The 56,482-nt window shown below is 62.2% G+C and carries 54 protein-coding genes and 2 pseudogenes (2 of these 56 cut by a window edge); 27 read left to right on the top strand and 29 right to left on the bottom strand.

Features of this window, described 5'->3' with window-relative positions; all coding sequences use genetic code 11:
* Positions 1-15, bottom strand: the beginning of a protein-coding gene (locus tag QQL76_RS06300) for a hypothetical protein (RefSeq protein ID WP_499206847.1). Its footprint begins 624 nt before the window's first position; only the first 15 of its 639 coding nucleotides appear in the window; its start codon is at positions 13-15; the stop codon falls past the left edge of the window.
* Positions 16-157: 142 nt separating this feature from the next.
* Between QQL76_RS06300 and ureC the strand changes: the two genes are divergently transcribed.
* The 6 genes and pseudogenes from ureC to ureG all read left to right on the top strand — a co-directional run bounded on the left by ureC (position 158) and on the right by ureG (position 4,746).
* Positions 158-1,870 carry an urease subunit alpha gene (gene ureC / locus QQL76_RS06305; RefSeq protein ID WP_499206848.1) on the top strand — a complete coding sequence of 571 codons (1,713 nt, stop codon included), beginning with the start codon at positions 158-160 and terminating at the stop codon, positions 1,868-1,870.
* 127 nt (positions 1,871-1,997) lie between these two features.
* Positions 1,998-2,402: pseudogene (locus QQL76_RS06310) on the top strand (host attachment family protein); the annotation flags it as partial.
* 47 nt (positions 2,403-2,449) lie between these two features.
* A complete protein-coding gene (locus QQL76_RS06315; RefSeq protein WP_499206849.1) occupies positions 2,450-2,860 on the top strand; it encodes a DUF2177 family protein in 411 nt (136 codons plus the stop codon).
* Positions 2,861-2,898: 38 nt separating this feature from the next.
* Positions 2,899-3,438 (top strand): urease accessory protein UreE, encoded by a 540-nt coding sequence (locus QQL76_RS06320; protein WP_499206850.1) that lies wholly within the window; start codon positions 2,899-2,901, stop codon positions 3,436-3,438.
* Complete coding sequence (locus QQL76_RS06325) at positions 3,404-4,114, top strand: urease accessory protein UreF (protein ID WP_499207126.1); 711 nt, start codon at positions 3,404-3,406, stop codon at positions 4,112-4,114. Before QQL76_RS06320 ends, QQL76_RS06325 begins: the two co-directional genes overlap by 35 nt.
* Positions 4,111-4,746, top strand: coding sequence for an urease accessory protein UreG (ureG, locus tag QQL76_RS06330; protein WP_499206851.1), 636 nt, complete (start codon positions 4,111-4,113; stop codon positions 4,744-4,746). Before QQL76_RS06325 ends, ureG begins: the two co-directional genes overlap by 4 nt.
* Positions 4,747-4,750: 4 nt before the next feature.
* On the opposite strand, the gene QQL76_RS06335 is transcribed toward ureG, so the two are convergent.
* The 4 genes from QQL76_RS06335 to QQL76_RS06350 form a co-directional block, all read right to left on the bottom strand.
* The gene (locus QQL76_RS06335) at positions 4,751-5,500 is read right to left on the bottom strand and encodes a proteasome-type protease (RefSeq protein ID WP_499206852.1); all 750 of its coding nucleotides are present in this window, start codon (positions 5,498-5,500) and stop codon (positions 4,751-4,753) included.
* A gap of 105 nt (positions 5,501-5,605) precedes the next feature.
* Positions 5,606-6,400 (bottom strand): transglutaminase family protein, encoded by a 795-nt coding sequence (locus QQL76_RS06340; RefSeq protein ID WP_499206853.1) that lies wholly within the window; start codon positions 6,398-6,400, stop codon positions 5,606-5,608.
* Positions 6,401-6,402: 2 nt separating this feature from the next.
* A complete protein-coding gene (locus QQL76_RS06345; RefSeq protein ID WP_499207127.1) occupies positions 6,403-7,341 on the bottom strand; it encodes an alpha-E domain-containing protein in 939 nt (312 codons plus the stop codon).
* Positions 7,342-7,348: 7 nt separating this feature from the next.
* Positions 7,349-8,746 (bottom strand): circularly permuted type 2 ATP-grasp protein, encoded by a 1,398-nt coding sequence (locus QQL76_RS06350; protein ID WP_499207128.1) that lies wholly within the window; start codon positions 8,744-8,746, stop codon positions 7,349-7,351.
* Between the two features lie 198 nt (positions 8,747-8,944).
* Here QQL76_RS06350 and QQL76_RS06355 point away from each other — a divergent pair, with 198 nt between their 5' ends.
* Positions 8,945-9,838, top strand: a complete 894-nt coding sequence (locus tag QQL76_RS06355; protein WP_499206854.1) for a DMT family transporter — start codon at positions 8,945-8,947, stop codon at positions 9,836-9,838.
* Between the two features lie 72 nt (positions 9,839-9,910).
* Here QQL76_RS06355 and QQL76_RS06360 read toward each other — a convergent pair.
* A pseudogene (locus QQL76_RS06360) lies at positions 9,911-11,230 on the bottom strand (DEAD/DEAH box helicase); the annotation flags it as partial.
* Positions 11,231-11,672: 442 nt separating this feature from the next.
* Here QQL76_RS06360 and QQL76_RS06365 point away from each other — a divergent pair.
* Positions 11,673-12,878, top strand: coding sequence for an ABC transporter substrate-binding protein (locus tag QQL76_RS06365; RefSeq protein WP_499206855.1), 1,206 nt, complete (start codon positions 11,673-11,675; stop codon positions 12,876-12,878).
* 182 nt (positions 12,879-13,060) lie between these two features.
* Positions 13,061-15,319: a sensor domain-containing phosphodiesterase gene (locus QQL76_RS06370; RefSeq protein WP_499206856.1), complete on the top strand. Its 2,259-nt coding sequence runs from the start codon at positions 13,061-13,063 to the stop codon at positions 15,317-15,319.
* Positions 15,320-15,332: 13 nt separating this feature from the next.
* Here the strand turns inward: QQL76_RS06370 and QQL76_RS06375 are convergent, their stop codons facing one another.
* The 7 genes from QQL76_RS06375 to QQL76_RS06405 form a co-directional block, all read right to left on the bottom strand.
* Positions 15,333-16,598: a branched-chain amino acid ABC transporter permease gene (locus QQL76_RS06375; protein ID WP_499206857.1), complete on the bottom strand. Its 1,266-nt coding sequence runs from the start codon at positions 16,596-16,598 to the stop codon at positions 15,333-15,335.
* Positions 16,598-17,596, bottom strand: coding sequence for a branched-chain amino acid ABC transporter permease (locus QQL76_RS06380; RefSeq protein ID WP_126009936.1), 999 nt, complete (start codon positions 17,594-17,596; stop codon positions 16,598-16,600). The genes QQL76_RS06375 and QQL76_RS06380 overlap by 1 nt, the downstream gene beginning before the upstream one ends.
* Before the next feature lie 9 nt (positions 17,597-17,605).
* Entirely contained in the window at positions 17,606-18,310 is a 705-nt protein-coding gene (locus QQL76_RS06385; protein WP_499206858.1) for an ABC transporter ATP-binding protein, read from the bottom strand.
* Positions 18,307-19,122, bottom strand: a complete 816-nt coding sequence (locus QQL76_RS06390; RefSeq protein WP_499206859.1) for an ABC transporter ATP-binding protein — start codon at positions 19,120-19,122, stop codon at positions 18,307-18,309. The genes QQL76_RS06385 and QQL76_RS06390 overlap by 4 nt, the downstream gene beginning before the upstream one ends.
* 220 nt (positions 19,123-19,342) lie before the next feature.
* On the bottom strand, positions 19,343-20,392 hold the full coding sequence (gene proX / locus QQL76_RS06395) for a glycine betaine ABC transporter substrate-binding protein (protein WP_499206860.1): 1,050 nt from the start codon (positions 20,390-20,392) through the stop codon (positions 19,343-19,345).
* Between the two features lie 95 nt (positions 20,393-20,487).
* Entirely contained in the window at positions 20,488-21,420 is a 933-nt protein-coding gene (locus QQL76_RS06400) for an ABC transporter permease (RefSeq protein ID WP_499206861.1), read from the bottom strand.
* A gap of 40 nt (positions 21,421-21,460) precedes the next feature.
* Positions 21,461-22,666, bottom strand: a complete 1,206-nt coding sequence (locus tag QQL76_RS06405; RefSeq protein WP_499206862.1) for a quaternary amine ABC transporter ATP-binding protein — start codon at positions 22,664-22,666, stop codon at positions 21,461-21,463.
* A 404-nt stretch (positions 22,667-23,070) separates the two neighbouring features.
* Between QQL76_RS06405 and QQL76_RS06410 the strand changes: the two genes are divergently transcribed.
* Positions 23,071-26,085, top strand: coding sequence for a response regulator (locus QQL76_RS06410; protein WP_499206863.1), 3,015 nt, complete (start codon positions 23,071-23,073; stop codon positions 26,083-26,085).
* 9 nt (positions 26,086-26,094) lie between these two features.
* Here QQL76_RS06410 and mnmC2 read toward each other — a convergent pair whose 3' ends face one another.
* Positions 26,095-26,796 (bottom strand): tRNA (5-methylaminomethyl-2-thiouridine)(34)-methyltransferase MnmC2, encoded by a 702-nt coding sequence (mnmC2, locus tag QQL76_RS06415; protein WP_499206864.1) that lies wholly within the window; start codon positions 26,794-26,796, stop codon positions 26,095-26,097.
* A gap of 58 nt (positions 26,797-26,854) precedes the next feature.
* Here mnmC2 and QQL76_RS06420 point away from each other — a divergent pair, with 58 nt between their 5' ends.
* The 6 genes from QQL76_RS06420 (at position 26,855) to uraH (ending at position 31,453) form a co-directional block, all read left to right on the top strand.
* Positions 26,855-28,036, top strand: a complete 1,182-nt coding sequence (locus QQL76_RS06420; protein WP_499206865.1) for an NAD(P)/FAD-dependent oxidoreductase — start codon at positions 26,855-26,857, stop codon at positions 28,034-28,036.
* Between the two features lie 73 nt (positions 28,037-28,109).
* Positions 28,110-29,030: an allantoinase PuuE gene (gene puuE, locus QQL76_RS06425; RefSeq protein ID WP_499206866.1), complete on the top strand. Its 921-nt coding sequence runs from the start codon at positions 28,110-28,112 to the stop codon at positions 29,028-29,030.
* Complete coding sequence (uraD, locus tag QQL76_RS06430; protein WP_126009946.1) at positions 29,027-29,524, top strand: 2-oxo-4-hydroxy-4-carboxy-5-ureidoimidazoline decarboxylase; 498 nt, start codon at positions 29,027-29,029, stop codon at positions 29,522-29,524. The genes puuE and uraD overlap by 4 nt, the downstream gene beginning before the upstream one ends.
* Positions 29,525-30,571 (top strand): allantoicase, encoded by a 1,047-nt coding sequence (gene alc / locus QQL76_RS06435; RefSeq protein ID WP_499206867.1) that lies wholly within the window; start codon positions 29,525-29,527, stop codon positions 30,569-30,571.
* A 4-nt stretch (positions 30,572-30,575) separates the two neighbouring features.
* Positions 30,576-31,094 (top strand): ureidoglycolate lyase, encoded by a 519-nt coding sequence (locus tag QQL76_RS06440; protein WP_499206868.1) that lies wholly within the window; start codon positions 30,576-30,578, stop codon positions 31,092-31,094.
* Positions 31,091-31,453 carry a hydroxyisourate hydrolase gene (gene uraH / locus QQL76_RS06445; RefSeq protein ID WP_499206869.1) on the top strand — a complete coding sequence of 121 codons (363 nt, stop codon included), beginning with the start codon at positions 31,091-31,093 and terminating at the stop codon, positions 31,451-31,453. The genes QQL76_RS06440 and uraH overlap by 4 nt, the downstream gene beginning before the upstream one ends.
* Positions 31,454-31,457: 4 nt before the next feature.
* On the opposite strand, the gene QQL76_RS06450 is transcribed toward uraH, so the two are convergent.
* The 5 genes from QQL76_RS06450 to QQL76_RS06470 form a co-directional block, all read right to left on the bottom strand.
* Positions 31,458-31,700, bottom strand: a complete 243-nt coding sequence (locus QQL76_RS06450) for a hypothetical protein (protein WP_499206870.1) — start codon at positions 31,698-31,700, stop codon at positions 31,458-31,460.
* A gap of 138 nt (positions 31,701-31,838) precedes the next feature.
* Entirely contained in the window at positions 31,839-32,036 is a 198-nt protein-coding gene (locus QQL76_RS06455) for a type II toxin-antitoxin system VapB family antitoxin (RefSeq protein WP_499206871.1), read from the bottom strand.
* A 56-nt stretch (positions 32,037-32,092) separates the two neighbouring features.
* Positions 32,093-33,400, bottom strand: coding sequence for a guanine deaminase (gene guaD, locus QQL76_RS06460; protein WP_499206872.1), 1,308 nt, complete (start codon positions 33,398-33,400; stop codon positions 32,093-32,095).
* A complete protein-coding gene (locus tag QQL76_RS06465) occupies positions 33,397-34,641 on the bottom strand; it encodes a urate hydroxylase PuuD (protein ID WP_499206873.1) in 1,245 nt (414 codons plus the stop codon). The genes guaD and QQL76_RS06465 overlap by 4 nt, the downstream gene beginning before the upstream one ends.
* 74 nt (positions 34,642-34,715) lie before the next feature.
* Positions 34,716-35,609 (bottom strand): LysR family transcriptional regulator, encoded by an 894-nt coding sequence (locus QQL76_RS06470; RefSeq protein WP_499206874.1) that lies wholly within the window; start codon positions 35,607-35,609, stop codon positions 34,716-34,718.
* Between the two features lie 121 nt (positions 35,610-35,730).
* Here QQL76_RS06470 and QQL76_RS06475 point away from each other — a divergent pair, with 121 nt between their 5' ends.
* Entirely contained in the window at positions 35,731-35,928 is a 198-nt protein-coding gene (locus QQL76_RS06475) for a hypothetical protein (protein WP_499206875.1), read from the top strand.
* Here QQL76_RS06475 and xdhC read toward each other — a convergent pair.
* The 5 genes from xdhC to QQL76_RS06500 all read right to left on the bottom strand — a co-directional run bounded on the left by xdhC (position 35,917) and on the right by QQL76_RS06500 (position 42,511).
* Positions 35,917-36,720 carry a xanthine dehydrogenase accessory protein XdhC gene (gene xdhC, locus QQL76_RS06480; protein ID WP_499206876.1) on the bottom strand — a complete coding sequence of 268 codons (804 nt, stop codon included), beginning with the start codon at positions 36,718-36,720 and terminating at the stop codon, positions 35,917-35,919. The genes QQL76_RS06475 and xdhC overlap by 12 nt on opposite strands.
* Positions 36,717-39,062 carry a xanthine dehydrogenase molybdopterin binding subunit gene (gene xdhB / locus QQL76_RS06485; protein WP_499207129.1) on the bottom strand — a complete coding sequence of 782 codons (2,346 nt, stop codon included), beginning with the start codon at positions 39,060-39,062 and terminating at the stop codon, positions 36,717-36,719. The genes xdhC and xdhB overlap by 4 nt, the downstream gene beginning before the upstream one ends.
* A 13-nt stretch (positions 39,063-39,075) precedes the next feature.
* On the bottom strand, positions 39,076-40,554 hold the full coding sequence (gene xdhA / locus QQL76_RS06490; RefSeq protein ID WP_499206877.1) for a xanthine dehydrogenase small subunit: 1,479 nt from the start codon (positions 40,552-40,554) through the stop codon (positions 39,076-39,078).
* Positions 40,555-40,628: 74 nt separating this feature from the next.
* Positions 40,629-41,729, bottom strand: coding sequence for a patatin-like phospholipase family protein (locus tag QQL76_RS06495; protein ID WP_499206878.1), 1,101 nt, complete (start codon positions 41,727-41,729; stop codon positions 40,629-40,631).
* Positions 41,729-42,511: a 3-hydroxybutyrate dehydrogenase gene (locus QQL76_RS06500; RefSeq protein WP_499207130.1), complete on the bottom strand. Its 783-nt coding sequence runs from the start codon at positions 42,509-42,511 to the stop codon at positions 41,729-41,731. Before QQL76_RS06500 ends, QQL76_RS06495 begins: the two co-directional genes overlap by 1 nt.
* Before the next feature lie 350 nt (positions 42,512-42,861).
* Between QQL76_RS06500 and urtA the strand changes: the two genes are divergently transcribed.
* The 5 genes from urtA to urtE all read left to right on the top strand — a co-directional run bounded on the left by urtA (position 42,862) and on the right by urtE (position 48,658).
* Positions 42,862-44,130 (top strand): urea ABC transporter substrate-binding protein, encoded by a 1,269-nt coding sequence (gene urtA, locus QQL76_RS06505; protein ID WP_425364924.1) that lies wholly within the window; start codon positions 42,862-42,864, stop codon positions 44,128-44,130.
* Positions 44,131-44,237: 107 nt separating this feature from the next.
* The gene (urtB, locus tag QQL76_RS06510; protein WP_499206879.1) at positions 44,238-45,878 is read left to right on the top strand and encodes an ABC transporter permease; all 1,641 of its coding nucleotides are present in this window, start codon (positions 44,238-44,240) and stop codon (positions 45,876-45,878) included.
* A complete protein-coding gene (gene urtC, locus QQL76_RS06515) occupies positions 45,875-47,026 on the top strand; it encodes an urea ABC transporter permease subunit UrtC (protein ID WP_499206880.1) in 1,152 nt (383 codons plus the stop codon). The genes urtB and urtC overlap by 4 nt, the downstream gene beginning before the upstream one ends.
* Positions 47,027-47,031: 5 nt before the next feature.
* Complete coding sequence (gene urtD, locus QQL76_RS06520) at positions 47,032-47,802, top strand: urea ABC transporter ATP-binding protein UrtD (RefSeq protein WP_151986134.1); 771 nt, start codon at positions 47,032-47,034, stop codon at positions 47,800-47,802.
* A gap of 160 nt (positions 47,803-47,962) precedes the next feature.
* The gene (gene urtE, locus QQL76_RS06525) at positions 47,963-48,658 is read left to right on the top strand and encodes an urea ABC transporter ATP-binding subunit UrtE (RefSeq protein WP_404861578.1); all 696 of its coding nucleotides are present in this window, start codon (positions 47,963-47,965) and stop codon (positions 48,656-48,658) included.
* Between the two features lie 15 nt (positions 48,659-48,673).
* Here the strand turns inward: urtE and QQL76_RS06530 are convergent, their stop codons facing one another.
* The 3 genes from QQL76_RS06530 to QQL76_RS06540 form a co-directional block, all read right to left on the bottom strand.
* Positions 48,674-49,240, bottom strand: a complete 567-nt coding sequence (locus QQL76_RS06530; protein ID WP_205665457.1) for a superoxide dismutase family protein — start codon at positions 49,238-49,240, stop codon at positions 48,674-48,676.
* 109 nt (positions 49,241-49,349) lie between these two features.
* Positions 49,350-49,889 (bottom strand): hypothetical protein, encoded by a 540-nt coding sequence (locus tag QQL76_RS06535; RefSeq protein ID WP_499206881.1) that lies wholly within the window; start codon positions 49,887-49,889, stop codon positions 49,350-49,352.
* 105 nt (positions 49,890-49,994) lie between these two features.
* A complete protein-coding gene (locus QQL76_RS06540; protein ID WP_499206882.1) occupies positions 49,995-50,450 on the bottom strand; it encodes a MarR family winged helix-turn-helix transcriptional regulator in 456 nt (151 codons plus the stop codon).
* Positions 50,451-50,541: 91 nt separating this feature from the next.
* Between QQL76_RS06540 and hmgA the strand changes: the two genes are divergently transcribed.
* From hmgA to QQL76_RS06560, 4 genes are read left to right on the top strand one after another with little or no spacing between them, the layout of a single operon-like run.
* Positions 50,542-51,867: a cupin domain-containing protein gene (hmgA, locus tag QQL76_RS06545; protein WP_499206883.1), complete on the top strand. Its 1,326-nt coding sequence runs from the start codon at positions 50,542-50,544 to the stop codon at positions 51,865-51,867.
* Positions 51,864-52,766, top strand: coding sequence for an MBL fold metallo-hydrolase (locus QQL76_RS06550; protein WP_499206884.1), 903 nt, complete (start codon positions 51,864-51,866; stop codon positions 52,764-52,766). Before hmgA ends, QQL76_RS06550 begins: the two co-directional genes overlap by 4 nt.
* Positions 52,763-53,779, top strand: coding sequence for a fumarylacetoacetate hydrolase family protein (locus QQL76_RS06555; protein ID WP_499206885.1), 1,017 nt, complete (start codon positions 52,763-52,765; stop codon positions 53,777-53,779). Before QQL76_RS06550 ends, QQL76_RS06555 begins: the two co-directional genes overlap by 4 nt.
* Positions 53,780-53,785: 6 nt before the next feature.
* A complete protein-coding gene (locus tag QQL76_RS06560; RefSeq protein WP_499206886.1) occupies positions 53,786-54,736 on the top strand; it encodes an MBL fold metallo-hydrolase in 951 nt (316 codons plus the stop codon).
* A 30-nt stretch (positions 54,737-54,766) separates the two neighbouring features.
* Here QQL76_RS06560 and QQL76_RS06565 read toward each other — a convergent pair whose 3' ends face one another.
* Together QQL76_RS06565 and QQL76_RS06570 are read right to left on the bottom strand one after the other, a co-directional pair.
* Entirely contained in the window at positions 54,767-55,138 is a 372-nt protein-coding gene (locus QQL76_RS06565) for a type II toxin-antitoxin system VapC family toxin (protein ID WP_499206887.1), read from the bottom strand.
* Positions 55,135-55,359 (bottom strand): type II toxin-antitoxin system Phd/YefM family antitoxin, encoded by a 225-nt coding sequence (locus tag QQL76_RS06570; protein ID WP_126009968.1) that lies wholly within the window; start codon positions 55,357-55,359, stop codon positions 55,135-55,137. The genes QQL76_RS06565 and QQL76_RS06570 overlap by 4 nt, the downstream gene beginning before the upstream one ends.
* A gap of 63 nt (positions 55,360-55,422) precedes the next feature.
* Between QQL76_RS06570 and QQL76_RS06575 the strand changes: the two genes are divergently transcribed.
* Positions 55,423-56,482, top strand: the 5' portion of a protein-coding gene (locus tag QQL76_RS06575; RefSeq protein ID WP_499206888.1) for an FAD-dependent oxidoreductase. Its footprint extends 560 nt past the window's final position; 1,060 of the gene's 1,620 nt are visible here — the first part of the coding sequence; it begins with the start codon at positions 55,423-55,425; its stop codon lies off the right edge, out of view.

The raw sequence follows: 56,482 nt of genomic DNA on the forward strand, positions 1-56,482 counted from the left end.
GCTCGTCGTGGTCACGTTTTCCATCCTGACAAAGATTGCTGTGGCTATTCGAATTGCGCCCGAGGCGCTCGCCGCGCTCATAGCCCAGTTCGGGGTTCGATGTCGAACGTGATTGTTCTCGCTTCGCTTTTCAATATGCATCCAGGGAAACAATGCCATGCCCGCCAGGATTGACCGCGCTTCCTACGCCGACATGTTCGGCCCGACCGTTGGCGACAAGGTGCGCTTGGCGGACACCGAACTCTTCATCGAAGTGGAGGCGGACCATACGATCTATGGCGAAGAGGTGAAATTCGGTGGCGGCAAAGTCATCCGTGATGGCATGGGCCAGAGCCAGGTGGCGCGCGCGGATGGCGCGGTCGACACAGTTATCACGAATGCTCTCATCGTCGATTATACCGGCATCTACAAAGCCGATATCGGGTTGAAGAACGGCACGATCGCCGCCATCGGCAAGGCGGGCAACCCCGACACGCAGCCCGGCGTCACCATCATCGTCGGGCCCGGAACGGAAGTGATCGCCGGGGAAGGCAAGATTGTTACGGCAGGCGGCTTCGATTCCCACATCCACTTCATCTGCCCGCAGCAGATCGAGGAGGCGCTGATGTCGGGGCTCACGACGATGCTCGGCGGCGGCACTGGTCCCGCCCATGGCACGCTCGCCACCACATGCACGCCCGGGCCCTGGCATATCGGCCGGATGATCCAGTCCTTCGATGCCTTTCCGATGAACATCGGCATTTCCGGCAAGGGCAATGCCTCGCTGCCCAAGGCACTGGAGGAGATGGTGCTCGGTGGCGCCTGCGCGCTAAAGCTGCATGAAGACTGGGGCACGACGCCGGCGGCGATCGACTGCTGCCTTTCGGTGGCCGATGCGTTCGACGTGCAGGTGATGATCCACACCGATACGCTCAACGAAAGCGGCTTCGTGGAATCCACGGTCGAGGCGCTGAAGGGCCGCACCATCCACGCGTTTCATACAGAGGGGGCAGGTGGTGGCCACGCGCCGGACATCATCCGGGTCTGCGGGCTGGAAAACGTGATTCCGTCCTCGACCAATCCGACGCGTCCCTACACGGTTAACACCATCGCCGAGCACCTCGACATGCTGATGGTGTGCCACCATCTCTCGCCGTCCATTCCGGAGGATGTGGCCTTTGCTGAGAGCCGCATCCGCAAGGAGACGATCGCTGCCGAAGACATTCTGCACGATCTCGGTGCCTTTTCGATCATTGCCTCGGACAGCCAGGCCATGGGGCGCGTCGGTGAAGTGATCATTCGCACCTGGCAGACGGCCGACAAGATGAAGCGGCAGCGCGGGAGATTGGCTGGCGAGACGGGCGACAACGACAATGCGCGGGTGAAGCGCTACATCGCCAAATACACGATCAATCCCGCCATCGCCCACGGGATCAGCAAGCATATCGGCTCGATCGAGGTCGGAAAGCGTGCCGATCTCGTGGTCTGGGATCCGGCATTTTTCGGGGTGAAGCCGGCCATGGTGCTTCTCGGCGGCACGATCGCGGCCGCGCCCATGGGCGATCCCAACGCCTCCATCCCGACACCGCAACCGGTGCACTACCGGCCGATGTTCGGCGGGTATGGCGGCGGTCCGGCTGCCTCATCAGTCACGTTTGTATCGCAAGCTGCCCTCGATGACGGGTTGCAGCACCGGCTTGGCGTCTCGAAAGGCATGTTGGCCGTGGAGAACACCCGCGGTGGCATTTCGAAGCGCTCCATGAAGCTCAACGATGCGCTGCCGCATGTCGAAGTCGATCCGGAAACCTACGAGGTGCGCGCCGACGGGGAGCTTCTGACCTGCGAGCCGGCGACCGTGCTGCCGATGGCCCAGCGCTATTTCCTCTTCTGACCAAATGCCGCAATCCTGACCTCGATCAGTGAGGAACCTGACCCAGTGCTTCACGTTGCCCTTCATCCAACGATGGAGGTGAAATATGAGCGATATCAATCTCTAACACGATGGCTGGGTTGTCGTCGCGGATGGAGAAAAGGCGCTGTTCCTGCGCAATGAGGGCGACGCCGACTATCCCAATCTTCAGGTCTTCCGGGAGATGGAACAGGACAATCCGCCGACGCGCGAACAGGGCACGGATCGCCCCGGCCGCCTTCACGACGCCGGCGGTCCGCATCGTTCTGGCGTCGAGACAACCGACTGGCAGCAATTGGGCAAGGAGCGGTTCGCGAAGGAGATCGCGGAGCGCCTCTACAAATGCGCACACGCCAACCGTTTTAAGGAGTTGGTGATCGTCGCCCCACCGAAAGTTCTCGGTGAAATGCGTGACGCGTTGCACCAGGAGGTTCTGGATCGCGTCGTCAGCGAGGTGCCGAAGACGCTGACCAACCACTCAATCGACAAAATCGAAAATCTGCTTCTGCACTAGCTGCGTACTGTCTTTGAGAACAACAACGCCGCGGCTGAGGAAGCATCATGAAATTCGTTTGGGTCTACCTCGTCGCGGCGGTCGTCTTTCTGACGATCGACGCCATCTGGCTTGGTTATGTGGCGCGCGATTTCTACAAGGATCGCCTCGGTTCGCTGCTGCTGGAACGCCCCCGGTTCGGTATTGCCGGGGGTTTTTATGCCATCTTCGTCATTGGCCTGATCTATTTCGCGATCGCCCCAGGCCTCAACGCGCAAAGCTTCGGCCTGACCGTGTTCAACGCGTTCCTCTTCGGCCTCTTCTGCTACATGACCTACGACGCGACGAACCTCTCCACCATCAAGGGTTTCGATACCACAGTCGCGGTGGTCGACACGCTGTGGGGCGCCACGCTCAGTGCCTTTACCGCTGGCGTCACCTATTTCGTCGTCCGCGCCTTCTCGCTTTGGCATGGATGATGCATCTTCTGTCCCGGTAGCAATGACTGGGATCGAAGATGGAAAGAGCAAGTTCAGTCCTCAAAAAGGGCGCATGGTCGGGCGAGGCGCAAGATAGCGTGACGCTTGACGAGACGGCGCGGAACCGGCGGCGTCTAAGGCTTGCGAGCGATGGCGGCATGGAGTTTCTTCTCGATCTTCCCCATGCGGTGCTGCTGCGCGATGGCGATGGCCTGCAACTGACCGGCGGTGCGGTGATCGTCGTGCGATCCAAGCCGGAAGACCTCTATGAGGTCCGGGCCCAGGAGCCTTCGGCGCAGGCGCTCTTGCGGCTGGCCTGGCATATCGGCAACCGCCACCTTCCGTCCCAGATATTCGACGACCGCATCCTGATCCGGCGCGACCACGTCATCCGGCAGATGCTCGAAGGCTTGGGCGCGGTCGTGACGGAGGTCAGCGCTCCCTTCGATCCGGAAGGCGGCGCCTATGACGGTGCTGAGGCCGGGCACGACCACCATCATGGCCATCACGATCACGGCTCAGGCCACGGCCATTCCCATTCGCATGATCGGCACCATCACGACCATGATCATCACTGAGGCCCAGGACCAGCGACGCAGTCTGATGCGGCTGATGGCTTGGCTGTCGCCTGCCTTTCCGACGGGCAGCTTCAGCTACAGTCACGGGCTGGAATCCGCCGTGGATGCCGGCGCTATCGCCAGCGGCGATCATCTTGAGAACTGGCTGTCCGATCTCGTCGCGCATGGGTCCGGCTGGAACGACATGGTGCTGGTTGCGCAGGCCTGGCGGTCCTGCGCCAATGCCGGGCTAATCGACGAGTTGGGTAAACTCGCCGAGGCTTTGGCCGGGTCTGCCGAACGCCATCTGGAAACCATGGCGCAAGGTGCTGCCTTTCTCGACGCCGCCGGGGCGCGCGCGTCGATTGCCGCTGTCGATCATGGCGAGTTGCCGGGCGAGCTTGCCTATCCCGTCGCCGTCGGTCTGGTCGCCGGTCGGGAAGGCGTGCCGCTTGCCGACACGCTGACGGCCTTCGCCCATGCATTCGTCTCCAACCTCATTCAGGCGGCACTCCGGCTTGCGCCGATCGGTCAGCGGGAAGGCGTGCGGGTGCTGGCCGCGCTGGAGCCATTGATCGCCGCAACGGCGGAACGCGCGGCAGAGGCCGGCCTCGATGATCTCGGCTCCTGCACGTTCAGATCCGAAATCATGTCACTTAGACACGAAACTCTGCATTCAAGGCTTTTTCGATCATGACTCACTCTCTGCACGGACCGCTTCGCGTCGGCATCGGTGGCCCCGTTGGTTCGGGCAAGACCACGCTGACCGAAAAGCTCTGCAAGGCGATGGCGGCCGAGTATTCCGTCGGCGTCGTCACAAACGATATCTATACCCGCGAAGATGCCATGGCGCTGGTGCGGATGCAGGCGCTGCCGGAGGACCGCATCATCGGCGTGGAGACCGGCGGCTGCCCGCATACGGCGATCCGCGAAGATGCCTCGATCAACCTGCGGGCCATCGCCGAGCTCAACCGGCGGCATCCCGATCTCGACGTCGTCTTCATCGAATCCGGCGGAGACAATCTCGCAGCGACCTTTTCGCCCGATCTTGCGGATCTGACGCTTTACGTCATTTCGGTGTGCCAAGGCGGCGACATTCCGCGAAAGGGCGGACCGGCGATCACACGCTCGGATCTGCTCATCGTGAACAAGACCGACCTTGCGCCTTATGTGGGTGTTGATCTCGAGCAGATGGATGAAGACTGCCGTCACAGTCGCAAGGAGCGACCCTACGTCTTCACCGATCTCAGCCGAGCGAAAGGCGTGGATGACATCATCGCCATGCTGGAGCGAGAAGGTGGGCTCACGCGCCAAATAGCAGCCGAGTGACGCGTCAGTCGGCCTGTTCGAGGCCTTCATAGTTCGGCAGGTGCTGAAAGGCCTGCCGCAGCGCCTCCGACCATCCGTCCGAAATCGCCTGATAGTAAGGATCGGAAGCGAGTAGCCGCTTTTCCGCGCCCCGCTTGAGCGAGCCTGTCTCATAGGTCTGCATGTCGAGCGGCAGCCCGACCGACAGGTTCGATTTCAGTGTGGAATCGAACGACACGATGAGCAGCTTGGCTGCTTCCTCGAAGCTCATGTCTGGGTCGTAGGCGCGAACGAGGATCGGCTTTCCGTATTTGTGCTCGCCGATCTGGAAGAACGGATTGTCGTCGGTCGCCTCGATGAAGTTGCCTTCGGGATAGATCAGGTACATCCGGCTCTCGCCGCCAACGATCTGGCCACCGAGGATAAAGGTCGCGCCGAAGCTCGATTCACTCTTGAAGCCGCCTCCGACCGCGATTTCGCGGATCACGGAACGAACCGTATCCCCGACGAGCTTTGCCGCCTGGAACATGGACGGCACTTCGTAGATGTCGGGATCGCGCTCGCCGGCGGTCTTGTGGCGTTCTTCCAGCATGCTGACGACGGTTTGTGTCGTTGCGAGATTGCCGGCCGAAAGCAGGGTGATCAACCGGTCGCCCTTGCGCTCCCAGGTGTACATCTTCTTGAACGAAGACACGTTGTCGACCCCGGCATTGGTCCGGGTATCGGACATGAACATCAAGCCACGCCTGAGCCGAAGACCGACACAGTAGGTCATCGCTTACTTCACCCCGCCATCAGATTGCCGGCCACCCCCGGCCGTCTTCGTCACCCTATACGCGCCGCGGCGCGACTCAGATGCATCCGAATTTCGCGATCCGAATTACTGCTCCACCGTAATGGCCACGGCAAGCGTCTCCGTGGAATTTCCATGGCGGATACCGGAAACCGGAGACACGTCGACGAAGTCGAGCCCCGTCGCGATGCGGATGTAGCGCTCGTCCGGCGAGATGCCGTTCGCCGCGTCGAAACCGACCCAGCCGAGACCCTCCACAAAAGCTTCGGCCCAGGCATGCGTCGCCACCTGCTCGGTTCGGTCGTCCATCAACAGATAGCCGGAGACGTAGCGCGCCGGAAAATCGAGAAAGCGCGCGGCGCTCAGGAAAATGTGGCTGTGATCCTGGCACACGCCGCTACCGTTCTCGAGCGCTTCCTCGGCGGTCGTCTTGGCATCGGTGGCGCCGATTTCATAGGCGACCTTGTCGCTGATCGTCGCCATTAGCCCGTGCAGCCGCTCCAGCGGGTCCTTGCCCGGGATCGAGCGGGCAAGGTCGCGGATGGGCTTGCCGGCGCGTGTCAAATGCGTGTCACGCAGATAGAGCCAAAGCGGCGCGAAGCCCACATGCGGGCCCGAGACGCCGTTCACGTCTTCCGTCACCACTTCGCCATGGGCGACAATCCGGATCATGTGCGGATCGCCTTCGGCCGACAAAAGCTGCGTCAGATTGCCGAAATGGTCATCATAGGTGACCTCGACGCGGGCGCCTTCGATGTCGGTCTGCCAGTTGACGACCGTCTGCCCGCGCCCGGATCGCGGCGTCAGCCGCAGGCGCTGAAGCGCGTAGTGGATGGGAATGCTGTAGTTGTATTCGGTCGAGTGGCTGACGCGGATTTGCATGATCAATAGAACCTGTAGGCTTCCGCGATCTCTTGGCCGAGACGGCTGTTGCGTCGGATGAAGTCTTCCAGAAACTGGTGGAGCCCGCCGTCGATGATGGCGCGGATATCGCGGTTGCGCAGCGTCTCCAGGATCTCGAGCGCCGTGTCGTGGGCATTGTGCCGGCTGCTGTATTCGGTTTCCAGATAGCCGAGATTGTTGGTAATCTTCTCGTGGCAATAGGCAAGCGAACGCGGCATGCGTCCATTCAGGATCAGGAAGTCGGCGATATTCGTCGGGTTGAGATCGGATTCGTAAACCCAGCCGTAGGACCGGTGCGCCGAGACCGAGCGCAGGATAGACACCCACTGAACGTTGTCCAGCGACGAACCGACATAGGTGACCGCCGGCAGAAGCAGGTAGTATTTAACATCGAGGATGCGGGCGGTGTTGTCGGCGCGTTCGATGAAGGTGCCGATGCGCGAGAAGTTGAAGATCTCGTTGCGCAGCATCGTGCCGTGAAAGGCGCCGCGGATCAGTCCCGTGCGCTGCTTGATCAGGTCGAGCACGCTTGGCAGGTCTGCATCCTTGACGCGCCGCGCCAGCCGTGAAGTCAGGTCGATCCAGCACTCATTGGTGCTTTCCCAGGCTTCACGGGTGAGGGCGGTGCGCACCATGCGGGCGTTGGAGCGCGCGCTGTTGATCACCGACAGAACGCTCGACGGATTGCGCTCGTCGCGCAGCATGAAATCGATCGCGTCGGGGCCTGTCACGTTCTCGTATTGCTGGAGAAAGTTCGCCTCCACGCCGGCGCTTTTCAGCACCGATGTCCATTCGTCGTCCGAGCCCTGCGTGCCGGTCAGCGACATGCGCACGCCGGCATCGATCAGGCGGGCGGTGTTTTCGGCGCGTTCGATGTAGCGGAACATCCAGAACAGGCCGTTGGCTGTGCGTCCAAGCATCATCGCATCAATCCTCCAGCACCCAGGTGTCCTTGGTGCCTCCGCCCTGGCTGGAGTTGACGACGAGCGAGCCTGCCTTCAGCGCGACGCGCGTGAGCCCGCCGGGAATGATCTGGATGCGGTTCGGCGCCACGAGCACGAAGGGCCGCAGGTCCACGTGGCGCGGCGCAACGCCCTTCTTCACGAGAATCGGCACGGTCGAGAGCGACAGGGTGGGCTGGGCGATGTAATTGCCCGGCCGCGACTTGAGCTTGGCGGCGAATGCGGTGATTTCCTTTTTCGATGCGGTCGGCCCGACGAGCATGCCGTAGCCGCCGGACCCGTGGACTTCCTTGACGACCAGGTCGGCCAGATTGTCGAGCACGTATTTCAGCGTGTCCGGCTCGGAGCAGCGGTAGGTCGGCACGTTTTCGAGCAGCGGCTTGCGGCCCGTGTAGAACTCTACGATTTCCGGCATGTAGGAATAGATCGCCTTGTCGTCGGCGATGCCCGTGCCGGGCGCATTGGCGATCGTGATGTTGCCGGCGCGGTAGACATCCATGATCCCTGCCACGCCAAGAGCGGATTCCGGCCGGAAGGTGAGGGGGTCTAGGAAATCGTCGTCGACGCGGCGATAGAGCACGTCGATCGGCTTGTAGCCCTGGGTGGTGCGCATGGCGACGCGACCGCCGATGACCCTGAGGTCAGGACCTTCCACCAGTTCCACGCCCATCTGGTCGGCGAGGAAGGCGTGTTCGTAATAGGCCGAGTTATAAATCCCCGGCGTCAAAACCGCGACGCGCGGCTTGTCGGCGCAGCCGGGCGGTGCGGATGCTTCCAGGCTTTGGCGCAGCAGCATCGGGTAGTTTTCGACCGGGCGGACGCGGACTCGGTGAAACAGCTCCGGGAACATCTGCATCATCGTTTCCCGGTTCTCCAGCATGTAGGAGACGCCGGACGGCGTGCGGGCATTGTCTTCCAGAACGTAGAATTCGTCCTGTCCGGTCCGCACGATGTCGGTACCGATGATGTGCGTGTAGACGCCGCCGGGCGGGCGCATGCCGATCATCTCGGGCAGAAACGCCTCGTTGCGTTCGATCAGGTGACGCGGCACGCGGCCGGCGCGGATGATCTCCTGCTTGTGGTAGATGTCGTCGAGAAATGCGTTGAGAGCTGCGACGCGCTGCTCGATTCCCTGAGCGAGTTTTCGCCATTCGCGACCGGAAATGACCCGGGGGACGATGTCGAAGGGAATGATGCGCTCGGCAGCTTCTTCCTTGCCGTAGACGGCGAAGGTGATGCCGGTCTTGCGGAAGATGGCCTCGGCGTCACGCGACTTCGTCAGTAGTCTGGCGTGATCCTGCTCGCCGTACCAGGACATATACTCCGAATAGGGCCCGCGGGGCCGGTTGTCGGCATCGAGCATTTCGTCGAACGGCAAATCAAAGCTCCCTCTTTTTGGTCATGAAAGAGCAAAGCGGGAGGCTTTGCAAGCGGCTGCGGGCGTTGGCAAAACAATGCCTTAAGCTAAGGCGCGGTTGCACAAGCTTTGATCATGCTTTGACAGGTTGCGCCAGCGCGCGTAACGGTCGAAACGACTTTCCGCCCGCGAGCCGCTCCTCCCATGACAATCGAACGCATCGCTCCCGCGCTTTTCGTGCTGCTCTGGTCCACGGGATGGATCGTAGCACGTTATGCGGCGCCGCACGCCGATCCGCTGTTCTTTCTGTGCCTGCGCTACGTGTCCGCCGCCGCGGTCTTCGTGGTGTTCTGCATGATCGTTCGGGCCCAGTGGCCGCAGACCCGCGCGCAGTGGTGGCACGCAACGTTTTCAGGCGTGCTCCTGCATGCGATCTATCTCGGCGGTGTCTGGTGGGCGATCGCGCATGGCGTGCCGACTGCGCTGTCCGGGCTCATTGCCGCACTCCAACCCTTGCTCACGGCCACCGTCGCGCCTTTCGTGGTCGGCGAGCGCCTGTCTGGGAGCCAGAAGCTCGGCATCGGTCTCGGTCTCGTCGGCCTGATGATCGCCATCGTGCCGAACCTGATGGCGCTCGAGCCAGAGCAGATCGCCGCCGCGACCGTGCCGCTCATCGTCAATGTCGTCGCCATGGTCGCGGTGACCGCTGGCACGCTCTACCAGAAGCGTTATCTCCAGACCGGCGACCTGCGCACCATCGCCACGCTGCAGTATCTTGGCGCCTTCGTCGTGACCGCCCCCTTCGTGCTCTTGCTGGAAGACATGCGGATCGTCTGGAACTTCGAAGTGTTCGTCGCGCTCGCCTGGTCCGTGTTCGGGCTGTCGCTGCTGGCGATTGCGCTCCTGCTCTACCTCATCAGGCGCGGCCAGGTGTCGAAGGCGGCGTCGCTGATCTATCTGGTGCCGCCGACCGTGGCGATCCAGGCGTTCCTCTATTTCGGCGAGGAACTGCCGCTGCCGATGATCATCGGCACATTGGTGGTGGTGCTCGGTGTATATCTCACGAACCGAAAGCCGAAGGCGGTACTTGTCACTTAAGACGACCGGCCAAAGAAAAAGGCCGCCGCTGGTTCAGCGACGGCCTTGATTATCTTCGTACGGCAAAAATCAGGCGCTGCGGCGCTGGCCACCCTGGGACGAGCCTTCGCGCTTGCCTTTACCGACGCGGCGATGCGAACGGCCGCTCGGGCGCTCGCTGTTGCCGGTGCGCTCGGGGCGCTGCCCATTGCCACGTCCGCCGCCACCATTGCCGCGACCAGCACCCTTGCCGCCGCCACGGGCAGGGCGGGCGTGGTCGGCCGGAGCCGTGCCGCTGGCAACCGCGATCGAGATGCCCATCAGCTTCTCGATGTCGCGCAGCAGGCGGATCTCGTCAGGCGCACAGAAGGCGACTGCCATGCCATCACGGCCGGCACGTGCAGTACGACCGATCCGGTGTACGTAAGCGTCCGGCACTTCCGGCAGCTCGAAATTGTAGACGTGGCTGACGCCCGAAATGTCGATGCCGCGTGCAGCGACGTCGGTCGCCACCAGAACCCTGACCTTGCCGTCCTTGAATTCCTTCAAGGCGCGCTCGCGCTGGTTCTGGCTCTTGTTGCCATGGATCGAGGCGGCCGAGAAACCGGCAGCGACGAGCTGCTTCATCAGCTTTTCGGAGCCGTGCTTGGTGCGGCCGAAAACGAGGGCGAGGCCATCGGGATTGGCGCGCAGGCACTGGATCAGAAGGTTCGTCTTGGCCGACTTGTCGGTGACGAAGTGCACGCTCTGCTCGATCTTGTCGGCAGCCTTGCCGGGAGGCGAGACTTCGACACGCATCGGATCGGTCAGGTAGCTGTCGGCGAGGTCCGCGATCATCTTGGGCATCGTGGCCGAGAACAACAGCGTCTGGCGCTTCTTGGGCACCAGCTTCACGATCTTGCGCAGATCATGGATGAAGCCGAGATCGAGCATCTGGTCGGCTTCGTCGAGGACGAGGCGGTGCACCTGGTGCAGGCTCAGCGCCTTGCGGTCGACGAGGTCGAGCAGGCGGCCTGGCGTGGAGACGAGAATGTCGAGGCCGCGGTCGAGCATGCGCATCTGACCGTTGATCGATACGCCACCGACGACGACACCGATCTTGAGCGGCGTGTTCTTCACGAAGGCCTTCAGGTTGGCGGCGATCTGGTTGACCAGTTCACGCGTCGGCGCAAGAATCAGCGCACGCGTCGATCGTGGCTCCGGCTTCTTGCCGTCCGAGAACAGGCCTTCGATCAGCGGCAGGCCGAAGGCAGCCGTCTTGCCGGTGCCCGTCTGGGCGAGACCGATCAGATCATGGCCCTTCAGGACCAGCGGGATGGCTTGTGCCTGGATCGGCGTCGGCTGGGTGAAGCCGAGGGCGACGAGCGGCGCAAGTGTTTGCTTGGAAAGCCCAAGCGAAGTGAAATCGTTCAAAATACATGCCTTTCAGGCGTGGGCAGCCGCACGCGGAACCGTTTTGGTCCGGTGGCGACTTCAAGAACCCCGCGTGAAATGGGAACTTGGATTGGAAATGCTTTCTTCAGCGCCAGGGCGACGAATGACTTCGCCGTTCTTGGGAACTGCCGCTTTATGAAACCTTGTTGATCGGGTCATTTACCCGAAATGGCGCGCTCACGCTGGCGGCCTAAAGGGAAAGCTGAACCGCATGTCGTCTTTTCCCGTGCAAAAGTCAAGATGGGACCGGTGATCGGCGCTCCACCTCAAGTCCCCGTCGAAATTCTCGGTCCCTCCTTCCCAGATGCACGCCAATCGCTATGATCGGCCAACTTTTGGGCATAGGCGCCCGAAAGGACAGTCAATGACAGGACGGACGCACGAACGATGCGCTCCAACAGATTTCAGGGAGAGTGACTACATGTTGCCAGCATTCAAGACGGCGCTCGCCACCGGCGTGGCTGTAGCGAGCCTGACGACGGCAGCCTTGGCGGAGGATTTCAAGATCGGCTTCATCGGCGGCATGACCGGCCCGATCGAAAGCCTGATGCCGCCGATCGTGGCAGGCGCGGAACTGGCCATCGCCCAGATCAACGAGCAGGGCGGCTTCTTCGGTGATGAAAGCCAGGCCTCGCTGGTCATCGGCGACGATGGTTGCGTCGACGCAACGCGCGCATCGGACGCGGCCGACCGTCTCGTCAACGTCGAGAATGTCCGTGCGATCGTCGGTGCGATGTGTTCGGGCGCAACGGTCGCCGCTGCCAACAACGCGGCCGTTCCGGGCGGCGTCGTGATGATTTCGCCCGCCTCCACCGCGCCGTCGCTGACGACGCTCGAAGACAATGACCTCGTCTTCCGTACCGCGCCTTCGGACGCGTTCCAGGGCGAAGTGCTCGCCAACCTCGTTTTCGCGAAGGGCATCACGAGCGTTGCCGTTTCCTACGTGAACAACGACTACGGCACGGGCTTCGCTGATGCCTTCGGCACCGCGTTCGAAGCGGCCGGCGGCCAGGTTCTCGCCTCCGAAGCGCATGAAGATGGCAAGGCGGACTATCGCGCCGAGATCGGCTCTCTGTCCTCGACGGGCGCTGAGGCTCTCGTCGTGCTCGCCTATGTGGACGGCTCGGGCGGTACGCTCATCCGCCAGGCCGTAGAAGGCGGCGACTTCTCGCAGTTCGTCGGCGGTGACGGCATGGTCGGCAACCGCCTTGGCGAGCTGGTCGGTTCCAACGCCGATGGCATGATCGCGACCCGTCCGGGTTCCCCGGAACTGCCGGGCCGCGCCGCTTATGATGCGGCTGCCGAGGAAGCCGGCTTCGATCCAAGCGCAACCTTCGCCGCGCAGTCCTACGACGCGGCGTTCCTGCTCGCGCTCGCTCTGCAGAAGAACGGCGGCGAGATGGAAGGCCTCAACACCGCGCTTCGCGAAATCGCGACGGAACCGGGCGAAGTCATTCTGCCGGGCGAGTGGGAAAAGGCCGTCGAACTGATCGAAGCCGGTCAAGACATCAACTATGAAGGCGCCTCCGGCAGCCACGAATTCGACGATGCCGGCGACGTACCCGGCGTGTTTGATGAGATGACGGTCGAAAACGGCGAGTTCGTTCTCGTCGGCCCAGCTACGTAAGTCACGTTTCGCTTACGGATCGACCGCTGTTGAAAGGGAGCCTGCGGCTGATGCTGTAGGCTCCCTTCTCGTTTCGGCAGGAAGCTTTGGATCTTCTAAAATGCTAAGTTGTGGCATCGGCGCGTAACGCTTTCGAAACCGCACCGTCGCTAGCTGTTATGGACAGCATGCAGGGGCGAACCATGACGATAAGCTCGGTTGGCAAGGTTGAAAGGGAGCGGCTAGAGGCCGTTCGTGCGCTCGATCTTACCCACACATCCGATTTTCCCGATCTCGATGCCATCACCAGCTTCGCTCGCGAGCTATTTGGTGTCAGCGGTGCGCTGGTCACCATCCTGGACGAGGATGTCCAGTGGAACATTTCCCGATCCGGCTATGATGATCGTTGGACACCGAGGCTTCACTCGTTCTGCAACGTTACTCTTGCTGAGGGACGGACGATCATCGTTCAGGACTTGAGCCTCGATACGAGGTTCGACAGCAATCCGCTCGTTCACCAGCAGCCCTATCTGCGCTTCTATGCCGGTATTCCGCTTGAGATAGACCCCGGCATCTGCCTCGGCACGCTTTGCCTCATCGATACCGAAGCGCGTTCTTTGTCATCACGTGAACTGGCGCAGCTGGAGCGGCTGGCGACCATTGCGACGGCCTTGCTCAGGCAGCATCGGGACACGGTGCGCGTGGCGCGTCTCTCCATGTCGCTCGCTCAGTCCGCCCGCACCATCGAAGAGCAGTCACATACACTGACGCTGCAAAACCGCATGCTCGACGAGGCCTGCGCGTTGGGCGAGATGGGGGCGTTCGACCACAATCTTCTGACAGGCAAGGCGGAGTGGAGCGCAATTATGAAGCGCATTCACGACCTGGACGAAGACGCCACCATTGGTTCGGTCAACGATTTCAATCACATGAAACGCTTCTATTCGAAGCGGGATATGAAGCGTTACTTGAAAGCGGTTCGGGAAGCGATGCAGGCGCGTACCTCGCTGGATTTCGAAACGGCGCTCAAGACCGCGAAGGGCCGTCGCCGTTGGGTGCGCCTCCGGGTCGATTTCGAGTACGACCAGAATGGCCGGCCCGTGCGCCGGTTCGGCATGATGCAGGATATTACGCGCGAAAAGCACCTACTTGGCCGTCTGGATTATCTGGCCAATCGCGATCCGCTGACGGGTCTCTACAATCGCAATTACTTCCTGCGGACCGCGAACCAGCATCTCAAGGATCGCAAGCACCTGACGACGGGTATCGCGATCCTGGATCTCGACGGCTTCAAGGCCATCAATGACAGCTATGGTCACGCTGCCGGCGATGCCTGCCTGCGCGCGATTGCCACGAGACTGCGCAGCCATTGCGGACCGGAATGGCTGCTCGTGCGACCAGGTGGCGACGAATTCGCGCTCGTGATTGCCGATGAATGCGATCTGGAAACCTTGAAGGAACGGCTCGAAGCTTTACGGCTGGTCATTCAGGAGCCGATCGACTGGAAGGGCATCACGTTCCAGGTATCGGCTTCCATCGGCCTCGCGCCTGCTGAACCGGACCGCACGCAGGATGCTCTCGAACTGGTGCAATCGGCGGATCTCGCGGTCTACAAGGCGAAGGCTGGGGGGCGCAATTGCATCGCCACCTACTCCTCCGATCTTCACGAAGTCGCGCTCCATCGGTTCAACATCATCAGCGAGGCGCGAAGGGCGCTCGACCGCGGCGAGTTCACGCTGTTCTACCAGCCGAAGATCAAGCTCATGGACCGCAGTCTCAGTGGGTTCGAGGCTTTGTTGCGGTGGCGTCAGCCGGATGGCCGTTACGCTGCGCCCGGCGAATATCTGCCCGTCCTCGAAGATGGCGAGATGTCGCGGCGCATCGGCGACTTCGTCATGGACGAGGCGATCCGGCAAGCCTCGTGCTGGCGGGCGAGCGGCTTCGATTTCGGCAATATTGCCATCAATGTTTCATCGAGCCAGTTCATCGGTAGCGGCTTCGTCGATCGGCTGATCTCCAGCATGGCCGATGCCGGTCTTGCACCCGGCGACATCCAGATCGAAGTGACGGAAGGCGTGCTGTTGTCCACCGGCGCAACGTCCGTCGCTTCGGGCCTCAAGCGATTGTCCGACCACGGCATCAAGATCGCGTTCGATGATTTCGGCACGGGCTACGCATCGCTCGTCCATCTGCGCCAGCTCGAATTCGACGTCATCAAGCTGGATATGTCGTTTGTCCGGTCGATGCTGACGTCGCCTGCCGACATGGCGATCGTCGAGGCGGTGCTGACGCTCGCAAGGCGGCTCGGCAAGCAGGTTGTGGCGGAAGGTGTCGAGACGAGCACCCAGGCGGAGACCTTGCTCGCCCATGGCTGCCATTACGGACAGGGGTATCTCTTCAGCCGGCCAAAGCCCGCGGCCGTGCTCGAGGCCGCGTGGCGGGAGTTGCGCGAGGCGGTCTGAGCCGTCCTCAACCTTATGCCTTGCGCGACAGACGCTCGGGAATGACGCCTTTCGGTGCGAAGCGCAGCACCATGGTAATCGTCAGACCGATGACGAAAACGCGCATGGCGAGCGCCCGGCTGTTCAGGTCGGCAGGGGCCTGCCAGCCGAACATGTCGCGCCCGATCGTGCGGATATAGTCGAAGATGACGAGCGTCACCGGTTCCGACATCGTCCAGATCACGTAGACCAGCAGCGCTCCGAAGATCGCACCGCGATTGTTGCCGGGTCCGCCGAGGATCACCATCACCCAGATCAGGAAGGTGTGGTTGAGGTCGACGAAGCCGTTCGGGTCGAAGATCGTGTTGAAATGAATAAGTGTCGCCCCGCCGATGCCCATCAGGACGCAGCCGAAGACGAAGATCTCGAGCCTGCGCTTGGTGACGTCCTTACCCATGGCGGAGGCCGCGTCTTCATTGTCGCGGATCGCCCGCATCATGCGGCCCCAGGGCGCGTGATAGACGCGCTGCAGCAGCATGTAGACGATGACGAGCATCACCGCCGTCAGAACGAGGTAGCTTGCGCGTGCGGCCGTGAAGCCGACTTCGGCAGCACCGGGAACCGGCCAGGGCAGGGGCGACACGGTCTGGGTCCCACGCGTCAGCCAGTCGGCATTCTTGAGGAAGGTCTTGATGATCTGCGCGATACCGAGCGTGGCGATCGCGAGATAGTCGGAACGCAGGCCAAGGCAGATCTTGCCGACGACCCAGGCGATCGCGCCAGCAACGATGCCGGCTGCCGCCCAGCCGAAATAGACCGGCAGGCCGAGGCCACCAACAAAGCCGGCTTCCCGCTCGATGTAGCGTGCGGTCGGATCGAGGCTTGCCGAGACGACCAGATAGGCGACGGCGAGCGTCACCAGCGTCAGGAAGGTCACGAGCGGCTTCGGCAGGCCGATCTTGCCCGAACGCGACGCGGCGAAGACGGCGGCCGCGCCGATTGCCACCTTCACGAGCACGTCGCCAAGCATCGCCGGGCCTTCGGAATCCCAGAAGGCCTGGTTGACGGGGAAGGTCACGAAGAGCGAGGCGAAGGCGCCGGCGGCGATGAAGCCCATGATGCCGACATTGAAGAGCCCCGCCGTGCCCCATTGCAGCGAAAGCCCGAAGGCGATCATCGCGTAGCACAGCGCTTCGACCGTCACGCGCAGCGAATAGGCTGTGCCCTGGGTGTAGAAGATGATGGCGAACAGAACGCCGAGGCCGGCAAAGAGCAGGAGGTCGCGACGGTTGTCGGTCATCACAGCACCCGTCCCTTGAAGATGCCGGTCGGCCGGTAGATCAGGATGAGGATCAGGAGGACGAAGGGCACCATCAGTTTATAGTCGGTAGGTACGATGGCGAGCGAGGCTGGCACTTCGAACGCGTTGTCGGTCCAGCGCGCGATCGGGCGCAGCAGCACCGACCAGTTGAACACGGCGAGCGTCTCGGCGTAGCCGACAACGAAGCCGCCTGCGATCGCGCCATAGGGCTGGCCAATGCCGCCGACGATCGTTGCGGCGAAGATCGGCAGCAGGATGTTGAAGGAGAGATCCGGCTTCAGCGAGACGTCGAGCGCGAGCATCGTTCCAGCAAGTGCAGCAAGTCCGCCGCCGATGATCCATGTGGCCCGCACCACGGTCTCGATGGAGATGCCGGTGACCTGCGCCAGCGACGGGTTGTCGGAGACGGCACGCATCGCCTTGCCGAGGCGCGAGCGCGACAGGAAGTAGTGCAGCGCGATCACCGAGATCAGCGTGACGATGAAGAGCGCCAGCTGCGGCTCCGTCACCGTGATCATCTGGTTGGCGCCGGGCACTTCGATGCGGAAGATGTCTTTCGGCTCGTTGAAATAAAGCTCACGCGAACTCGGGCCGGCGAACAGGCGAATGAGGCCCTGCAGCATCAAGGTCACGCCGATCGAGGCCATGACCAGCACGATGCCTTTTGCACCGGATCGGCGCAGCGGTTGGTAGAACGTCCGGTCGATGCCGATCGATATGCCGGCGGTGAGGATCATCACGATCGGCAGCACCATCATGGCAATCGGCAGCGGGCCTGCGAAACCTGCGGCTGCGAGTGCTGCGGCCAAAACGTAGGCGATGAAGGCGCCGAGCGTCATCATGTCGCCATGGGCGAAATGCGCAAAGCGCAGGATGCCGAAGATCAGCGTTACGCCGATTGCGCCGAGCGCATAGATCGACCCGATGATGGCACCGGCGAGGATGCCCTTGTTGATGAAGAAGACCAGCTCATTCATTGATGTCGATCATCCCCCGAGGAAGCTTTTGGCGACTTCCGGATTGTCGAGAAGCGCCCGGCCGGTGTCGGTGTATGAATTCTGGCCATTGGCCAGCACGAAGCCCTTGTGGGCGATGGCCAGCGCCTGCTTGGCGTTCTGCTCGACCATGGCGACGGTCACGCCGAGCTTGTTGATGGCGATGACGCGGTCGAAGATTTCCGACATGTACATCGGCGACAGGCCCGCCGTCGGCTCGTCGAGCAGGATAAGCTTCGGCTCGATCATCAGCGCGCGGCCGAAGGCGACCATCTGGCGCTGGCCGCCGGACAATTCGCCGGCTGCCTGCCGTCGCTTGTCCTTCAGCGGCGGGAAGATTTCGTAGACCTCGTCCATCACGCGGGAATAGTCGTCGCGCCGCGTATAGGCGCCCATTTCGAGGTTCTCGTGCACCGTCAGCGTCGCGAAGACATTGTGCTCCTGCGGCACCATCGCGATCTTGTGCGCGGCGAGCTTTTCCGGGCTGATGCCGGTGATGTCGTGCCCGTCGAAATGGATCGAGCCCTCGGTGATGTTCAGCATGCCGAAGATCGCCTTCAGCGTCGTCGACTTGCCGGCTCCGTTCGGACCGACGATCACGCCGATCTCGCCGGCTTCGAGCGTCATGTCGATGCCCTTGAGGATCGTCATCTGGCCGTAGCCGGCATGAAGATTGCGGATTTCGAGCAGGCTCATGGACGCGCCTCCACCTGATTGGCGTGGGCGACGGTCGCATTGCCCGTCGGCGAGCCGCCGAAATAGGCTTCGATCACGCGCGGGTCGTTCTGGATCTCGGCGATATGGCCTTGCGTCATCACAGAACCGGCCGCCATGACGATCACCGGGTCGCAGAGCCTGGCGATCAGGTCCATGTCGTGCTCGATGACGAAGAAGGTGTAGCCAAGCTCGCGGTTCAGCCGTTCGATATTGGATGCGAGATCGTTCAGGAGCGTGCGGTTGACGCCGGCGGCGATCTCGTCGAGCAGCACGACCTTGGCGTCGGTCATCATGGTGCGGCCGAGTTCCAGGAGCTTCTTCTGGCCGCCCGAAAGATTGCCGGCAAGCTCGGTCTTCACATGGGTGATCTTCAGGAAGTCCAGTACTTCCTCGGCCTTGCGGCGGATCGCTTCTTCCTCGCGGCTGACGCGGCCGGGCATGAACCAGGCACCGACCAGGCCTTCGCCTGTCTGGTTGTCCGGCACCATCATGAGGTTCTCAAGCACCGTCATGTTGGAGAATTCGTGCGCAATCTGGAAGGTTCGCAGCAGGCGCCGCTTGTACAGCGCGTGCGAGGGCAGGCCGGTCACGTCCTCGCCGTCGAACAGGATGGTCCCGCTCGTCGGCTCCAGCGTGCCCGCCACCATGTTGAACAGCGTCGACTTGCCAGCGCCGTTCGGACCGATCAGGCCCGTGACGGAGCCCTTCTCGACCGAGAGCGTGCAGTCGTTGACTGCGTGGAAGCCGCCGAAGCGCTTGCTCACGCTTTTCACTTCGATGATCGCTGACATCGTTCCCTGTGGGCGGCCTTGGGCCGCTTCTCGTCGCGGATGCGTCCCCTATCCGGGACGTCGATGGCGATGCCTCTAGCATCGGGCAATTCGCAATGGAAGGCCGCGAAAACCGTGGGCGGCTGCACAAATGCCGCAGATTCGGTTCGCGTGCGGCAAAATCTTGTGCAAACGGGCCCCGAAGGGCCCGCTTGCGCGTTCCGTTCACGAAGTTTTCAGATCAGGACGCCGCGTCGCGTGCGGCAGTCAGCCACTCGTCGACCTCAGCGCGGTTCTCTTCGATCCACTCGGCAGCATGGCGAGCGACGTCGGCTTCGCTGTTTTCGCCTTCGTACATCTTCGCGTTCTGCTCGAAGACATCGTCCAGCGGCACGGACGCCGCTTCCAGAAGCGCGCGAACGGCCGGGTTCTCTTCAAGGAACTCGGAATTGGCTACTGGAACGAGATCGTTGGCCGGGAAGCCTAGCTGGCAGGGATCGTTCACGCAGCCTTCGACGCCGGCCATGGTGGCTGCATCTTCGAGGCCCTTGGTCGATTCCGGCAGGTCGATTTCCGGCACTTCGATCCAGACGACGTCTTCGCCCGGCTTCAGTACGTTGACGGTCCAGTTCGGCGTCCATGTGTAGAAGAAGATCGGCTCGCCGGCCTCATAGGCGGCGACCGCATCCGCCATGGAGGCGTTGTAGCCGGCCTTCACGGGATTGACCGTATCGCGCAGGCCGTAAGCATCGAGGTGATGCTCGATGCCGACTTCGCAACCCCAGCCGGGCGGGCAGGCGACGAGATCGGCCTTGCCGTCGCCATCGCGGTCGAAGAGCGCGGCGATTTCCGGATCCTTGAAGTCTTCCAGATTGTCGATGCCGTGTTCATCGGCCGTCGCCTTGTCGATCAGGTAGCCCTCAAGCGCGCCACCGGCGGCAACCGTGCCGACTTTTTCGGCGCCCTGCGAGAAGGTCTCCTCGTAGGTGTTGTGCAGCGGGAACCAGCCATCAACCCACAGGTCCATGTCGCCCTGGGCGACCGACTGGTAGAAGATCGGGTTGTCGAGGGCGCTCGGGCCTGCGACCTCGTAGCCAAGCTCCTCCAGCATCTGCTTGTAGATCTGGGTGTAGAAATAGCCTGTGTCCCAGGTCGGCTGTGCCATGTTGATGGTCACGCCTTCGCCGGGTTGCGCATCCTGAGCATTGGCGACGGTCGTTGCCGCCGCGAAGCAGAGGGCTGCCGCCGCAACGCTGGCAGAGAGGCGGGGCAGGCATCCGAAAGCTGTCATCTTTGTTCTCCCTTTGGGTTTTGTCGGTCTCCGCCCTTGTCGCAAGCGGAGGGTTTTCGTGCCGCCCGCAAGAAGGCGGCCGATTTTCGTGGCGGTCAGGCGGGCTTTTCGTCCGCCGCGCGAGCCGCCATCCGCGACGGCTTGAAAAAGCCGCGGAACGTCTGTGCGAGCGAGGGCGTTGCGACTGCCTTGCGCTCGGCGAAGGATTGCGTGATCCGGTCCAGAATGATCGCGAGAATGACGATTCCGATGCCGCCTTCCATCGCGGTTCCGACATCCAACCGTCCGAGACCCGTGTTGACTGTCAAGCCGAGGCCACCAGCACCGATGAGCGCCGCAATGACGGCCATGGACAGCGCCATCATCAGCGTCTGATTGAGGCCGGCCATGATGGTGCGCATGGCAAGCGGAAGCTGCACTTCCCATAGAACCTGGGAGGGCGTGGAGCCAAACGCATAGGCCGCTTCGACCAGGTCGGCCCGGACACCGCGAATGCCGAGATTGGTCAGGCGCACGATCGGTGGCAGGGCAAAGATGATTGTCGCGATGACGCCCGGCACCGTGCCGACGCCAAACAGCATCACGATCGGCACCAGATAGACGAAGGGTGGGATCGTCTGCATAACGTCGAGGATCGGCCGCAGGATCGCCAGAAACCGATCGCTGCGGGCAGCGAGAATCCCGACAGGAACGCCTATGACGGCGCAGAAGAACACCGCCGTGACGATCATGGCGAGCGTCGTCATCGTCTGTCCCCACACGCCGATCAGGTCGAGGAAGACGAGCGCGAGAGCCGTGAAGATGGCAACCCCGCGGCCGGCCGTACGCCAGGCGATGAAGGCGAGGACTGCCGTGAACACGAGCATCGGCATCGCATTCAGAAATCCGTCCAACCCATCGAGAACGAAAGAGATCGGCGCCTGAAGCGAGCGGAAGAAAGGCCTGAAATTGGGGACGAGCCAGTCCTTGACGGCGGAATCGACCCAGTCGCCGAACGGGATTTCAAAAAGGTCGGATGGGCTGAACATGCTTCAAGCCTCCCACTGTCTTGTGCGCGGTCGATCCATCTCAGGCAGTTGCTGCACGCTTTTGACCACTCTCATGCTCTTCGCCGCGGACCAGCTGGTGAAAAATGTCGCCCGGTTCGACGATGCCGGTGAACGCGCCCGTCTCATCCACCACCGCAATGGGCCGGCCGGCCGCTGCCTTGCCGTAGAGCTCGTGCAGGTGGGCATCGGGCGTCACCGTCGCGAAATCAGGATCGAGGTGCTGCGCCAGCGCCTCTGGATCCGAGGCGCCCGAGAGGCCGCGATAAAGGACCTGCCCTTGCAGTGTACCTTTGTCCGTCACGAACATTGCGTCCACGTTTTCGGCTTCCATGCGGGCCAACGCGTCCGACACCGGGGCATCGATCTCGATGGAAAGCGGCGGGCGTGCGATGGCGGCAACTTCGAACACGCGCGAGCGGTCGATGTCCTGGGTGAAGGCGCGCACATATTCGTCGGCCGGTTCGCCCACGATCTCTTCCGCGGTGCCTACCTGTACGAAGCTGCCATCTTTCATGATGGCGATCTTGTCGCCCAAGATTAGCGCCTCGTTCAGATCGTGGGTGATGAAGACGATCGTCTTCTTCAGGCTGCGCTGCAGTTCCAGAAGTTCCAGCTGCATGTCGCGGCGGATGAGGGGATCGAGCGCACCGAAGGGCTCGTCCATCAGAAGGATCTCGGGCTCGGTCGCGAGACCGCGCGCCAATCCGACACGCTGCTGCATGCCGCCGGACAGTTCCTCGGGATAGCTGTCCGCATAAGCCTCAAGGCCAACCTGGGCCAGCGCCTTCAGCGACCGTTCGCGCCTTTCGGCTGCAGGCAGGCCCTTCACCTTCAGTCCGTAGGCGACGTTGTCGATGACGGTCTTGTGGGGGAAGAGCGCAAAGTGCTGGAAGACCATCGCGACCTTCTCGCGCCGCACCTTGCGCAGTGTTTCGGCGGAACACGAGGCGACGTCGACGCCGTCGATCATCATCTGGCCGCGTGTCGGCGGGATCAATCCGTTGATCATGCGGACCAGGGTGGACTTGCCGGACCCGGAGAGGCCCATTACCACGAAGACTTCGCCCTCGGCGACCTCAAAGCTCGCGTCATTGACGCCGATCGTCTGGCCGGTCTCGGCGTGGATGTCCGCCTTGCTGTGGCCCTTGCTCACCATTTCGAAGACCCGATCGGGCTCGCTGCCAAATATCTTGAAGATATTTTTCGCTTCTACTTTGTTCGCCATACCGTCCGTGAAAGCTTTTCCCGTAAGGGACTTCAATACAAGTGGGTGAGACCTCGAATAATGCGCAGTGATGCGAAGTGCAGATCAGCAAGTCGCGGCCTGGCGGAGGCTATAGGGGAGATGTTGGTGCGGAACCTAACGCCTCTATTCCACCCTGGCAACCGGCGGACACGATTTTTATCAATTAGGAACATAATGTTGCAGAAGGCGCGTGGATGCGCCGTGCCGAATGCGGCCTGCCATGTCGCAAACAGGCCAACAAATGGCGCGTGCGTTTCGAAATGCGGCGCTCTTCGAAGCCTCAATCTATGGTTAACGCTTTGTTCAGCGCGGACCGGCATTCTCATCCTTGGGTTGTTGGCGCAGCCGGCTCGATTGTGGGTTGGCAATGGCGGGGGTGGTGCGTGCGGGCTGCTGAGGGTGATCTCGATAGGGATGTGATCGAGCGCGGCATCGCGCACGTGCCGCAGGTGGGTCACCTTGTGTACGTCAAGGACGGCCAGATGCGCTATCGCGCAGCCAGCCAGTCCTTTCTCACGTCGCTCAACAAATCCGCAATGCCAACCAACGATCCAGCCTTCGGTGAAGACGGCTATGACCGCGAGCGCGATGAGGCCGAGCGCCGCTGCCTCGTGTTCGGCAAGGTCCAGCGGCTGTCGATGGTGTGTCCGGACGGGGTGCGGCGCGTGCTCACCCTGACACGGATCAAATGCACCGACGGGTCACTGTTCGTCGTCGGCCACGACCCGCGGATCGATCCGGCCACCTTGCTTCAGAATGTCGGATCAGCGTCGGCTCCCGTGCCGGATCAGTCCGGGGAAATGGACGATCTGCGGCAGGTCATCGAGGCGATGCCCATGGCAGTGGTCGTGGTCGACCAGGACCTCACCATCGAACTGATCAACGGGCGCTTCTTCGACATTTGGCGTCTGGAGCCCGTACTTCTCCTTGGGCATCCGTTCCGCAAGCTCATGGACCTCAACCGCGACAACGGGATCTACGACGTCGTCGACGATGACTGGGAAAGCTACGTCGCATCCAGAACGGCCGAGATCAGGCAGGGCGCCGTCGCTCCGAGAGAGTTCAAGCGGCAGGATGCCGTGGCGCTGATGTACTCGGTGACGCCGCTGTCGAACGGCCGCCGCATGATCGGCTATTACGACATCAGCGAGGTGCGCAAACACCGGGAACGGGCCGAAGCGATCAACGTCAAACTCAAGGACACCGTCCGCCTGCTCGACGACGCTGCGGAGGCGATGGCGCAGGGCCTGCTGATCTACGACGCGAACAAGATCCTCTTTACCAACGACCGTTTCTACGAGTTCCTCGACGTCCCGCGCGAATTGGTCGGACCGGGCAAGTCTTGGGTGACCTTGATCGACCACTGCGCCGAGCGCGGCGACTACGGCGAGGGGGAGGAGGCGGATGAGGCCAAAGCATATATTCTCGAGAGTGCCCGCAAGGGACAGTTTCATCAACTGGAGCGCAAGGGTCGTGACGGCCGTTGGCTGCGCATCGATGGCAAGCCCACGGCCGGCGGTTTGACCGTTGTCACTTATTCCGACATTTCGGAGCTCAAGGAACGGGAAGCAGAGCTGCAGCAGCTGGTCATCAAGGCCGAAGCCTCCGATCGGGCGAAGTCCGAATTCCTCGCCAATATGAGCCACGAAATCCGTACGCCCATGAACGGCGTGCTGGGCATGGCGGAACTCCTGTCGAAGACCGAACTCGACACGCGCCAGCGCACTTATTGCGACATCGTCATGAAGTCCGGCAACGCGCTCTTAACGATCATCAACGACATCCTCGATTTCTCCAAGATCGAAGCGGGCGCGATCTCGCTCGAACACGCGCCGTTTAATGCGCGCGATGCGGTCGAAGACGTTGCCGGTCTGCTGGCGAAGGGTGCGGCCGAGAAGGATCTCGAACTGGTGGTGCGCGTCGATGCGGGCGTGCCGAGCACGCTCGTCGGGGATCAGGGTCGCTTCCGCCAGATCGTGATGAACCTGCTTTCGAACGCCATCAAGTTCACCGAGGAAGGTCATGTCCTGATCTCGCTCGCCGGCAGCGTAGTCGGCGATAGCGCGGAACTTGTACTGACCATCGAGGATACGGGGCTCGGCATCCCTGCCGACAAGCGCGACAAGATCTTCGAGAAGTTCAGCCAGGTCGATGGATCGTCGACCCGCCGGCACGAGGGTACCGGCCTCGGTCTCGCCATAACAACCCGGATCATCGAATTGATGGGTGGCACGATCACCCTGGACAGCGAAGAGGGGCAAGGCTCGACGTTCCGCGTGTTCCTCACGTTGCCCATTGGCGAGACGTTGCAAACGCCTGCGCCACCGCCGGCGTCGCTCGTCGGCGCGCGCGTTCTGGTGATCGACGACAACCAGGTGAACCGCGATATTCTGAGCGCGCAATTGCAGGATTGGCAATGCGATGGCTGCGCGGCCGTCAGCGGTGCCGAGGGCCTTCAGGTGCTCAAAGCCGCAGCCACGATGAATGTCCCGGTCGACTGTGTCATCCTCGACCATCATATGCCGGGCATGACCGGGCTCGAAATGGCGGCGGCAGTGCGGCTCGATCCGGCGCTGAAAGATACGCCGATCATCCTGCTCACTTCGGTCGATGTCGATCCGCGGCGTTCCGACATCCAGAGGCTTGGTCTCGTGTCGGTACTGACGAAGCCGGCGCGCGAGGCGCATCTGGCGGCGACGCTGGGTGAAGCCCTGGCACGTTCGAGACCAAGCGCTCCGGCGCCCGAATTGCGATTGCCGACGGACGTCGTGCAGGAACTGTCAAGCGACCTCGACCAGATAAAGCCCGAGACGATTGCGCCTGCCTTCACGTCGAAACCTGGAGCGCTGTCACTCGATCTCTGGATCGACAACGAAGGCTTGGCCGAATCGGTGGCCGGTATCGGGGCCGCGCTTGCTTTCGACGGCGAAGCGAACGATGGCCATCTCGACCGCCAAATCGCGGCCAAGCCGCAATCGTCGGGCAGGCGCCTTGAAGAGCAGACGGCTCGGCTGGACGTGCTTGTCGCGGAAGACAACGAGGTCAACCAGATCGTTTTCAGCCAGATCCTCGACGATCTCGGCGTCGTCTACCGCATCGTCGGTAATGGCGCGCTGGCGGTCGCCGAATTCGATCGTGCCGTTCCGCGGCTGATCCTGATGGATGTATCGATGCCCGTGATGAACGGCCATCAGGCAACGCAGGCCATTCGTGCGCGCGAGCGGCAGCGCCGCGGCCATGTGCCGATCATCGGTGTCACCGCCCACGCGCTCAAGGGCGATCGGGAAGCCTGCCTGCAGGCGGGCATGGACGACTACATCTCCAAGCCGATCAGCCCGGACATGCTGGAACGCAAGATCGGCGAGTGGCTCAAGGATGACGCGAAGGCGGCCGGCTGAGATTGCGCTTTACGCCGTCCGCGTACCGGCAAGCATTTCGCGCTTCATCCCATGGCCGGCAAGGCGTTCGACGGTGAAGCCGGCCGCCTGAAGATTGCGCCTCACGAAGCCAGCCGCGGCATAGGTCGCAAATGTCCCACCAGGCTTCGTCTTGTCGAACACGGCGCCGAGAAGATCCGCTGACCACATGTCGGGATTGCGAGCGGGCGCAAAGCCGTCGAGATACCAGGCATCGGCTGAGCCATCCCAAGCGGTCAGCCGCGCGGCCGCATCGCCGATCAGGAGCTGCAGCCGAACGCCATCGTCGAGATCGACCACGAGATCTTCCAGCGGTTTCGGTTGTGGCCAGACAGCGATCAAGGCTGCGACTTCATCGGCAAGCTCCGGCCAGTTCGCAAGAGCGCGCGCCAGGGTCTCGCCATCAAGCGGAAATTTCTCAAACGAAGTGAAGGTGAGATGTTGGCCCGAACGGCGCTGCGCCTTCCAGGCCTGCCACGTCGTCAGCATGTTCAGCCCCGTTCCGAAGCCGAGTTCCCCGATATGGAAGTTGTTCTGCGCCTGCCACCGCTCCAGCAGCCGATTGCCGGCGATGAACACATGCCGCGTCTCTGCGAGGCCGTTTTCGCGAGAGTAAAAATGATCGCCAAAGCGGGTGGAAAAAGGCATATCGCCCTCATGCCACACGATCGCGTCTTCGCCGTTTGCACCCATCGAGCCACTTCCCGGTCGCGCCTTCTTCGCGACGTGCGTAGCGCCGATTGAAGTGCCGATGCAACGGGCTCAGTCAGCTTCCAGCAGCGATCGGCGGTGCGATCTCCTGATCGCGGGTGGCGGTGTCGTCGGTTTGTGGATGGCACGCCTTGCGAGCGACGCCGGGATGTCGGTCGTCCTCGTGGATGCCGGCGCGATCGGAGCCGGTGCCAGCGGCGGCATTCTCGGCGCACTGATGCCGCATGCGCCGGAGCGCTGGAATGGCAAGAAACAATTTCAGTTCGAGGCGCTTCTGTCGCTGGAGCCGGCAATTGCCGCGCTCGAGGCGGAGACGGGGCTGTCAACCGGCTACGGCCGCATCGGCCGTCTGATGCCACTGCTTGACCAGCGTCAGCTGGATCGCGCGCGTGAAAGAGAAGCGGATGCGGGCCGCAACTGGCAGGGGCGCGACCGGTCGTTTCGTTGGACGGTGCATCCGCCCGCAACCGGGAGCAACTGGCTGGCTGCAGCTGCCGCCCCGGCCGGCGTCGTCTTCGACAATCTGAGCGCAAGGCTCGATCCGCGGCGCCTCTGCGCAGCACTGCGCACAAGCTTGGACGCGCGGCCGAATGTGCTCCTGGTCGAGCATGACGGCTTGCAGCATTGGCACGCCGGCAAGGCGGAGCTTGCCAGCGGAGCCGTCATAAGCGCTGATCGGCTGGCGGTTACTGCCGGGCATCAGAGCTTCCCACTGCTTGCTTCCCTGTTTCCGCTTCCGACCGAACTCGGCATGCCCGTCAAAGGGCAGGCGGCGTTGCTCGATGCGCGCTGCGATCCCGCTCAGCCGCTCATTTTCGATGATGGCGTCTATATCATTCCCCATGCGGACGGCACGGTTGCGATCGGCAGCACCAGCGAGAACAGCTTCGACGCGCCGTTTTCAACCGATGCTCAGCTGGAGGACTTGCTCGCGCGTGCATACGCGCTGTGTCCCTCGCTTGCCGATGCTCCGGTCATCGAACGCTGGGCCGGGCTTCGCCCGCGGGCGATCGGCCGTGATCCGCTGGTCGATCTCGTGCCGGGTGACGCGAACACGGTGATTGCGACGGGTGGCTTTAAGATCACGCTCGGTATTGCCCATGCCATGGCCGAGGCGGCGCTCAACCGGCTGCTCGAACGACTGCTAGGACGGTCTGTCGAATTGCCTGAAAGCTTCTCAATCGATTATCATCTTGCCAAGGCCGCGCGGATAAAGCGCTGAACGGCGCGTCTCGCACGCTGGCAATCGACGCTGCGGATGATAACGTCCGCGCCGAAGAATGAAGAATCTCACCATGACCACCGAGCCTTATCCCAGAGACATGATCGGCTACGGCCGCACGACGCCCGATCCGCGCTGGCCGGACGGCGCGCGCATCGCCGTGCAGTTCGTCGTCAATTACGAGGAGGGCGGCGAAAACGCGATCATCCATGGCGATGCCGCATCGGAAGCGTTCCTCTCGGAAATCGTCGGTGCGCAGGCCTGGCCAGGCCAGCGCCACATGAACATGGAATCGATCTACGAATATGGCTCCCGCGCCGGTTTCTGGCGGCTGTGGCGTATGTTCAACGAGCGGCACATGCCGGTCACCGTGTACGGTGTCGCGACAGCGCTTGCGCGCAATCCGGAAGCTGTTGCGGGCATGAAGGAAGCCGGTTGGGAGATCGCATCCCACGGCCTCAAATGGATTGACTACAAGGACTTCACGCTTGACGAGGAGCGCCGCCACCGGGACGAGGCGATCCGCATCCATACCGAGGTGACGGGCGAGCGGCCGCTCGGCTGGTACACGGGCCGATCATCCATCCATTCGACCCAGTTGGCGATGGAGGAGGGCGGCTTTGTCTATTCCTCCGATTCCTACGCGGACGACCTGCCTTACTGGGTTGATGGTCCGAAGGGCGATCATCTGATCGTACCCTATACGCTTGACGCCAACGACATGCGGTTTGCGACGGCGCAAGGGTTCAACACCGGCGAGCAGTTCTACACCTATCTCAAGGACAGTTTCGACGTGCTCTATGCGGAGGGCGGGCAGGGCGCGGCCAAGATGATGTCGATCGGCCTGCACTGCCGGCTTGTCGGCCGCCCGGGCCGTGCGGCTGCGCTGGCGAGGTTCCTCGACTATGTCGCGGGTCACGACAAGGTCTGGGTCGCGCGCCGGATCGACATTGCGCGCCATTGGCATGCGCATCACAAGAGGCAACCGCGATGATCGAAAAAGACGCATTCGTCGAGCGCTATGGCGGGATCTTCGAGCACTCGCCCTTCGTCGCCGAACGTGGCTACGAGCGCCTTGCGTCCGACCAGGCGCTGACAGTCTCCACCGTTCATCTCGCACTGTGTCAGGCATTTCGCGCGGCAGACCGTGACGAGCGGCTCGGCGTGCTCCGCGCCCATCCCGATCTCGCCGGCAAGCTTGCCATTTCTGGTGGCCTGACCGAGGCGTCGAAATCGGAACAGGCCGGCGCGGGGCTTGATCGGCTGTCGCCGGCCGAGCATGCGCGCTTCACCGAACTCAACGATCGTTATCAGCGGGAGTTCGGCTTCCCCTTCATCATCGCGGTCAAAGGCCTCGGCAAGGACGATATCCTGCGGGCCTTCGAGAAGCGTATCAAGAACACAAAGCCTGACGAGTTCGCGACTGCATGCAATGAGGTGGAAAAGATCGCGCTGCTCAGGCTCAAATCCATGCATCCGGAGAGTTGAATGACCAATGAGCATGCCGTTCTCGAACTGAGCGAGGACATTCCTGATTTCGTGCGCGGGACTATCAACCTGGCCTCCGAGCGGCTCGGTGCTGTCGGGTTGGCGACCTCGGACGAATTCTTCGCACCACTGTCGCGCATGCTGAACGATGAACCGGCCGTCTTCCTGCCCGGCGAATACGACGACAACGGCAAGTGGATGGATGGCTGGGAATCGCGCCGCAAGCGGGTGCCGGGTCACGACTGGGCCATCATCCGCCTCGCGATGCCCGGCCGCATCTTCGGCTTCGATATCGATACAAGCTTCTTCACGGGCAACTACCCCCCGCACGCGAGTATTGAGGTCGCTTATGTCGAGGCCGGCGATCCGGACGAGGCGACGGAATGGGTGGAGATACTGTCGAAGACGGCGCTCGGGCCGTCGCGGCATCATTATGTCGAGATCGACGACCAAGCGCACCGCGCCAATGTCTGGACGCATCTGCGTCTGCACATCTATCCCGATGGCGGCGTGGCGCGCCTGCGTGTCTTCGGTGCCGCGCATTATGACTGGAGCCGGGTCGGCGCCGAGCAGGAGGTCGATCTCGCTTATATCTTCCACGGTGCCCGCGCGCTCGCCTGGTCGGATGCGCATTACGGCTCGCCGGAACGGATGCTCGGACCCGGTCGCGGCATCAACATGGGTGATGGTTGGGAAACGGCGCGCCGCCGCGGGCCCGGTCACGACTGGACGATCCTGAAGCTCGGCCACCCGGGAACGATTGCCCGAGTCATTGTCGATACCGCCCATTTCAAGGGCAATTATCCGGATACGTGTGATCTGCTGGGAGCCTATCTGCCGGATCACGTCGGCGATTTCAGCGACGAGCAGATCCGTGACAGCGAGACCTGGAAGCCCATTCTGCCGCGCACCAAGCTGCAGATGGACCATGTGCATGAGTTCGCCGGTGACGCAGTGGAGGCCATCGGGCCGGTGACGCATGTCCGGTTCGCGATCCATCCCGATGGCGGCGTCAGCCGTCTGCGGCTCTTCGGCACCAAGGCCTGAGCGCTTGGCCGCGCTCACGCTCGCCGTTGAACCGTTGACGCGCGAAGCCTTCGCCCCTTTCGGCTCCGTCATGGATATCGACGGAGCGGAACTTCGGATGATCAATGGCGGAACGACCGAACGTTACCATCGGCTGGCTGTCAGCGACACGGATGCCGAGGGTCGGACGATCGTCAGCCTTTTTCGCGGGCAGCCACGGGCTTTTCCGTTTTCCGTTGCAATGATGGAGCGCCACCCCGAGGGCAGCCAGGCATTCTATCCACTGGACAAGCGGGACTGGCTGCTGGCTGTTGCCGAGGATGACAGTGGACGGCCCGAGCGACCGCGTGTCTTTCGCGCATCCGGCGTGCAGGGCGTCAGCTATGGTCGCAATGTCTGGCATCACCCGCTTCTGGCTCTTGATGACGTCAGCGACTTCCTCGTTGTCGACCGGGAAGGGCCAGGGCTCAATCTCGAAGAATACTTCTATTCCGAGCCCTTCGTCATCGAGGCGGCTGACCTGACGAAAAGGGATACGCCATGAGCGAAGGCGGCCGACTGACCACCCACGTCCTCGACACCGCATCGGGACGCCCCGCGTCGGGTCTTGCGATCGAGCTCTTCCGGCTCGAAGGCACCGATCGCGTCCATCTTAAAAGCGTCACGACCAATTCCGACGGGCGCTGCGATGCACCGCTGCTTGCCGGCGATAGCCTCGTGGTAGGAACATACGAGCTGGTCTTTCACGCCGGCGATTATTTGCGGGCGCAAGCGCAAGCCCTGCCTGAGCCCGCTTTTCTCGACATCGTGCCGATCCGCTTCGGCATCGCCGATGCTGGCGCGCACTACCACGTGCCGTTGCTGATCTCGCCCTACGGGTATTCCACGTATCGGGGGAGTTGAGGGCTCAATAGATCTTTAGATCTAGATGGGCGGCCATTGCGGTAAAGTCGCGGTCGTCGTGCAGCAACCGACTGCCAGTCTTGATGCAGAAGCTGCCGATGACGATGTCGATCGATTTTCGTGACCCCTCTCGAGCGTAGCAGACGATAATTGGCAGCGCATTGATCCACAGAGATGTGCTCGAGGAAACGCACTTCAGGAACTTGAGAGATCTGCCGTGAGAGGAGCCGAGCATGATGTTCGTCATTGCCGCCCATCAGCAGCTCCATTCGGATCAAATCCCCCATACGAACCTCATGCATGGCATCTATGGTCCGCATCTTGATCACTTCTAGAGTTGCGTTGCCGCGGAGATGATCAATCCAAACGCTTGTGTCGATGATGATCAATCGAACGACCGCAGTTCTCGCATCTCTTGAAGATTGCCCTCCCAGCCAAGCCCGGCTGTCTCCTCGATTGCCTTGCGAGTCCGATACGATTGAACCGCACGTCTCAGAGCCTCTTCGACGGCGAGTTTTTCAGTGCTGGTGCCCAGAGCTTCCATGGCATCGGCAAGCAGAGCGTCGTCGATTTCGATGTTCACGATAGGCTCCCATCGCCTCTTCGACTTGCTGAATATACCGATGGCGTCATGCCGCTTCAATGCACCAGCACCGACTTGCCCGGCTCACCCGCGACGTAAACCTCGCGGATCGTACGGTCGTCGCCCATGGTCTGCATCAGGAACAGCTCTTCCGAAAGCGTGGTCACGCGTTCCATCTTCAGTGCCATAGCAGGTGTCGCTTGGGCGTCGAGCACCACGACATCCGCTTCCGAGCCTTCGTCCAGTGTGCCGATCCGGTCGGTGAGGCCGAGCGCGTCGGCATTGCCGCGTGTCATGCGCCAGGCGCTCTCGAGAGGCGGCATGCGGTTTCCGGCGAGTTGCTGCACCTTATAGGCCTCATCCATCGTGCGCAGCATCGAATAGCTCGTTCCGCCGCCGATGTCGGTGGCAAAGGCGGCGCGCAGGCCTGCCTTCTCGATGCGGCGAAGGTCGAAGAGGCCGCTGCCGAGGAAGAGGTTCGAGGTCGGGCACGAAACCGGTACTGCTTCGGCTTCCGTCAGCGCGCCCAGTTCGCGATCGCTCAGGTGGATGGCGTGGCCGAGCAGCGTGCGGGGCCCGAGCAGGCCGTATCGGGCGTAGATGTCGGTATAGTCCTTGGCGCTCGGATAGAGCTCGCAGGCGAATTCGATTTCTGCCTTGTTTTCAGAGAGATGCGTCTGGATGTGAAGATCCGGATTCCGCCTCGCCAGCGCGCCCGCCATCTCCATCTGCTCCGGCGAGGAGGTGATCGCAAAGCGCGGCGTGATGGCAACGAGGTTGCGGCCCCTGCCGTGCCAGCGGTCGATCACATGCTGCGTGTCTTCATAGGAGGACTGCGGCGTATCGGTCAGCGCGTCCGGCGCGTTGCGGTCCATCATCACCTTGCCGGCGATCATGCGCAGGTTTCTGCGGCTCGCTTCGGCAAAGAAATTGTCGGCGCTCGAGCGGTGCACCGAGCAATAGGCGACCGCCGTCGTCGTGCCATGGCGTATGAGTTCGTCGAAGAACCGCCCGGCAATCCGCGCCGAGTGGATCTCGTCGTCGAAACGCTGTTCCTCGATGAAGGTGTATGTGTTCAGCCATTCCAGCAGCGAGCCGGCATAGGAGCCCACGACCTGCATCTGCGGGTAATGGATGTGCGGATCGATGAAGCCCGGCATGATGAGGTGCGGCCTATGATCGACGATGACCACGTCATCCGGCGCCTTCGCCTTGACCGACTGAAAAGATCCGAAAGCCTTGATGCGGCCGTCCTGCATCAGCAGGCCGCCATCGTCCTCGTAGCGGTAGCTTGCGTGGTCGTCGGCGGCTTCAGGCTTGCGGGTGAAGGACAGCAGCCGCCCGCGCAACAGCCGCGCGGTCAACGGTCCGCTCCATAGGCAGCGCTTTCGTACCAGGCGTTGATGAGCGCGCGTTCGGATTCCGTCATCGCCGTCAAATTGCCGGGCGGCATGGCGTGGCTGCGGCCGGACTGCAGGTAGATCTCGCGGGCGTGCGCCGCGATCTCCGCGTCCGTTTCGAGCAGCACGCCCTTGGGAGCGCGGTGAATGCCCTCCCAGACGGGCTCGGCCGCATGGCACATGGAGCAGCGTCCCTGGACGGTGTCGCGCGCCTCGTTGAAATGCACGTCTGCCGCGAATGCCGCGAAGGCCGGGGCCACCGCACCGGCAGCTTCGGCACCGTCTTCGGTGGTCTGGCGGGGGACGGTGGAAAGCCACATGATGACGATGAAGATCACCAGCGTCACGATCCACGTCCAGGTCGGTGACCCCTTGCGGGCATGCTTGGTGTTGAACCAGTGCCGGATCGTCACGCCCATCAGGAAGACGAGCGAGGCGATCACCCAGTTGTAGGCCGTGCCGAAGGCCAGCGGATAATGGTTCGACAGCATGAGAAAAATGACGGGCAGCGTCAGGTAATTGTTGTGCAGCGAGCGCTGCTTGGCCTGAAGCCCCAGCCGCGGATCGGGAGCCCGGCCGGCCTTGAGGTCGGCCACCACGATCTTCTGGTTGGGAATGATGATCAGGAACACGTTGGCCGACATGATCGTCGCGGTGAACGCGCCGAGATGCAGGAACGCCGCGCGCCCCGTGAAGAGCTGCGTGTAACCCCAAGCCATGACGACGAGCACGCCGTAAAGCACGATCATCAGGCCGGTCGTGTGCTTGCCGATCGGCGACTTGCAGAGCTGGTCGTAGAGCACCCAGCCGAGGCCGAGCGAGGCGAGCGAGATCAGGATCGCGACGGGCGCCGAGACGTCAAGGACATTGCGGTCGATCAGATAGAGATCGGCACCGGCATAATAGACGATGGCGAGCATCGCGAAGCCCGAAAGCCATGTCGCGTAGCTTTCCCATTTGAACCAGGTCAAATGCTCGGGCATGGCCGCCGGCGCGACCATGTATTTCTGGATATGGTAGAAACCGCCGCCATGCACCTGCCACTCTTCGCCGCTCGCGCCCACCGGCATGCCCGGCCGCTTGGTGAGCCCGAGATCGAGCGCGATGAAATAGAAGGAGGAGCCGATCCAAGCTATGGCCGTGATCACGTGCAGCCAGCGCACGGCAAAAGACAGCCATTCCCAGGCGATGGCATATTCATACATGGTGCGATCCCATTGATGCGACCCCGATCCTTAGCGTGAGACGCTCGGCTCGGGAAAGACCTTTGTGCACTGCATCAACCGCCTTCGACACCTGCCTGCGACAGAATCCAATTGCGAAAGGCACGGATCTGCGGCGCGTTGCGGCGGCTTTCCGCGTAGACCAGCCAATGTGTGGCCGTGTCATCGGTGCAGATGATGTCGAAAGGCTGGATCAATTGGCCGAGCGCCAGTTCGCTTGGATAAAAGTCCGGCGTCAGAATGCCGACGCCGATGCCCGCGAGCGCCATGCCGGCTTCCAACGCCTGTGCGCTCATCCGGTGGTCCGGCCGGCCCTTCAGAGCATCCGGGTCGAGACCTGCTGCATGTAGCCAGAGCGGCCACCAATGGTCGCGTGGCGCCAAAATCGGCAGCTTGAGGATATCGGCCGGCTCCCTCACGCCGCCGATCGTCTCGGCGAGCGCTGGGCTCAGCATCGGCGTGAAGCGGATGTCCATCAGTCTGTGGCGCGCCAGGCCCGGCCAGGGACCGGTCCCGACCCGGATTGCGACGTCGACCTCTTCGCGGTCGAAATCGACATAGTTCGGGGCGGTGACCAGCCTGACGGCGATCTCCGGATGGGCGAGCTGAAAGGAACCGAGCCGCGTTACCAGCCAGCGCGCCGCGAATGTCTCTAGCGTGTTGATGACGAGCGTGCGGGATGTGTCATCGCTCAAGCCAGCGACGGCCTCTCGCATGGTGGCGAAGGCTTCCCGAATCTTCGGCGCCAGCCGCCCGCCTGCATCGCTCAGCGCGATCTGGCGTGGTTTGCGCAGAAAGAGCGGCGTGCCGACGCGATCCTCCAGGAGCTTGATTTGGTAGCTGACGGCCGATTGCGTCATGCCGAGTTCGTCGGCAGCGCGGGTGAAGCTCATATGCCGGCTGACCGCCTCGAAGGCGCGCAGTGCGTTGAGCGGCGGCAACGGGTCCATGCATAAGGCTTCTTAATGGGCGCTGGCGATCTTCCGATTGGATCGCCGGCTCGCTTCCAGCCTATCTTTACGGCACGTCATCGACAACCAGCAAGACAAAGACGAGGCCGGAGATTTGGTCATGGAACGGGTGGACATCGTCCGCGCGCCGCTTTTCGCGCGCCTTTTTATACGCATCAGCCGGGAGCTGTCTGCGCATCTTCAGCGCCGGCCACGGATCAGTCGGATTGATCCGAAATCGCTGCCCGAAGATCGTCTTCGGGATTTGGGACTGATGCAAGGCCGGCGGCGGCGCGGCGATCCAGATCTATTTTCTTGAAACGAGCACGGCAACGAGTTCTGCGGCGACGAGTGCGGCAATGATCTCGGGTCGCTTGTCCGATAGCTTGGCGCCAATCGGGCAGGTGAGCGCTTCCAAGCGCAGTGGATTGCCGCCGTCGCGGCGGAATGCGCTCTCGAATGTTGCGCGCTTCGTATCCGAGCCGATCATGCCGACATAGGCGGCATCGCCGCGCTCCAGCGCTGACTTGGTGACGAGGAAGTCGAGCGCGTGCTCATGGGTGAAGACGACGAAGGCCGAGCCGGCGGGCGCGGAAGCGACGACCTCTTCCGGCAGCGGCGTCAGTCTGGTCTCAATGGCTTCGGGAAGATCGATGAGCGTCTCGCCCCGAGTCTCGACGATGATCGTGCGGAACGGCAGCAAGCTGAGCGCATGCGCCAGCGCCCGACCGACATGACCGGCGCCGAAAAGATAGACGTGTGGCCGCGCGGCGAGGTCGGCTGCGACGCGTTCGTGAACTTCCGAGTCTTCGGAATCGGTTAGCGCCCGGAATTCGAGCGACACATGACCCCCGCAGCATTGCCCGATCGCCGGGCCGAGCGGCACGTCGAGCCGCATCTCCGCCTGCTTACCGGCAATGATCGCCCTTGCATGCGCGATTGCTGCGAATTCGAGCTGCCCGCCGCCGATCGTATTGAGAATGCCGCGTTCCCCGACCAGCATCCAGGCGCCGGCCTCGCGCGGCGCGGAACCTCTCGCTTCGATGATCGTCACGAGAACGGCAGCCCCCTCGGCTTCGATGAAGCCTTGGGCTGTTTCCGGCGTGATCATGCCGCGCCGGCTGCCTTCAGGCGTTCGATCGCCATCAGCACGCGTTCCGGCGTTGCCGGAGCGTCGAGCCTCGGGCAGATTCGGTAGTCGGCCGTGCTGGCTACAGCCATCGACAACGCCTCGAGCACCGAAACGGCAAGCATGAAGGGCGGTTCGCCGACGGCCTTCGAGCGGCGGATGGCGCGCTCGGCATTTTCCGACCATTCGGCAAGGCGCGTGTTGAAGATCAGAGGACGGTCGGAAGCGAGCGGGATCTTGTAGGTGGAGGGTGCGTGGGTGCGCAGGCGCCCCTTGCTATCCCACCAGAGCTCTTCCGTCGTCAGCCAACCCATGCCCTGGATGAAGCCACCCTCGACCTGGCCGAGATCGATCGCCGGATTGAGCGACTTGCCGACGTCGTGAAGGATGTCGGTGCGCTCCACCTGGTATTCGCCCGTCAGCGTATCGATCGACACTTCCGAACAGGCTGCACCATAGGCGTAGTAATAGAACGGCCGGCCCGTGCCCTTGTCGCGGTCCCAATGGATCTTCGGGGTCTTGTAGAAGCCTGCCGCGGACAACTGCACGCGGGCGACATAGGCCTGCTTGACCAGTTCGGCGAACGACATGGGATGCCCGCCGACATCGACGCGGTTGGCCGAGAAGACAATCGATTCGGCTGGCACATCGTAGAAATCGGCAGCAAAGGCGATCAGCCGGTCCTTGATGGTGCGCGCGGCCACCTGCGCCGCCATGCCGTTCAGATCGGTGCCGGAGGAGGCGGCCGTCGCCGACGTGTTTGGCACCTTGCCGGTGGTCGTCGCCGTGATTTTCACCCGATCGAGATCGATCTGGAATTCTTCCGCCACGATCTGCGCGACCTTGGTGAAGAGGCCCTGGCCCATCTCCGTGCCGCCATGGTTCAGGTGCACCGAGCCGTCCGTATAGACATGAACCAGCGCGCCGGCCTGGTTGAAATGCGTGGCGGTGAACGAGATGCCGAACTTCACCGGCGTCAGTGCGATGCCGCGCTTGATGATGCGGCTTTCGCGGTTGAAGGCGATGATGTCGGCTCGGCGAGCTTGATAGTCGCTCGAAGCCTCCAATTCGTCCACCACGCGGTGGATGACGTTGTCTTCCACGGTCTGGTGGTAGGGCGTCACGTTCCGGTCATCGGTGCCGTAGAAGTTTGCGCGGCGCACCTCGAGCGGGTCCTTGGCGAGCGCATAGGCGATTTCCTCGATCACGCGCTCGCACGCTACCACGCCCTGCGGGCCGCCAAAGCCGCGAAAGGCGGTGTTGGAGACCGTGTTGGTGAAGAGCGGTGCCGAGACGGCTTTCACCGCCGGGTAGTAATAGGCGTTGTCGCAGTGAAACAGAGCGCGGTCCGTTACCGGCCCGGAAAGGTCGGAGGAATAGCCGCAGCGCGCCGCATAGGTGTAATCGATGCCCTGGATGCGGCCATCTGCGTCGAAGCCCACATCGTAATCGACGAGGAAATCGTGGCGCTTACCGGTTGCGACCATGTCGTCGTCGCGATCGGGCCTGACCTTCACGGCACGGCCGAACCGCTTGGCTGCAACGGCCGCGACGGCCGCGAAGATGTTGCCCTGCGTTTCCTTGCCGCCGAAGCCACCGCCAATGCGGCGCACTTCGACCGTCACGGCGTTGGAAGGCACGCCGAGCACATGGGCGACCATGTGCTGCACTTCGCTCGGATGCTGGGTGGAGGAGAACACCTGGACGTCGCCATCCTCGCCCGGAATGGCCATGGCGATCTGTCCTTCCAGATAGAAGTGATCCTGACCGCCGATCCGCATCGTGCCGTCGAGCCGATGCGGCGCGCTTTCGAGCGCTTGAGCAGCGTCGCCGCGTGCAAGCGTCAGCGGCGGCGTGACGAGGCGCGGATCGTCGGCAGTGTCGAGAATGTCGATAACGGGTGGCCGCTCTTCGTAAGTGATCTCTGCCTTCAGACATGCACGGCGTGCCGCGTCCCGCGTTTCGGCGATCACCGCGAAGATCGGCTGGCCGTGGAAGAGCACTTCCGTTTCGGCAAAGACTGGCTCGTCATGCCGGCCGGTGGGGCTGATGTCGTTCTCGCCTGGGATATCGACGGCCGTCAGCACGCCGACGACGCCGGGTGCTGCCCGCACAGCGTGGAGATCGACGGACAGGATCGCTCCATTGGCGACGGTGGAAAGGCCAAGGCATCCATGGAGCGTGCCGATCGGCTCGACCATGTCGTCGATATAAACCGCTTCGCCGGTGACATGCTTGTGCGCGGAATCGTGGCGCTGCGACACATGGGCGCCGCCGCGGATGGTGGCGTCCGCCTCGAAGGCTTCGCTGCGAATGGGCTTCATCTCGTTCATCGGATCACGCCTCCACCGCCGCAAAGCGCTTCAGGCTCGCCGTTTCGCCTTGTTGCTCGAGAAAGCACCGGCGCAGCAGGTTCTTCGCGGTCATCATCCTGTAGTCACTGGAGGCGCGCCAGTCGCTCAAGGGCTGATAATCGCTTTCGAAAGCGGGCAGGGCGGCTTCGATCGTCTCGATGCTCCAGTCCCGGCCGACGAGCGCCGCCTCTACGTGCCGGGCGCGCTTCGGTGTCGCCGCCATGCCGCCGAAGGCGATGCGCGCATCGGTGATGCGACCGGCCTCGATCATCAGCTTGAAGGCGCCGGCGAGTGCCGAGATGTCCTCGTCGCGGCGCTTGGAGATCTTGTAGACGGCGAAAATCTCGTTGTTGCGAAGTTTCGGAATGTCGATCCGTTCGACGAACTCGCCGGGCTGCCGGTCCTGGTTGCCGTAGTCGATGAAGAACTCTTCGAGCGGCACCGTGCGGTGCGTCCCGGCATTGTTCAAAGTGACGGTGGCGCCGAGCGCGATCAGCGGCGGTGGCGTATCGCCGATCGGCGAGCCATTTGCGATATTGCCGCCGATCGTGCCCATGTTGCGCACCTGATCGCCGCCGATCCGGTCGAAATAAGCGCGCATCGCCGGATATGTCTCTGACAGAACAGCGCTGGCATCGGTGTAGCTGACCGTCGCACCGATCCGGATGCCGCCATCCGTTTCCTCGATGGCATCCAGTCCTTCGACCTGCTTGACGAAGATCAGCGGCCCGATGGGGCGCATTTGCTTGGTGACCCAAAGGCCGACGTCGGTGGAGCCGGCCACGATCGTCGCTTTCGGGTTTGCGGCAAAGCTTTGCGCCAGGGCATCGATGCTTGCGGGCAGAATCAGTCTATCCGCGCCATCGCCCATGTCGACCGTCTCGCCTGTTTGCCATTCGGCCAGTTGAGAGCGCACTTCATCGCGTTCGGCCTGCAGGGGATCTGCCGTCTTCTGGGAAATCTCGGCCATGGCCTCGGCAGCGCGGATAATTGGTTCATAGCCGGTGCAGCGGCAGAGATTGCCCTGCAGCGCCTTTTCGATCGTCGGCCGGCTGGGATGTGCATCGCGCATCCAGAGCGCATAGAGCGCCATCACGATGCCGGGCGTGCAGAAGCCGCACTGCGATCCGTGATGGTCGACCATCGCCTGCTGCACGGGATGCAACGTGCCGTCCTTGCCCTTCAGATGCTCAATGGTCACGACATGGCAACCGTCGAGCGAAGCGACGAAGCGGATGCAGGAGGTCACGGTTTCGTAGACCAGGACGCCATCGCGGTTCAGACGGCCGACAAGTACCGTGCACGCCCCGCAATCGCCTTCCGCACAACCTTCCTTGGTGCCGGTGAGCCGCCGTTCGAGCCGCAGGAAGTCGAGCAGCGTCTCGGTCGGACGAAGCGTGTTCAACGTCACAGTCCGGTCATTCAGGCGGAAGCGGATATGGGTGCGGGTGCTCAGGGTCATGGGTCCAGGAATCTTTGCGAAGCCTTCAGACTAGCCTAGCCGCCCACGATGCGAAAGCGATTCCGCTTTTCCCCCTAGACACCGGATCCGGCTAGATATTCGTTCTTCAGGTCGACCGTTGCCCGTTCGCCCAGATCGTCGAAATGGCGATCGAGCCACTCCATCGCATAGAGACGTCCTCGATCGCGCAGATCCTGCAGGAAGCCCCAACCGAGCTCGAATTTCGATGCCACGTCGAGGTCTTCGAGCGCATCGTCGGATCGGATCGAGTGCACCAGGATCTTCTTCAGTCGGTCCTTGTACTCATCCTTCAGCCAATCCTCGTCGATCAGCCGTGCCACGAAGTCGATGGCGCGGAATTCGCGCACGAGCGAGGCGTTGAAGGACACCTCGTTGATGCGGTTCATGATGTCGGGGGCAGACATCGGCACGTCGTCGCGCACCATGGGATTGATGTGGACGACCACCACGTCACGGCTCGTGCATTTGTAGAAGAACGGGAACAGCGCCGGGTTGCCGGTGTAGCCGCCATCCCAGTAGTGCTCGCCATCGATCTCGACAGCCTTGTAGATGAAGGGCAGGCACGCCGAGGCCATCACGGCATCGAGCGTCACGTCCTCATTGGTGAAGACCTTCACCTTGCCGGTGCGAACATTCGTGGCGGAAATGAAGAGCTTCGTCGACTTGCACGCGTGCAGCTTCTCGAAGTCGACGGAGCGAGCGACGAGATCACGCAGCGGATTGAGGTTCAGCGGGTTCCACTCATAGGGCGAGAACATCCGCGTCAGATTGTCGAAGGTGTTGAAGGTGAGGGACGAGTTCATCGAATACGGACCGAGAAGCTTCTCCCATGGCAGTTGCTTCACCGGCGAAAAGACCTCGCCGGCGAGACTCATGTCGCGCCAGAACCGCTCGAGTGCTTCGCGTGCTCCGTCGCGGCCGCCCTCCATGTTGCCATAGGCGTAGATGGCAGCGTTCATCGCGCCGGCAGATGTGCCGGAAATGCCCTCGATCTCGATCCGCCCGTCCTCGAGCAGCCCGTCAAGCACGCCCCAGGTGAAGGCGCCGTGCGCGCCGCCGCCCTGCAAGGCGAGGTTGACGGTCTTGGTGGCGGATCTCTTCGATCGAGGTGCCGACGGCTTGTCCTCGGCGGCGGGCGCTTGCTCTTCCAGCATCACTGCGCCGTCCAGCCGCCATCGACCGAGATGGACGTTCCTGTAATGGATTTCGCCGAAGGCGTCGTCAGGAACAGCGCGATGTCGGCGACTTCCTCGATGCTGACGAATTCCTTGGTCGGTTGAGCTTTGAGGATGACGTTCTCCTTCACCTCGTCCTCGGTCATGCCGCGCTCGCGAGCGGTGTCGGCGATCTGTCCTTCGACCAGCGGTGTCTCGACATAGCCCGGGCAGATCGCGTTGATCGTGATGCCGTTTTCGGCGGTTTCCAGCGCCACGGTCTTCGTCAGGCCGAGAATGCCATGCTTGGCCGCCACATAGGCCGATTTATATGGCGAAGCGACGAGCCCGTGGGCGGAAGCAATGTTGATGATGCGACCGAAGCCACGTTTCTTCATACCGGGAAGCGCGGCGCGGATGGTGTGAAACGCGCTCGTGAGATTGATTGCGATGATCGCGTCCCACTTCTCGATCGGGAATTCCTCGATCTTTGAGACATGCTGAATGCCGGCGTTGTTCACCAGAACGTCGACCGTCCCAAACTCCTTCTCCGTTGAATGGACGAGATCGGCGATCTCCTTCGGCTTGGTCATATCGGCGCCGTTGAACACAACCTTGCCTTTCGTAAGTTTCTGCACTTCGGCCACGGCTTTGGCCGCATCCTCGTCCTTCGCCAAGCCGTTCAGCACGATGTTCATGTCCGAGCGGGCGAGCGCCTTCGCGATCCCGAGACCGATGCCGCTGGTCGAGCCAGTGATGATGGCGGTGTGGCGCTTTTCCATGGGCAGGTCTCCTTCGTGATTGTGCAATGCAACATATAAAGTGCCTCCCGTCTTCCTTCCAGTGTGTGGAGACAGGACATCTTGTGAAGATGAAAAAATGTGCAGGCTTTGTTTGGCGTACGAATTTTGATCAATTTTGACTCTGTGCGCCCATATCGTGGGCAACCGCCCGGCCGCATCGTCCGAAGAGCGGGCCATCGAACGCCGCGAAATCCAAAGATGAACAGTCTCTTACCGAGCGCCTGCAAGCCTCCGGTTGAGTTGGCACGCCGTTTGCTCGGTTTGTTGCGGTGCATATGAAACCGTTGGAGGGAAAACGGATGGCCGCTACCAATAAGAAATGGGTCATGATGACTGCCGCTGCGGCGCTTGCTGCGTCGACGGCTTGGACGGGTGCCTTTGCGCAGGAGGAAGGCCCGATCAAGGTCGGCATTCTCCACTCGCTCTCCGGCACGATGGCGATCTCGGAAACGACTCTCAAGGACGTCATGCTGATGCTCATCGAGCAGCAGAACGAGAAGGGCGGGCTTCTCGGTCGTCAGCTCGAACCGGTCGTCGTCGACATCGCGTCGGACTGGCCTTTGGCTGCCGAAAAGGCGCGCGAACTGATCGAAGTCGAAGAAGTCGATGCCGTCTTCGGCTGCTGGACGTCGGTCTGCCGCAAGTCGGTTCTGCCGGTCTTCGAAGAGCTGAACTCGCTGATGTTCTACCCTGTCCAGTACGAGGGCGAAGAAAGCCAGCGCAACGTCTTCTACACCGGCGCATCGCCGAACCAGCAAGCCATTCCGGCGGTCGACTACCTCATGAACGAAGTCGGCGTCGAGCGCTGGGTGCTCGCCGGTACCGACTACGTCTATCCGCAGACGACGAACAAGATCCTCGAGCAGTACCTCAAGGATGCCGGCGTTGCCGATGAAGACATCATGATCAACTACACGCCGTTCGGTCATTCCGACTGGCAGACGATCGTGTCCGACATCAAGACGTTCGGCTCGTCCGGCAAGCCGACGGCGGTCGTCTCGACCATCAACGGCGATGCGAACGTCCCGTTCTACCGCGAGCTCGGCAACCAGGGCATCGACGCGGTCGACATCCCGGTCGTCGCCTTCTCGGTCGGTGAAGAAGAGCTCGCCGGCCTCGATACCGCTCCGCTGGTCGGCCACCTTGCCGCCTGGAACTACTTTATGTCGGTCGACACGCCTGAGAATGCCGAGTTCATCGAAGCCTGGCATGCCTTCATCGGCGACGAAGAGCGCGTGACCAACGACCCGATGGAAGCCCACTATATCGGCTTCAACATGTGGGTTGCCGCCGTTGAAAAGGCGGGTTCGACCGAGCCGGATGCCGTCATCGAGAACATCGTCGGCGTGGAAGTGCCGAACCTGACCGGCGGCACGGCCGTCATGCTGCCGAACCACCACATCACCAAGCCGGTGCTTATCGGTGAGATCCAGGCCGACGGTCAGTTCGACGTCGTCTGGGAAACCGAAGATCTGGTGGAAGGCGATGCCTGGTCCGACTTCCTGCCGGAATCGGCTGTTCTCGAAGCGGATTGGACGGAGCCGGTCATGTGCGGCAACTTCAACACCGAAACCCAAACATGCGGCAGCGGTTCCTGACACCCTTCCCGTCAGGTCCGCAAATGGACGGGAGGCGGCTTCAAGTCGCCTCCCGTGCCTTCTGATCGAGACACGCCGTCCTTCCGTTTCTTGTTGAAAGTTGCTCCATGACAGTCGACCGTGCCATCGCACGTTGCGTCGCCGGATTTGCCTTCCTGTTGATGTCGTTGATCGCGGCATTCGCGCAGGAGGAAACCATTCCGCCCGGCAGCCCTGCCATCGATCTCCTGCGCCAATTGCCCGAGGGCAGCTTTCGCGAGCGCGGCGAGGTGATCGGAGCGCTTGCGGACACCGGCGAGGTGGCACTGGTGCCCATCTTGCGCGCACTGGAGGCCGGAAGCCTGTTCGTCGTCACCGAAACAGGCCAGATCGTGACGACCCAAGCCGATGGCGACGGCGTCATCGCCACCGACGTCGCAACGGGTGAGGAGATCGGAGCGCTTGCATCCTCGGCGGTCGAGCAGATCCGCGTCAACAATCTCATCCGCCGCGAAGTGCGAACGGCCGTCAGTCAGCTCACCCTGATGAGCCCCAACCCGGCGCGCCGGATCGCCGCTGCGCGCGACATGTATGCGTCCGCCAATGCCGACAGCGTTGAAACTCTGGATGCCGCGCTGGCCGCAGAAGATGACGATGCCGTACGCGCGGTGATGGAAGAGGTGCGCGCCGTTGCCATCTTGCGCAGCGACGCGTCGCTTGAGGAGTTCGAGGCTGCGGTGTCCACGATCGTCGCGCGCGGAGGGAGCCAGTCGATCGGCATCCTGCAGGGAGCGCTGTCGACGGCATCTGAGGAACTGCAGCCGACCATCCAGGCCGGCATCGCTGCGATCGAGCGCAATCTCGCGCTTTGGAACGTCGCCCAGAACATCTGGTACGGGCTCTCGCTCGGCTCGGTGCTGCTGCTTGCGGCTATCGGCCTTGCCATCACCTTCGGCGTCATGGGCGTCATCAACATGGCGCATGGCGAGATGGTGATGCTCGGCGCCTATACGACATTCGTCGTTCAGCAGGTGATCCGCACCTCGTACCCGGAGCTGTTCGACTGGTCGCTCGCCATCGCCCTGCCTCTGGCCTTCGTCGTGACCGGCATCGTCGGCATTGCCATCGAGCGTGGCGTCATCCGCTTTCTCTACGGCCGTCCGCTGGAAACGCTCCTCGCCACCTGGGGTATTTCGCTCATCCTGCAGCAGTCGATCCGCACCATTTTCGGCGCGTCGAACCGCGAAGTCGGCAATCCATCCTGGATGTCGGGCGCGTTCCAGTTCGGCGGGCTTTCGATCACCAACAACCGGCTCTGGATCATCGTTTTCTCGCTGGTCGTCTTCGCCGTGCTGCTTTTCGTCATGAAGAAGACCGCGCTCGGCCTGCAGATGCGCGCCGTCACCCAGAACCGCCGGATGGCGTCCTCGATGGGCATCCGCACGCCCTTCGTCGACGCAATGACCTTTGGTCTCGGCTCCGGCATCGCGGGTCTTGCAGGCGTCGCGCTGTCGCAGATCTCCAACGTGTCGCCCAATCTCGGCCAGACCTACATTATCGACAGCTTCATGGTCGTGGTCTTCGGCGGGGTCGGCAATCTCTGGGGTACGCTGGTCGGCGCCATGACGCTCGGTGTCTTCAACAAGTTCCTTGAGCCTTACACCGGCGCGGTTCTGGCCAAGGTGCTGGTGCTCGTCGCCATCATTCTCTTCATCCAGAAACGTCCTCGCGGCTTGTTCGCGCTCAAGGGCAGGGCGGTGGAAGCATGATCACGCACGCACTCCTTCGCGGTCTCGATGGCAAGGCCTGGCTCGTCGTCTCGATCCTCGTTGCCGTCGCGATCTTCGTCCCGGCCTCGAACCTTCTGCTCTCGCCGGGCCATCCGCTCTACGTGCCGAACTATCTCGTCGCGCTTATGGGCAAATATCTCTGCTACGCGATGCTCGCGCTCGCGCTTGACCTCGTCTGGGGCTATTGCGGGATCCTGTCGCTTGGCCATGGCGCTTTCTTCGCGCTCGGCGGCTATGCCATGGGCATGTATCTCATGCGCCAGATCGGCAACCGGGGCGTTTACGGCAATGCCGAGCTGCCCGACTTCATGGTGTTTCTCAATTGGACGGAGCTGCCCTGGTACTGGTGGGGCTTCGACATGTTCTGGTTCGCCATGCTGATGGTGATGGTCGTTCCCGGTCTTCTCGCTTTCGTCTTCGGCTGGTTCGCCTTCCGCAGCCGCGTCACAGGCGTCTACCTGTCGATCATCACCCAGGCGATGACCTACGCGCTTCTGCTCGCCTTCTTCCGCAACGACATGGGGTTTGGCGGCAATAACGGCCTGACGGACTTCCGCGAAATCCTCGGCTTCTCGATCCGGGCGCCGGAAACGCGGGCGTCGCTCTTTGCCGCCACGGCAATCATGCTGGCCATCGCCTTCGTCGTGTGCTCGGCGATCGTCAATTCCAAGCTTGGCAAGCTGATGATCGCGGTGCGCGATGCGGAAAGCCGCACACGCTTCCTCGGCTACCGCCCTGAATATGTGAAGCTTTTCGCCTTTGTCGTGTCTGCAGTCATCGCCGGAATTGCAGGGGCGCTCTACGTGCCACAGGTCGGTATCATCAATCCCGGTGAGTTCGCGCCTGCAAACTCCATCGAGGTGGTGGTCTGGACCGCGCTTGGCGGGCGCGGCACGCTGATCGGGCCGATCATCGGAGCGATCCTGGTCAACGTCACGAAGTCCTATTTCACAATCGCCTATCCCGACCTCTGGCTGTTCGCACTCGGGGCGCTCTTCGTCTTCGTCACCATCTTCCTGCCCAAGGGCATCCTCGGTATCGCCACGGGCCTGATGGCGCGCGTCGATCGGCGACGCCTGCCTCCCGAGCCCACCGCTGACGCGGCCAAACCGACACCGGCGGAGTGACAGCCATGAATGTTCAGGCATCCCCCGATCGCGCGGAAGACCGGCCGCTGCTTTATCTCAACGGCGTTTCGGTCTCCTTCGATGGTTTCCGAGCCATCAACAATCTCTCGCTCTACCTGGAGCGTGGGGAGATGCGGGCGATCATCGGCCCGAATGGCGCCGGCAAGACGACGATGATGGACATCATCACTGGCAAGACACGCCCCGACAGCGGCGAGGTCTTCTTCGATGGCACGATCGACCTCACCCAGCATGACGAGCCCGCGATTGCGACGTTCGGCATAGGCCGCAAATTCCAGAAGCCGACGGTCTTCGAAAGCCACACGGTGGAGGACAATCTGCTCATGGCGCTGCAGGGTGGTCGCGGTGTTCTCGGTCAGCTCTTCTATCGGCTGAGCCGCGACGACGCCGCCAAGATTTCGGAAATTCTCGAGACGACACGGCTCTCCGCCCGCCGCAATGATCTCGCCGCCAATCTCAGCCATGGCCAGAAACAATGGCTCGAGATCGGCATGCTGCTCGCGCAGAACCCGAAGCTTCTGCTGGTCGACGAGCCGGTTGCCGGCATGACCGATGCCGAGACGGAAGAGACGGCAAGGCTCCTGAAGGAGATCGCGCAGGACCATTCCGTCATCGTCGTCGAGCACGACATGCACTTCGTGCGCGAACTCGGCGTCAAGGTCAGCTGCTTGCATGAAGGATCGGTGCTGTCTGAAGGATCGCTCGATCATGTCAGCAAGGATCCACGCGTCATCGAAGTCTATCTTGGGCGTTAGGAGGAAGTGATGGGATTTTGGCACGGATTGCGGGTGCTCATGCAGCCTTTACCCACCGCGAAGCCGGCGCATATGGAGTTGCGCCTAAGTGGGCTGGTGCCCGCGCCGCACATCGTGTGGGCTTCGCAGCCGAAGTCTGCGGCGAAAGAGGACGACCGCGATGCTTGAGGTGGAAGGCGCGAACCTTCACTACGGCGCGGCTCAGGCGTTGCGAGGCGTGTCCATGAAAGCGGAGCCCGCGAAGATCACCTGTGTGCTTGGCCGAAACGGCGTCGGCAAGACCAGCCTGATGCGCGCAATCGTCGGCCATCACCCCTTAAGTTCAGGCATCGTGCGCTTCGAAGGCCGCGAATTCGGCCGGCGCGCCGCCTATGATCGCGCCCGTTCCGGCATTGCGTTCGTGCCGCAGGGCAGGGAGATTTTTCCGCTGCTGACCGTTCGGGAAAACTTGGAGACCGGATTTGCGCCCCTGAAGCGCGACCAGAAGACGATCCCCGATCATGTGTTCGAGCTGTTTCCGGTGCTGAACGATATGCTCGGTCGGCGCGGCGGGGATTTGTCGGGTGGCCAGCAGCAACAGCTGGCGATTGGTCGCGCACTCGTCACCCGACCAAAGCTTTTGGTTCTGGATGAGCCGACAGAAGGTATTCAGCCTTCGATCATCAAGGATATCGGGCGGGCGATCCGCTATCTGCGCGATAGCGCGGGCCTCGCGATAGTCCTTGTCGAGCAGTATCTGGATTTCTGTCGGGAGCTTGCAGACGAGGTCTACATCATGGATCGCGGCGAGGTGGTTCATCAGGGGCCGGCGGAGGATCTCGATCGTCAAGACGTCCGCCGGCACCTGACCGTTTAAGCTATCGAAGCACGATCAGTTCGCGGCTTCGATGACGCCGCAGGCAATGCGGTCGCCGCTGTCGCCTGCCGGATCGGTCATGTAGTCGTCAGCCCCGGCATGGATGATGAAGGCTGCGCCATCGTCATCCAGGATGACCGTGCCGGCGTCTCCTGAAAGGGCGATATCTGAGACGAAGAACTCGGCATGCGCGATGCCGTCTTCCTGGACATGCACGTTCGGCAGATCGCCCGGATGCGGACCATTGGGGTTCAGTACACCATGCTCGCCATCGCCCGAAACATGGCCGCCGGCGGCCTCATGGCCACCTTCGGCATCGCATGTGCCGGTCTCGTGAAGATGCACGCCGTGCGGGCCGGGTTCGAGCCCACTGGCTTCGATCTCGATGATGACGATGCCCGTTGGCGTTTCCGTCAAAGTCACGGTGCCTTCGATGCCGTCGCCTTCGAGCGTGGCGGTGGCAGTGATCAGATCGCCCGTTTCTTCAGGCATGCCCGCTGCATCCTGCGCCATGGCGGCCGGGGCCATGGCAAAAGGGGAAATCGTGGCCGCAAGGAAGGTCGCGCACAAAAGCTTCTTCATCGTCGTCTCCGTAAAAAATTTGGGATTGAAGTACCGGGAGGACCTGGCCGTCTTGGCCGACAAAAAAGGCTGCCGCTGGTTGCGGCAGCCTCCAAAGTTTGAGGGTGACTTACTGCGTCACGACCACTTCGCAGATTTCGACCAAGGCACCGGTTACGGTAACGGCGTCGGCACATTGCGCGAGCACCAGTTGCTGCTCTTCAGGTGTCAGTGAAGAAAAGGCCGCCATGATCTGATCGGGTGCAACTGCCTCGGTGCGCGTTGAGTCGGTGAAGAAATCATCAGCCGAGGAGCCCAGATTCCCGAAAACGCCTTCGGTCTCGACGCCCGTGTCGACGTCGACTTCCGTGTCGGCATCGAGTTCTCCATCGATTTCGGCGTCTGTGCCAGTTTCCGTGCCCGCGTCAACGCCCGCATCGACATCGGCCCCAGCGCCGGTGTCCACCCCGGAGTCCGTACCGGCACCAGCGTCGGTGTCAGTTCCAGCACCGGTGTCGGCACCTGCACCAGCGCCGGCACCTCCGGCCTCGGCACCGCCGCCAGCATTCGCGCCGCCGCCGGCTTCAGATCCGGCGCCTGCGTCCTGGGCGAAGGTCGCGCCTGTCATCAGTGCGAGGCTCATCGTGGAAGCGAGAAGTAGCTTTTTCATTGCTTTATCCTCCGTCAGTCATTGTCCCTGTGCCATCCCAACGCGGCCTATCCTCGCCTGTTCCCGATCGCACCGCAGGTTAGTGAAGCCTCACATTCGAATGGTCTAACGCTCGCTGGAACTACTGTCTGCCGCATATCGCTCCAGCGCAGCCATGGCCTCGACCAGATGGTCGGTGGCCTCGGGGCCGATCGCCGACAGCAGCTTCGACTCGTAAGTGCGGGCCATGCTCGAAAGCTCCTGAAAGCGCAGGCCGCCCTCGCGCGTCAGTTGCAGCCGTTCCACCCGTCGATCTGCGTCATCTGTTGTCCGGCTGATCCATCGACGCTTCTCCAGTGAAAAGACGGCGCGGCTGACCTTTGTCTTGTGCATGGATGAGTGCGCGCCGATCGCCGTTGCCGTGATCGTGCCGAACTGGCCGATGGTGGCGAAGACGCGCCATTCGGGTCGGGTCAAACCGTAACGCTCGCGGTAGAGCGCGGCAAAATCGCGGCTGACGATTTCGGCCGCACGTGCCAGCCGATAGGGCAGGAACTCTTCCAATTTCAGGGTCGATGTCACGATCGTCTCTCTCGCTCGGCGGTGGCTTGATAGTTACAAAATAGAACGGTTACATCCGCAACGAATTTCACGTGGATGGGAGGAGACCGCCATGTCGCCGCGCTACATGCCGGGTTTCGGAAATGATTTCGAAACGGAATCGCTGCCCGGCGCCTTGCCCCAGGGCCGCAACTCGCCCCAGAGGCCAGCCTATGGGCTGTACGCCGAGCAGCTGTCGGGCTCTCCCTTCACGGCGCCGCGCGGCACCAATGAGCGATCCTGGCTCTACCGCATCCGCCCGAGCGTGAAGCACACGGGCCGGTTCTCGCGGATCGACATGCCGTTCTGGAAGAGCGCGCCTTGTCTCGATGACCATTCGCTGGCGCTCGGTCAGTTGCGATGGGATCCGGTGCCGGCTCCAGACGGACCGACGAACTTCCTGGCCGGCATCCGCACGATGACCACGGCCGGTGATGCGATCGGCCAGGTGGGCATGGCGGCCCACGCCTATGTGTTCAACCAGGACATGGTCGACGACTATTTCTTCAATGCCGACGGCGAGATGCTGATCGTTCCTCAGGACGGCACGATCCGCATCTTCACCGAAATGGGCGTCGTCGACGTGGAGCCGCAGGAAATCGCGCTGCTCCCGCGTGGCATGATGGCGAAAGTCTCGATCGTCGAGCCGGGCAGGGACGGCTTCGCCCGCGGCTATATCTGCGAGAATTACGGAGCGAAGTTCACGCTGCCGGATCGTGGGCCGATCGGTGCCAACTGCCTGGCCAATCCGCGAGACTTCAAGACGCCTGTTGCCGCTTACGAAGACAAGGAAACGCCCTGTCGCGTGACCGTAAAGTGGTGCGGCCAGTTCCATGTCACCGAGATCGGTCATTCGCCGCTCGATGTCGTCGCCTGGCACGGCAACTACACGCCCTACAAGTACGATTTGCGCACATTCTCGCCCGTCGGCGCAATCCTCTTCGATCATCCGGACCCGTCGATCTTCACGGTGCTGACTGCGCCGACGGAGGAGGCGGGTACCGCGAATGTGGATTTCGTCATTTTCCCGCCGCGCTGGATGGTAGCGGAAAACACGTTCCGTCCGCCTTGGTATCATCGCAACATCATGAGCGAATTCATGGGCCTGATCACCGGCCAGTACGATGCCAAGGAAAAGGGTTTTGTGCCGGGCGGCATGAGCCTTCACAACATGATGCTGGCGCATGGCCCCGACGCGCCGGGCTTCGACAAGGCCTCCAACGCCGAACTGAAGCCGGTGAAGCTCGAGAACACCATGGCGTTCATGTTCGAGACGCGGTTTCCGCAGCAACTCACCCGCTTCGCGGCGGAGCTAGAGACGCTGCAGGACGACTATATGGATTGCTGGAACGGCCTGGAACGGCGCTTCGACGGAACACCGGAGGGCCGCTCTTCGTGAAGGAGCGCCTCGTTCTTCTGGGCACGAAAGGTGGTCCTGCCATCCGCCCGTTGCCCCAAGGCGGCAGCGGTCCATGGCCGACGTCATCCCTGGTTGAGATCGAAGGGAAACGGATCGTCATCGACTGCGGCCTCGGCGTCACGCGTGGTCTCGTCGATGCCGGCGTGCGGCTCGCCGAACTCGATCTGATCTTCATCACCCATCTTCACTCCGATCATGTGCTGGAACTCGGCCCGCTCATCCACACGGCCTGGACGGCGGGGCTGAAGACGCCTGTGACGGTCCACGGACCGGTTGGAATTGTCGATTACTTTACCGGCTTCCTCGCATCCATGCGGTTCGACATCGATCTGAGGATCGCAGACGAGGGGCGTCCCGATCTTCGTGGTCTCATCCATGTCATCGAGTTTTCCGAGGGCGTGGTGCTTGAAGAGGATGGACTGACCGTCGCGGCGCTCAGGGTCGATCATCCGCCGGTGACGGAATGCTTCGCGCTGCGCTTTGAGGTCGAAGATGCGTGCATCGTCTTTTCCTCCGACACCGCCTGTTTCCCGCCGCTCGCCGAGTTCGCCCGCGGCGCCGATATCCTCGTTCATGAAGCCATGCTTGCTGCCGGCGTCGATCGGCTCGTCGCGCGCACCGGCAATGGCGATCGGTTGAAGCAGCATCTGATCGCAAGCCACACCATGGCGGAGGATGCCGGCCACATCGCTTCCTTGGCGGGCGTCGGCCATCTCGTGCTCCATCATCTCATCCCGGCGGACGATCCGGAATTTTCCGAAGCCGACTGGCTGGCGGCGGTGGCCAAGACGTGGGACGGTCGCCTCACCATTGGCCGGGACGGCCTGGAGATCGCACTGCCGGCCGCTAAGGCCGAAACCGGGAGAGAGAGCGCATGAAACTGGCAACCTTGAAGGATCGCACGCGGGACGGCCGGCTGGTCGTGGTGTCGAAGGATTTGACGCTGTGTTCCGAGGTCGGCCACATTGCGCGTACGCTTCAGGCCGCGCTCGACGATTGGGCGCATGTCGCCCCCCGTCTGAAGCGCGTTTACGACGGCATGATGACCGGGTCGCAGCCGACCATGCGTTTCCACGAGCATGATGCGCATTCGCCGCTGCCGCGCGCTTACCAGTGGGCGGATGGCTCGGCCTACGTTAATCACGTCGAACTGGTCCGCAAGGCCCGGGGCGCCGAGATGCCGGCAAGCTTCTGGGAAGACCCGCTGATTTACCAGGGAGGATCCGACAGCTTCCTGCCGCCGCGCGATCCGATCCGCATGGCGGACGAAGCCTATGGCATCGACATGGAAGGCGAGATCGCTGTCATCGTCGACGACGTGCCGATGGGTGCGTCGATCAATGAGGCCCGCGCGGCGATACGATTGGTGATGCTGGTCAACGACGTGTCGTTGCGTGGCCTCATCCCGGGCGAACTGGCGAAAGGCTTCGGCTTCTACCAGTCCAAACCGTCCTCCGCATTTTCCCCCGTAGCCGTAACGCCCGACGAGTTGGGCGACGCGTGGGACGGCGGCAAGCTGCATCTTCCGCTTTCGGTCGATCTGAACGGCAAGCCCTTCGGCCGGGCCGATGCCGGCAAGGATATGACCTTCGATTTCCCTCAGCTGATCGCCCATGCCGCGAAGACCCGGCCCTTGTCGGCCGGCACGATCATCGGCTCCGGAACCGTGTCCAACAAACTCGAGGGTGCGCCAGGCAAGCCGGTCGGCGAGGGCGGAGTTGGATATTCCTGCATCGCGGAAATCCGCATGATCGAAACGATCGCCGGCGGCAAGCCGCTGACGCCGTTCATGAAATTCGGCGATACGGTCCGCATCGAAATGAAAGACAAGACCGGTCATTCGATCTTCGGAGCGATCGAGCAGACGGTTGAGACATACGAAAAGGAATAGATCACGATGGCAAAAGCGTTCGCGTCGCAAGGCGACATGGCCGACAAGAAGATTTCGTTCACCGAGGTGGGCCGGGATCTCTGGGCGTTCACCGCCGAAGGCGACCCCAATACGGGCGTGATCATCGGTGACGACAGCGTCATGATCGTCGACGCGCAGGCGACGCCACGGCTGGCCAACATGGTCGTCGAAAAGGTTCGCTCCGTCACGGACAAGCCGATCAAGCACGTGGTGCTGACGCATTACCATGCGGTGCGGGTGCTCGGAGCTTCGGCGTACTCGGCTTCCGAAATTATCATGTCGGACAAGGCGCGCGCGATGGTGGTGGAGCGCGGGCAGGAAGACTGGGACTCGGAATTCGAGCGCTTTCCCCGGCTGTTCCAGGGCCATGAAAGCATCCCGGGCCTTACCTGGCCGACGCAGACATTCGCAGGCCGCATGACAGTCTATCTTGGCTCGCGGCGCGTCGATCTCATGCATCTCGGCCGCGCGCACACCGCCGGCGACATCGTCGCCTACGTTCCGGACGAGAACGTGATGTTTACCGGCGACATCGTCGAATATCACTCAGCCTGCTACTGCGGGGATGGCCATTTCGGCGATTGGGGCGGCACGCTTGATGCCATCAACGCCTTCGATGTCGACGCGATCGCGCCCGGCCGCGGCGATGCGCTCGTTGGAAAGGCGCTTGTGGGCGAGGCAATCGAGAACACGCGCGATTTCGTCGACAGCACCTTCCGCCCGGCACAGCGCATCGCCGCACGCGGGGGCTCGCTGAAAGAGACATGGGATGCGGTGCGCGCCGAGTGCGATCCGAAATTCGCCAGCTACGCCATCTATGAGCACTGCCTGCCGTTTAACGTTGCTCGCGCCTATGACGAGGCCCGCGGCATCGACACGCCGCGCATCTGGACGGCCGAGCGCGACAAGGCGATGTGGAATGCGCTGCAAGCCTGACGGAGATGAAACGAAGACCGTTGCCCGGCTTCAAGCGATATCCACCGTATATCGCTTGAGCTGCCTGTCTGCCGTCAGAATGGTCAAGCCAACTGTCTTTGCCTGGGCGATGAGAAGCCGATCGAAGGGATCGCGATGATGCTGCGGCAGGTCTTTCAGAGCGTCGATGTGCGCCAGCTCGATCGGCAGAATGGAGAAGCCGGCGCTCTCGATCTTTTCGTTCAGCTTTGGCGGCGCCTCAAGCTTTCCCAGTGCAGTCTTGATCGCGATTTCCCAAAGCGAAGCGATGCTGACGAAGATCAGCGCGTCGGAATTCAGGATCGCCGTATGCTGTTCGGACAGCTCATCCGATCCATCAAGCGCCCAGATCAGGACATGCGTATCCGCCAGATAGGCGGTCACTTGATATACTCGTCCCATTCGGGACCAAGCACATCGAAATCTTCTGCGATTTTGAATTGTCCCTTGAACGCACCGATCCTCGGCAGTCGTTCCACCGGCTTCTCCGCGCTGACCTTCACGTACGGTTTGCCATGCCGCGTCACGACGATGTCTTCGCCGGCGGCTGCCTTGCGCAGGATTTCGGACAAATTCGCCTTCATTTCCGCAACGGTGACGTTCATGGCGAGCTCCAAGAATTATGGCCATAATTTAGGCCATACCCGCTATTTCCGCAAGGAAGCCTGATGCCGAGCTTCACCCACACGCCGTTCGAAGTCACTTGTCCGCCGGAGCTTGCAGGCGGGGCGGTGCCCGAGCGGTACCCGGTCGTCATCGTCGGGGCAGGGCCGATCGGTCTGGCTCTCGCGATCGATCTCGCGCTGAAGGGCGTGGCTTCGGTCGTGCTCGACGACAACGACGTTGTGTCGGTCGGTTCGCGGGCCATCTGCTGGGCGAAGCGGTCGCTCGAAATCTTCGACCGTCTCGGTGTTGCCGATCGCATGCTGGCGAAGGGCGTCACCTGGAAGGTCGGCCGCTTGTTCCACCGCAACCGCGAGGTCTACAATTTCGATCTGCTACCTGAAGCCGGGCACAAGATGCCGGCATTCATCAACCTCCAGCAATATTACGTCGAGCAGTATCTCGTCGACCGGTCCCGCGACTTCCCGGATCTGATCGATTTGCGCTTCCGCAACAAGGTCGTGGCGCTGCGCCAGCAGGGCGATGGCGCGCGTCTTTCGGTAGAGACGCCATTCGGCGCCTACGACCTGACCGCAGACTGGCTGATGGCTTGCGATGGGTCGAGATCCGCGCTGCGCGACATGATGGGACTGGAATTCAGCGGCCGGCTGTTCGAAGAGCGCTTCCTCATCGCCGACATTCGCATGGACGACGACCTCTTTGCTTCCGGCGCGGCCGAGCGGCATTTCTGGTTCGAGCCTCCGTTTCACGAGGGGCAATCGGCGCTTCTCCACAAGCAGCCCGACAACATCTACCGCATCGACCTTCAACTTAGCTGGGATGCCGATCCCGTCGAAGAGAAGCAATCGGAGAAGGTGCTTCCGCGCATCCGCGCCATCGTCGGCGACAGGCCGTTCGAACTCGACTGGGTCTCCGTCTACACTTTCCAGTGCCGCCGGCTCGATCGGTTCGTGCATGGCCGTGTCGTCTTCGTCGGCGATAGCGCGCATGTGGTGTCACCCTTCGGAGCGCGCGGCGGCAATGGCGGCATGCACGACGTCGACAATCTCGGCTGGAAGCTTGCGGCGGTCATCCAGGGCAAGGCTTCGGAGGCGTTGATCGAGA

Source organism: Rhizobium albus (assembly GCA_030160035.1).
Classification (GTDB): domain Bacteria; phylum Pseudomonadota; class Alphaproteobacteria; order Rhizobiales; family Rhizobiaceae; genus Georhizobium; species Georhizobium albus.

Coding starts and splice junctions, on each gene's coding strand:
- QQL76_RS06465 (WP_499206873.1), bottom strand. CDS start 34,641: ATGTATGAATATGCCATCGCCTGGGAATGGCTGTCTTTTGCCGTGCGC.
- mnmC2 (WP_499206864.1), bottom strand. CDS start 26,796: ATGGGTGCAAACGGCGAAGACGCGATCGTGTGGCATGAGGGCGATATG.
- urtA (WP_425364924.1), top strand. CDS start 42,862: ATGACTGCCGCTGCGGCGCTTGCTGCGTCGACGGCTTGGACGGGTGCC.
- QQL76_RS06555 (WP_499206885.1), top strand. CDS start 52,763: ATGAAACTGGCAACCTTGAAGGATCGCACGCGGGACGGCCGGCTGGTC.
- puuE (WP_499206866.1), top strand. CDS start 28,110: ATGACCACCGAGCCTTATCCCAGAGACATGATCGGCTACGGCCGCACG.
- xdhC (WP_499206876.1), bottom strand. CDS start 36,720: ATGATCACGCCGGAAACAGCCCAAGGCTTCATCGAAGCCGAGGGGGCT.
- urtB (WP_499206879.1), top strand. CDS start 44,238: ATGACAGTCGACCGTGCCATCGCACGTTGCGTCGCCGGATTTGCCTTC.
- QQL76_RS06345 (WP_499207127.1), bottom strand. CDS start 7,341: ATGCTTGGACGCACAGCCAACGGCCTGTTCTGGATGTTCCGCTACATC.
- ureC (WP_499206848.1), top strand. CDS start 158: ATGCCCGCCAGGATTGACCGCGCTTCCTACGCCGACATGTTCGGCCCG.
- QQL76_RS06450 (WP_499206870.1), bottom strand. CDS start 31,700: ATGACGAACATCATGCTCGGCTCCTCTCACGGCAGATCTCTCAAGTTC.
- QQL76_RS06355 (WP_499206854.1), top strand. CDS start 8,945: ATGACAATCGAACGCATCGCTCCCGCGCTTTTCGTGCTGCTCTGGTCC.
- uraH (WP_499206869.1), top strand. CDS start 31,091: ATGAGCGAAGGCGGCCGACTGACCACCCACGTCCTCGACACCGCATCG.
- QQL76_RS06530 (WP_205665457.1), bottom strand. CDS start 49,240: ATGAAGAAGCTTTTGTGCGCGACCTTCCTTGCGGCCACGATTTCCCCT.
- QQL76_RS06335 (WP_499206852.1), bottom strand. CDS start 5,500: ATGACCTACTGTGTCGGTCTTCGGCTCAGGCGTGGCTTGATGTTCATG.
- QQL76_RS06320 (WP_499206850.1), top strand. CDS start 2,899: ATGGAAAGAGCAAGTTCAGTCCTCAAAAAGGGCGCATGGTCGGGCGAG.
- urtD (WP_151986134.1), top strand. CDS start 47,032: ATGAATGTTCAGGCATCCCCCGATCGCGCGGAAGACCGGCCGCTGCTT.
- QQL76_RS06325 (WP_499207126.1), top strand. CDS start 3,404: ATGATCGGCACCATCACGACCATGATCATCACTGAGGCCCAGGACCAG.
- xdhB (WP_499207129.1), bottom strand. CDS start 39,062: ATGAAGCCCATTCGCAGCGAAGCCTTCGAGGCGGACGCCACCATCCGC.
- xdhA (WP_499206877.1), bottom strand. CDS start 40,554: ATGACCCTGAGCACCCGCACCCATATCCGCTTCCGCCTGAATGACCGG.
- QQL76_RS06475 (WP_499206875.1), top strand. CDS start 35,731: ATGGAACGGGTGGACATCGTCCGCGCGCCGCTTTTCGCGCGCCTTTTT.
- QQL76_RS06400 (WP_499206861.1), bottom strand. CDS start 21,420: ATGTTCAGCCCATCCGACCTTTTTGAAATCCCGTTCGGCGACTGGGTC.
- QQL76_RS06370 (WP_499206856.1), top strand. CDS start 13,061: ATGACGATAAGCTCGGTTGGCAAGGTTGAAAGGGAGCGGCTAGAGGCC.
- urtE (WP_404861578.1), top strand. CDS start 47,963: ATGCTTGAGGTGGAAGGCGCGAACCTTCACTACGGCGCGGCTCAGGCG.
- QQL76_RS06340 (WP_499206853.1), bottom strand. CDS start 6,400: ATGCAAATCCGCGTCAGCCACTCGACCGAATACAACTACAGCATTCCC.
- urtC (WP_499206880.1), top strand. CDS start 45,875: ATGATCACGCACGCACTCCTTCGCGGTCTCGATGGCAAGGCCTGGCTC.
- QQL76_RS06560 (WP_499206886.1), top strand. CDS start 53,786: ATGGCAAAAGCGTTCGCGTCGCAAGGCGACATGGCCGACAAGAAGATT.
- alc (WP_499206867.1), top strand. CDS start 29,525: ATGACCAATGAGCATGCCGTTCTCGAACTGAGCGAGGACATTCCTGAT.
- QQL76_RS06495 (WP_499206878.1), bottom strand. CDS start 41,729: ATGCTGGAAGAGCAAGCGCCCGCCGCCGAGGACAAGCCGTCGGCACCT.
- hmgA (WP_499206883.1), top strand. CDS start 50,542: ATGTCGCCGCGCTACATGCCGGGTTTCGGAAATGATTTCGAAACGGAA.
- QQL76_RS06385 (WP_499206858.1), bottom strand. CDS start 18,310: ATGAGCCTGCTCGAAATCCGCAATCTTCATGCCGGCTACGGCCAGATG.
- QQL76_RS06315 (WP_499206849.1), top strand. CDS start 2,450: ATGAAATTCGTTTGGGTCTACCTCGTCGCGGCGGTCGTCTTTCTGACG.
- QQL76_RS06390 (WP_499206859.1), bottom strand. CDS start 19,122: ATGTCAGCGATCATCGAAGTGAAAAGCGTGAGCAAGCGCTTCGGCGGC.
- QQL76_RS06500 (WP_499207130.1), bottom strand. CDS start 42,511: ATGGAAAAGCGCCACACCGCCATCATCACTGGCTCGACCAGCGGCATC.
- QQL76_RS06470 (WP_499206874.1), bottom strand. CDS start 35,609: ATGGACCCGTTGCCGCCGCTCAACGCACTGCGCGCCTTCGAGGCGGTC.
- QQL76_RS06420 (WP_499206865.1), top strand. CDS start 26,855: ATGCAACGGGCTCAGTCAGCTTCCAGCAGCGATCGGCGGTGCGATCTC.
- QQL76_RS06380 (WP_126009936.1), bottom strand. CDS start 17,596: ATGAATGAGCTGGTCTTCTTCATCAACAAGGGCATCCTCGCCGGTGCC.
- QQL76_RS06365 (WP_499206855.1), top strand. CDS start 11,673: ATGTTGCCAGCATTCAAGACGGCGCTCGCCACCGGCGTGGCTGTAGCG.
- QQL76_RS06405 (WP_499206862.1), bottom strand. CDS start 22,666: ATGGCGAACAAAGTAGAAGCGAAAAATATCTTCAAGATATTTGGCAGC.
- proX (WP_499206860.1), bottom strand. CDS start 20,392: ATGACAGCTTTCGGATGCCTGCCCCGCCTCTCTGCCAGCGTTGCGGCG.
- ureG (WP_499206851.1), top strand. CDS start 4,111: ATGACTCACTCTCTGCACGGACCGCTTCGCGTCGGCATCGGTGGCCCC.
- QQL76_RS06375 (WP_499206857.1), bottom strand. CDS start 16,598: ATGACCGACAACCGTCGCGACCTCCTGCTCTTTGCCGGCCTCGGCGTT.
- QQL76_RS06350 (WP_499207128.1), bottom strand. CDS start 8,746: ATGCTCGATGCCGACAACCGGCCCCGCGGGCCCTATTCGGAGTATATG.
- uraD (WP_126009946.1), top strand. CDS start 29,027: ATGATCGAAAAAGACGCATTCGTCGAGCGCTATGGCGGGATCTTCGAG.
- QQL76_RS06535 (WP_499206881.1), bottom strand. CDS start 49,889: ATGAAAAAGCTACTTCTCGCTTCCACGATGAGCCTCGCACTGATGACA.
- QQL76_RS06570 (WP_126009968.1), bottom strand. CDS start 55,359: ATGAACGTCACCGTTGCGGAAATGAAGGCGAATTTGTCCGAAATCCTG.